The sequence below is a fragment of the Pseudomonas sp. LB3P58 genome (assembly GCF_054897895.1).
Window position 1 is genome coordinate 1,930,862 of sequence record NZ_JBUBVE010000001.1, and the last position, 53,473, is coordinate 1,984,334.

Annotated in this window: 60 protein-coding genes and 1 pseudogene (1 of these 61 only partly in view); 34 read left to right on the top strand and 27 right to left on the bottom strand. The window is 60.2% G+C overall.

Annotated features, from left to right (window positions below; genetic code table 11):
- The first annotated feature begins 456 nt into the window (after nt 1-456).
- Nucleotides 457-672, top strand: a complete 216-nt coding sequence (locus ACYZTZ_RS09005; protein WP_056744918.1) for a hypothetical protein — start codon at nt 457-459, stop codon at nt 670-672.
- Here the strand turns inward: ACYZTZ_RS09005 and ACYZTZ_RS09010 are convergent.
- Nucleotides 669-908: a DUF2789 domain-containing protein gene (locus tag ACYZTZ_RS09010; RefSeq protein ID WP_415760179.1), complete on the bottom strand. Its 240-nt coding sequence runs from the start codon at nt 906-908 to the stop codon at nt 669-671. The genes ACYZTZ_RS09005 and ACYZTZ_RS09010 overlap by 4 nt on opposite strands.
- Before the next feature lie 340 nt (nt 909-1,248).
- On the opposite strand from ACYZTZ_RS09010, the gene ACYZTZ_RS09015 reads away from it, so the two are divergent.
- Nucleotides 1,249-1,881: a hypothetical protein gene (locus ACYZTZ_RS09015; protein ID WP_095133458.1), complete on the top strand. Its 633-nt coding sequence runs from the start codon at nt 1,249-1,251 to the stop codon at nt 1,879-1,881.
- Nucleotides 1,874-2,452, top strand: a complete 579-nt coding sequence (locus ACYZTZ_RS09020) for a hypothetical protein (protein WP_461997902.1) — start codon at nt 1,874-1,876, stop codon at nt 2,450-2,452. Before ACYZTZ_RS09015 ends, ACYZTZ_RS09020 begins: the two co-directional genes overlap by 8 nt.
- A gap of 175 nt (nt 2,453-2,627) precedes the next feature.
- On the opposite strand, the gene ACYZTZ_RS09025 is transcribed toward ACYZTZ_RS09020, so the two are convergent.
- Nucleotides 2,628-2,858: a hypothetical protein gene (locus ACYZTZ_RS09025; RefSeq protein ID WP_461997903.1), complete on the bottom strand. Its 231-nt coding sequence runs from the start codon at nt 2,856-2,858 to the stop codon at nt 2,628-2,630.
- Nucleotides 2,859-3,016: 158 nt separating this feature from the next.
- Complete coding sequence (locus ACYZTZ_RS09030) at nt 3,017-3,265, bottom strand: hypothetical protein (RefSeq protein WP_462000656.1); 249 nt, start codon at nt 3,263-3,265, stop codon at nt 3,017-3,019.
- A 413-nt stretch (nt 3,266-3,678) separates the two neighbouring features.
- Here ACYZTZ_RS09030 and ACYZTZ_RS09035 point away from each other — a divergent pair, with 413 nt between their 5' ends.
- From ACYZTZ_RS09035 to ACYZTZ_RS09045, 3 genes are all read left to right on the top strand, one after another.
- Nucleotides 3,679-4,149 (top strand): hypothetical protein, encoded by a 471-nt coding sequence (locus ACYZTZ_RS09035; protein WP_461997904.1) that lies wholly within the window; start codon nt 3,679-3,681, stop codon nt 4,147-4,149.
- The gene (locus tag ACYZTZ_RS09040; protein WP_461997905.1) at nt 4,149-4,352 is read left to right on the top strand and encodes a hypothetical protein; all 204 of its coding nucleotides are present in this window, start codon (nt 4,149-4,151) and stop codon (nt 4,350-4,352) included. Before ACYZTZ_RS09035 ends, ACYZTZ_RS09040 begins: the two co-directional genes overlap by 1 nt.
- Nucleotides 4,353-4,470: 118 nt before the next feature.
- Nucleotides 4,471-5,487: an ABC transporter substrate-binding protein gene (locus tag ACYZTZ_RS09045; RefSeq protein ID WP_461997906.1), complete on the top strand. Its 1,017-nt coding sequence runs from the start codon at nt 4,471-4,473 to the stop codon at nt 5,485-5,487.
- Nucleotides 5,488-5,588: 101 nt separating this feature from the next.
- Here the strand turns inward: ACYZTZ_RS09045 and ACYZTZ_RS09050 are convergent, their stop codons facing one another.
- Together ACYZTZ_RS09050 and ACYZTZ_RS09055 are read right to left on the bottom strand one after the other, a co-directional pair.
- Nucleotides 5,589-7,721, bottom strand: coding sequence for a TonB-dependent receptor (locus ACYZTZ_RS09050; protein ID WP_461997907.1), 2,133 nt, complete (start codon nt 7,719-7,721; stop codon nt 5,589-5,591).
- An 89-nt stretch (nt 7,722-7,810) separates the two neighbouring features.
- On the bottom strand, nt 7,811-8,197 hold the full coding sequence (locus ACYZTZ_RS09055; protein ID WP_461997908.1) for a DUF2946 domain-containing protein: 387 nt from the start codon (nt 8,195-8,197) through the stop codon (nt 7,811-7,813).
- 95 nt (nt 8,198-8,292) lie between these two features.
- On the opposite strand from ACYZTZ_RS09055, the gene ACYZTZ_RS09060 reads away from it, so the two are divergent.
- Complete coding sequence (locus ACYZTZ_RS09060; RefSeq protein WP_461997909.1) at nt 8,293-8,730, top strand: DUF3995 domain-containing protein; 438 nt, start codon at nt 8,293-8,295, stop codon at nt 8,728-8,730.
- A 143-nt stretch (nt 8,731-8,873) separates the two neighbouring features.
- On the opposite strand, the gene ACYZTZ_RS09065 is transcribed toward ACYZTZ_RS09060, so the two are convergent.
- The 7 genes from ACYZTZ_RS09065 to ACYZTZ_RS09095 form a co-directional block, all read right to left on the bottom strand.
- Nucleotides 8,874-9,236 (bottom strand): Na+/H+ antiporter subunit G, encoded by a 363-nt coding sequence (locus tag ACYZTZ_RS09065; protein ID WP_095133437.1) that lies wholly within the window; start codon nt 9,234-9,236, stop codon nt 8,874-8,876.
- Nucleotides 9,233-9,511: a K+/H+ antiporter subunit F gene (locus ACYZTZ_RS09070; protein ID WP_008151692.1), complete on the bottom strand. Its 279-nt coding sequence runs from the start codon at nt 9,509-9,511 to the stop codon at nt 9,233-9,235. Before ACYZTZ_RS09070 ends, ACYZTZ_RS09065 begins: the two co-directional genes overlap by 4 nt.
- Complete coding sequence (locus tag ACYZTZ_RS09075) at nt 9,508-9,996, bottom strand: Na+/H+ antiporter subunit E (RefSeq protein ID WP_461997910.1); 489 nt, start codon at nt 9,994-9,996, stop codon at nt 9,508-9,510. Before ACYZTZ_RS09075 ends, ACYZTZ_RS09070 begins: the two co-directional genes overlap by 4 nt.
- Nucleotides 9,993-11,675 carry a monovalent cation/H+ antiporter subunit D gene (locus ACYZTZ_RS09080; RefSeq protein WP_461997911.1) on the bottom strand — a complete coding sequence of 561 codons (1,683 nt, stop codon included), beginning with the start codon at nt 11,673-11,675 and terminating at the stop codon, nt 9,993-9,995. The genes ACYZTZ_RS09075 and ACYZTZ_RS09080 overlap by 4 nt, the downstream gene beginning before the upstream one ends.
- Nucleotides 11,672-12,016 carry a Na+/H+ antiporter subunit C gene (locus ACYZTZ_RS09085; RefSeq protein WP_007986256.1) on the bottom strand — a complete coding sequence of 115 codons (345 nt, stop codon included), beginning with the start codon at nt 12,014-12,016 and terminating at the stop codon, nt 11,672-11,674. The genes ACYZTZ_RS09080 and ACYZTZ_RS09085 overlap by 4 nt, the downstream gene beginning before the upstream one ends.
- Complete coding sequence (locus ACYZTZ_RS09090) at nt 12,016-14,934, bottom strand: monovalent cation/H+ antiporter subunit A (RefSeq protein WP_461997912.1); 2,919 nt, start codon at nt 14,932-14,934, stop codon at nt 12,016-12,018. The genes ACYZTZ_RS09085 and ACYZTZ_RS09090 overlap by 1 nt, the downstream gene beginning before the upstream one ends.
- 272 nt (nt 14,935-15,206) lie before the next feature.
- Nucleotides 15,207-16,232, bottom strand: coding sequence for a DMT family transporter (locus tag ACYZTZ_RS09095; RefSeq protein ID WP_461997913.1), 1,026 nt, complete (start codon nt 16,230-16,232; stop codon nt 15,207-15,209).
- Here ACYZTZ_RS09095 and ACYZTZ_RS09100 point away from each other — a divergent pair.
- The 7 genes and pseudogenes from ACYZTZ_RS09100 to ACYZTZ_RS09130 all read left to right on the top strand — a co-directional run bounded on the left by ACYZTZ_RS09100 (nt 16,227) and on the right by ACYZTZ_RS09130 (nt 22,663).
- Nucleotides 16,227-16,790, top strand: coding sequence for a helix-turn-helix domain-containing protein (locus ACYZTZ_RS09100; protein ID WP_461997914.1), 564 nt, complete (start codon nt 16,227-16,229; stop codon nt 16,788-16,790). The genes ACYZTZ_RS09095 and ACYZTZ_RS09100 overlap by 6 nt on opposite strands.
- A gap of 155 nt (nt 16,791-16,945) precedes the next feature.
- Nucleotides 16,946-18,148 (top strand): SfnB family sulfur acquisition oxidoreductase, encoded by a 1,203-nt coding sequence (locus ACYZTZ_RS09105; RefSeq protein WP_461997915.1) that lies wholly within the window; start codon nt 16,946-16,948, stop codon nt 18,146-18,148.
- A 10-nt stretch (nt 18,149-18,158) separates the two neighbouring features.
- Nucleotides 18,159-18,596 carry an acyl-CoA dehydrogenase gene (locus ACYZTZ_RS09110; RefSeq protein WP_461997916.1) on the top strand — a complete coding sequence of 146 codons (438 nt, stop codon included), beginning with the start codon at nt 18,159-18,161 and terminating at the stop codon, nt 18,594-18,596.
- The gene (locus ACYZTZ_RS09115) at nt 18,596-19,999 is read left to right on the top strand and encodes an LLM class flavin-dependent oxidoreductase (RefSeq protein WP_461997917.1); all 1,404 of its coding nucleotides are present in this window, start codon (nt 18,596-18,598) and stop codon (nt 19,997-19,999) included. Before ACYZTZ_RS09110 ends, ACYZTZ_RS09115 begins: the two co-directional genes overlap by 1 nt.
- A gap of 193 nt (nt 20,000-20,192) precedes the next feature.
- On the top strand, nt 20,193-21,098 hold the full coding sequence (locus tag ACYZTZ_RS09120) for an acyl-CoA synthetase family protein (protein ID WP_461997918.1): 906 nt from the start codon (nt 20,193-20,195) through the stop codon (nt 21,096-21,098).
- Between the two features lie 27 nt (nt 21,099-21,125).
- Nucleotides 21,126-21,212, top strand: a pseudogene (locus ACYZTZ_RS09125) (ABC transporter ATP-binding protein); the annotation flags it as partial.
- Between the two features lie 23 nt (nt 21,213-21,235).
- Entirely contained in the window at nt 21,236-22,663 is a 1,428-nt protein-coding gene (locus ACYZTZ_RS09130; protein ID WP_461997919.1) for an FAD/NAD(P)-binding protein, read from the top strand.
- 76 nt (nt 22,664-22,739) lie between these two features.
- Here ACYZTZ_RS09130 and ACYZTZ_RS09135 read toward each other — a convergent pair whose 3' ends face one another.
- The 4 genes from ACYZTZ_RS09135 to ACYZTZ_RS09150 all read right to left on the bottom strand — a co-directional run bounded on the left by ACYZTZ_RS09135 (nt 22,740) and on the right by ACYZTZ_RS09150 (nt 25,316).
- Nucleotides 22,740-22,964, bottom strand: coding sequence for a hypothetical protein (locus ACYZTZ_RS09135; protein ID WP_461997920.1), 225 nt, complete (start codon nt 22,962-22,964; stop codon nt 22,740-22,742).
- Nucleotides 22,965-23,071: 107 nt separating this feature from the next.
- The gene (locus ACYZTZ_RS09140) at nt 23,072-23,803 is read right to left on the bottom strand and encodes a substrate-binding periplasmic protein (RefSeq protein ID WP_461997921.1); all 732 of its coding nucleotides are present in this window, start codon (nt 23,801-23,803) and stop codon (nt 23,072-23,074) included.
- A gap of 272 nt (nt 23,804-24,075) precedes the next feature.
- Complete coding sequence (locus ACYZTZ_RS09145; RefSeq protein WP_461997922.1) at nt 24,076-24,378, bottom strand: phage infection protein; 303 nt, start codon at nt 24,376-24,378, stop codon at nt 24,076-24,078.
- A gap of 197 nt (nt 24,379-24,575) precedes the next feature.
- A complete protein-coding gene (locus ACYZTZ_RS09150; RefSeq protein WP_461997923.1) occupies nt 24,576-25,316 on the bottom strand; it encodes a response regulator in 741 nt (246 codons plus the stop codon).
- Between the two features lie 184 nt (nt 25,317-25,500).
- On the opposite strand from ACYZTZ_RS09150, the gene ACYZTZ_RS09155 reads away from it, so the two are divergent.
- Entirely contained in the window at nt 25,501-25,764 is a 264-nt protein-coding gene (locus ACYZTZ_RS09155; RefSeq protein WP_033057674.1) for a DUF2790 domain-containing protein, read from the top strand.
- 64 nt (nt 25,765-25,828) lie between these two features.
- Nucleotides 25,829-26,890 (top strand): alpha/beta fold hydrolase, encoded by a 1,062-nt coding sequence (locus ACYZTZ_RS09160; protein ID WP_461997924.1) that lies wholly within the window; start codon nt 25,829-25,831, stop codon nt 26,888-26,890.
- A gap of 53 nt (nt 26,891-26,943) precedes the next feature.
- On the opposite strand, the gene ppnN is transcribed toward ACYZTZ_RS09160, so the two are convergent.
- On the bottom strand, nt 26,944-28,317 hold the full coding sequence (gene ppnN, locus ACYZTZ_RS09165; protein ID WP_046048142.1) for a nucleotide 5'-monophosphate nucleosidase PpnN: 1,374 nt from the start codon (nt 28,315-28,317) through the stop codon (nt 26,944-26,946).
- A gap of 211 nt (nt 28,318-28,528) precedes the next feature.
- On the opposite strand from ppnN, the gene ACYZTZ_RS09170 reads away from it, so the two are divergent.
- Nucleotides 28,529-29,056 (top strand): DUF3087 domain-containing protein, encoded by a 528-nt coding sequence (locus ACYZTZ_RS09170; RefSeq protein ID WP_461997925.1) that lies wholly within the window; start codon nt 28,529-28,531, stop codon nt 29,054-29,056.
- Nucleotides 29,057-29,122: 66 nt separating this feature from the next.
- Here the strand turns inward: ACYZTZ_RS09170 and ACYZTZ_RS09175 are convergent, their stop codons facing one another.
- On the bottom strand, nt 29,123-30,112 hold the full coding sequence (locus ACYZTZ_RS09175) for a LysR family transcriptional regulator (RefSeq protein WP_461997926.1): 990 nt from the start codon (nt 30,110-30,112) through the stop codon (nt 29,123-29,125).
- An 85-nt stretch (nt 30,113-30,197) separates the two neighbouring features.
- Between ACYZTZ_RS09175 and ACYZTZ_RS09180 the strand changes: the two genes are divergently transcribed.
- The 6 genes from ACYZTZ_RS09180 to ACYZTZ_RS09205 all read left to right on the top strand — a co-directional run bounded on the left by ACYZTZ_RS09180 (nt 30,198) and on the right by ACYZTZ_RS09205 (nt 36,992).
- The gene (locus tag ACYZTZ_RS09180) at nt 30,198-31,367 is read left to right on the top strand and encodes a M20 aminoacylase family protein (protein ID WP_461997927.1); all 1,170 of its coding nucleotides are present in this window, start codon (nt 30,198-30,200) and stop codon (nt 31,365-31,367) included.
- A 39-nt stretch (nt 31,368-31,406) separates the two neighbouring features.
- Nucleotides 31,407-32,195 carry an ABC transporter substrate-binding protein gene (locus tag ACYZTZ_RS09185; RefSeq protein WP_046048146.1) on the top strand — a complete coding sequence of 263 codons (789 nt, stop codon included), beginning with the start codon at nt 31,407-31,409 and terminating at the stop codon, nt 32,193-32,195.
- A gap of 39 nt (nt 32,196-32,234) precedes the next feature.
- Complete coding sequence (locus tag ACYZTZ_RS09190; protein WP_461997928.1) at nt 32,235-32,924, top strand: ABC transporter permease; 690 nt, start codon at nt 32,235-32,237, stop codon at nt 32,922-32,924.
- Nucleotides 32,921-33,634 carry an ABC transporter permease gene (locus tag ACYZTZ_RS09195; RefSeq protein ID WP_461997929.1) on the top strand — a complete coding sequence of 238 codons (714 nt, stop codon included), beginning with the start codon at nt 32,921-32,923 and terminating at the stop codon, nt 33,632-33,634. Before ACYZTZ_RS09190 ends, ACYZTZ_RS09195 begins: the two co-directional genes overlap by 4 nt.
- Nucleotides 33,635-33,656: 22 nt before the next feature.
- Complete coding sequence (locus ACYZTZ_RS09200) at nt 33,657-34,424, top strand: ABC transporter ATP-binding protein (protein ID WP_461997930.1); 768 nt, start codon at nt 33,657-33,659, stop codon at nt 34,422-34,424.
- 990 nt (nt 34,425-35,414) lie between these two features.
- Nucleotides 35,415-36,992 (top strand): sensor domain-containing diguanylate cyclase, encoded by a 1,578-nt coding sequence (locus ACYZTZ_RS09205; protein ID WP_461997931.1) that lies wholly within the window; start codon nt 35,415-35,417, stop codon nt 36,990-36,992.
- A 2-nt stretch (nt 36,993-36,994) separates the two neighbouring features.
- On the opposite strand, the gene ACYZTZ_RS09210 is transcribed toward ACYZTZ_RS09205, so the two are convergent.
- From ACYZTZ_RS09210 to dapA, 3 genes are read right to left on the bottom strand one after another with little or no spacing between them, the layout of a single operon-like run.
- Nucleotides 36,995-37,912, bottom strand: coding sequence for a LysR family transcriptional regulator (locus ACYZTZ_RS09210; RefSeq protein WP_461997932.1), 918 nt, complete (start codon nt 37,910-37,912; stop codon nt 36,995-36,997).
- Between the two features lie 22 nt (nt 37,913-37,934).
- The gene (locus tag ACYZTZ_RS09215; protein ID WP_461997933.1) at nt 37,935-38,309 is read right to left on the bottom strand and encodes a DUF2784 domain-containing protein; all 375 of its coding nucleotides are present in this window, start codon (nt 38,307-38,309) and stop codon (nt 37,935-37,937) included.
- Nucleotides 38,310-38,369: 60 nt separating this feature from the next.
- Nucleotides 38,370-39,245, bottom strand: coding sequence for a 4-hydroxy-tetrahydrodipicolinate synthase (dapA, locus tag ACYZTZ_RS09220; RefSeq protein ID WP_461997934.1), 876 nt, complete (start codon nt 39,243-39,245; stop codon nt 38,370-38,372).
- A 383-nt stretch (nt 39,246-39,628) separates the two neighbouring features.
- On the opposite strand from dapA, the gene ACYZTZ_RS09225 reads away from it, so the two are divergent.
- Genes ACYZTZ_RS09225 through ACYZTZ_RS09235 form a run of 3 tightly spaced genes read left to right on the top strand, consistent with a single transcriptional unit; the run spans nt 39,629 to nt 40,859 of the window.
- Nucleotides 39,629-40,327 (top strand): AzlC family ABC transporter permease, encoded by a 699-nt coding sequence (locus tag ACYZTZ_RS09225; protein WP_008157336.1) that lies wholly within the window; start codon nt 39,629-39,631, stop codon nt 40,325-40,327.
- Complete coding sequence (locus tag ACYZTZ_RS09230) at nt 40,327-40,638, top strand: AzlD domain-containing protein (protein ID WP_165353329.1); 312 nt, start codon at nt 40,327-40,329, stop codon at nt 40,636-40,638. The genes ACYZTZ_RS09225 and ACYZTZ_RS09230 overlap by 1 nt, the downstream gene beginning before the upstream one ends.
- 59 nt (nt 40,639-40,697) lie before the next feature.
- Complete coding sequence (locus ACYZTZ_RS09235) at nt 40,698-40,859, top strand: hypothetical protein (RefSeq protein WP_008157331.1); 162 nt, start codon at nt 40,698-40,700, stop codon at nt 40,857-40,859.
- Between the two features lie 97 nt (nt 40,860-40,956).
- On the opposite strand, the gene ACYZTZ_RS09240 is transcribed toward ACYZTZ_RS09235, so the two are convergent.
- The 4 genes from ACYZTZ_RS09240 to ACYZTZ_RS09255 all read right to left on the bottom strand — a co-directional run bounded on the left by ACYZTZ_RS09240 (nt 40,957) and on the right by ACYZTZ_RS09255 (nt 44,304).
- Nucleotides 40,957-41,637 carry an SOS response-associated peptidase gene (locus ACYZTZ_RS09240; RefSeq protein ID WP_461997935.1) on the bottom strand — a complete coding sequence of 227 codons (681 nt, stop codon included), beginning with the start codon at nt 41,635-41,637 and terminating at the stop codon, nt 40,957-40,959.
- A gap of 65 nt (nt 41,638-41,702) precedes the next feature.
- Complete coding sequence (locus ACYZTZ_RS09245) at nt 41,703-42,416, bottom strand: ABC transporter ATP-binding protein (RefSeq protein ID WP_461997936.1); 714 nt, start codon at nt 42,414-42,416, stop codon at nt 41,703-41,705.
- Between the two features lie 3 nt (nt 42,417-42,419).
- Nucleotides 42,420-43,256 (bottom strand): ABC transporter permease, encoded by an 837-nt coding sequence (locus ACYZTZ_RS09250; protein ID WP_461997937.1) that lies wholly within the window; start codon nt 43,254-43,256, stop codon nt 42,420-42,422.
- A gap of 49 nt (nt 43,257-43,305) precedes the next feature.
- Entirely contained in the window at nt 43,306-44,304 is a 999-nt protein-coding gene (locus ACYZTZ_RS09255) for an aliphatic sulfonate ABC transporter substrate-binding protein (RefSeq protein WP_461997938.1), read from the bottom strand.
- Nucleotides 44,305-44,600: 296 nt separating this feature from the next.
- On the opposite strand from ACYZTZ_RS09255, the gene ACYZTZ_RS09260 reads away from it, so the two are divergent.
- The gene (locus tag ACYZTZ_RS09260; protein WP_461997939.1) at nt 44,601-45,548 is read left to right on the top strand and encodes an ABC transporter substrate-binding protein; all 948 of its coding nucleotides are present in this window, start codon (nt 44,601-44,603) and stop codon (nt 45,546-45,548) included.
- Nucleotides 45,549-45,563: 15 nt separating this feature from the next.
- Here ACYZTZ_RS09260 and ACYZTZ_RS09265 read toward each other — a convergent pair whose 3' ends face one another.
- Nucleotides 45,564-46,481, bottom strand: a complete 918-nt coding sequence (locus ACYZTZ_RS09265; RefSeq protein WP_461997940.1) for a LysR family transcriptional regulator — start codon at nt 46,479-46,481, stop codon at nt 45,564-45,566.
- A gap of 131 nt (nt 46,482-46,612) precedes the next feature.
- Between ACYZTZ_RS09265 and ACYZTZ_RS09270 the strand changes: the two genes are divergently transcribed.
- The 5 genes from ACYZTZ_RS09270 to ACYZTZ_RS09290 all read left to right on the top strand — a co-directional run bounded on the left by ACYZTZ_RS09270 (nt 46,613) and on the right by ACYZTZ_RS09290 (nt 50,944).
- The gene (locus ACYZTZ_RS09270; RefSeq protein WP_461997941.1) at nt 46,613-47,905 is read left to right on the top strand and encodes a CitMHS family transporter; all 1,293 of its coding nucleotides are present in this window, start codon (nt 46,613-46,615) and stop codon (nt 47,903-47,905) included.
- Nucleotides 47,906-49,270 carry an acyclic terpene utilization AtuA family protein gene (locus tag ACYZTZ_RS09275; RefSeq protein WP_461997942.1) on the top strand — a complete coding sequence of 455 codons (1,365 nt, stop codon included), beginning with the start codon at nt 47,906-47,908 and terminating at the stop codon, nt 49,268-49,270.
- Nucleotides 49,267-49,584, top strand: coding sequence for an AtuA-related protein (locus tag ACYZTZ_RS09280; protein ID WP_056744834.1), 318 nt, complete (start codon nt 49,267-49,269; stop codon nt 49,582-49,584). The genes ACYZTZ_RS09275 and ACYZTZ_RS09280 overlap by 4 nt, the downstream gene beginning before the upstream one ends.
- A gap of 98 nt (nt 49,585-49,682) precedes the next feature.
- Nucleotides 49,683-50,582, top strand: a complete 900-nt coding sequence (locus ACYZTZ_RS09285) for a polysaccharide deacetylase family protein (protein ID WP_461997943.1) — start codon at nt 49,683-49,685, stop codon at nt 50,580-50,582.
- 119 nt (nt 50,583-50,701) lie between these two features.
- Nucleotides 50,702-50,944 (top strand): DUF1652 domain-containing protein, encoded by a 243-nt coding sequence (locus tag ACYZTZ_RS09290; RefSeq protein WP_056744830.1) that lies wholly within the window; start codon nt 50,702-50,704, stop codon nt 50,942-50,944.
- Between the two features lie 171 nt (nt 50,945-51,115).
- Here the strand turns inward: ACYZTZ_RS09290 and ACYZTZ_RS09295 are convergent, their stop codons facing one another.
- On the bottom strand, nt 51,116-52,000 hold the full coding sequence (locus tag ACYZTZ_RS09295; protein ID WP_461997944.1) for a LysR family transcriptional regulator: 885 nt from the start codon (nt 51,998-52,000) through the stop codon (nt 51,116-51,118).
- A gap of 127 nt (nt 52,001-52,127) precedes the next feature.
- Here ACYZTZ_RS09295 and ACYZTZ_RS09300 point away from each other — a divergent pair, with 127 nt between their 5' ends.
- Together ACYZTZ_RS09300 and catC are read left to right on the top strand one after the other, a co-directional pair.
- The gene (locus tag ACYZTZ_RS09300; protein WP_461997945.1) at nt 52,128-53,276 is read left to right on the top strand and encodes a muconate cycloisomerase family protein; all 1,149 of its coding nucleotides are present in this window, start codon (nt 52,128-52,130) and stop codon (nt 53,274-53,276) included.
- A gap of 10 nt (nt 53,277-53,286) precedes the next feature.
- Nucleotides 53,287-53,473, top strand: partial view of a muconolactone Delta-isomerase gene (catC, locus tag ACYZTZ_RS09305; RefSeq protein ID WP_046047438.1) — the 5' portion only. Its footprint extends 104 nt past the window's final position; 187 of the gene's 291 nt are visible here — the first part of the coding sequence; it begins with the start codon at nt 53,287-53,289; its stop codon lies beyond the right edge, outside the window.

Genomic DNA, 53,473 nt, shown 5'->3' on the forward strand with positions numbered 1-53,473 from the left:
GGTTCTGCGCAGTGGGCAACCCGGCATGGATGCCGGGTTAGCCGCCCCCGGCCATGGATGGCCGATGGCGGCGGGCCCACGGAGCAGGACCGGAGCGAGGGCATGCCGAGCCTAGGCGAGGCACCGAACGAAAGGGGCAAGAGCCCTTGGTTACTTGGGGCTCTTCCAAGTGACTCGCTGTAAAAGCGAAACCGATAGCCGCCGTGACCGCAGAAACGGATATGCACACATAAAACAAAACACAGCTCGGCCGCCTCGCTCTTGATCCAAAAACCCCCTCGCTACGCATGTGTACACCTGAAAACACCGAACTTAAGTGAAAAGTACTACGTTGATAGACCGACCATTGTTACCGGTCCAACAACAAAGCTGTGCAGTTGCATTGCTGTTTCCTAGAGGATGAACTCACTACCATGCCTACATAGTTAGGTTGCTAATGAAGTTCGAGAGGTCAGCATGCAAAGCAAAGTCGATGTCGCCGTCATGATAGGCAGCGGTGTGCCTGCCAGCTTGCGTTCGCTGGGGAAGAGCGTCTGTTGGGTGGTGCTGCTGAATGGCGAGCGCCGCGGAACGGCATTCTCAAGTCGCGAAGAGGCGCAGGAGTGCAGGGCTGCCTGGTTGGCGCAACTGAACGCCAAAACACCCGACAGCCTGCATGGAATCAGAGGCTAGTGGATCTGATGCATGCGCAGGTTCAGGTCGTCGACCACCCGCGCCCAATCGGCGTCTTCACGCAATTGTTCTTTCAGGAAGCCGGCTTGCTGCGGGCTCCAGAACTCGGCATCGATGAGTTTTTTGTTGTCAGCCAAGGGCGAATGACTGGCAATGAAATCGTCGATGGCCTTCTCGCTGGAGTCCAGGCCGAGTTGGTCGAACAAACCTTTCAAGTCGTGTGTAGGTGAATCCATCTTCATCTCCTTGAGAGTATTCAGTCGCATCGAGTGCGCAATCGGCAGTGCAGTGTCATTGCATCTGAGGGAACCGCGCGCGAAGAGTTCGATAGGGGTTTAGCAGCTTTCTGCGGATTCGCCACCATAGTGGCACTAGGCTATTGCCTCTCGGGGTTTCAACGATTACGATGCCGTCGCGTTTTTGGCGTCACTGAGCCGCCAGTCAAAGAGTTTGAACAAGGATGTAGGCGACACTCGCTCCCCAGGTTTACCGCCTTTCAGTGATGAATTGCCCATCCCTGCACGATTTTCTTTCGAGCCGACGCGTCCCCGATCCCGCATGAAAAGGATGTATGCAGTGAAGCGTCTTGTTTATCTGATGGCCATCGCACTTGGCCTGTCGTTGACTGGTTGTGTGTCTTTCACACCGCTGGGCCCCATCGGCGAACCCTTGAACCCCGCGCCATCCACCCTTGATCGCAGTGCCGAAATCAGTGACGTGGTGATCTCCGCCCCCGAGCTGGACGATAAGGTGCGTGTCGCCGGTAGCCGGCAGTTGACCGAGCAGATCAGCACCTATGTTGATAAAAGCGATTACTTCAAGCGAATCGTGGTGTTCCCGGCCAAGGCTGGTGAGGACGACGTGGTGCTCAAATTCAACCTGACCTCGCTGGCAGGCAAACGCACCATGCACCCGGCTTACATTCCCGGTGCGCTAGTGACCTTGACCCTCTGGATTTGGGTCGACGGTCCGATTTATGTCGACAAATACGACCTCGCGGGCGAACTGATCATCGAAGACCGTCAGGGCAAGCAACTGGCCAGATCGGTCGAGCAGGTCAAGCTCGACAAGAATGTCGGACTGTGGAACGCCGATTATCTCAATCCCCGCCTGGGCGGTAGCCAGTTGCGCGAGTTGATCGCTCAATTGCTGGCCGGTGCCACCCCTCAACTGCGTACACCGTCAAAGGAATTGGCAGCACATGAATAAATACCTTTTGGTTTTACTGGTGTTGGTCAGCAGCACCCTGACCGGCTGCGTTTCCTACTCCCAGCATGATTTGCCACCGGTGGATCAGTGGCCGCCAGCCCAGGCCAGGCAAGACAAGCCCAGTGCCTATCTGCACGTAACCACTCAGCAGCAGTTCAACGGCGAACTGTCGGGTGGCGTGGGCAATGCGGCGCTGGTGGAGAAGAACATGCTGGAAACCTATAAGGAATCCGGACAGTTCAAAAACGTGACAACCGACAAAGTCGACTCGAACCTGTACGTCACGAGTACCTTGACCAACAACGAGCAGGGCAATATCGCCAGTGCCTGGCTGACGGGGTTCACGTTCTTCGTGATCCCGACGACGTTCAGCAATACCTTCACGCTGGAAACGGTGTTCAAGGATCAGGAAGGCAACGTGTTGGGTAAAATCGTCAAGCAGGAGAGTACTCGCACCTGGTTGCAGATCCTGCTGATTGTCGGGTTGCCGTTCAATGAACGAGGGGACGTGCTGCTCAAGCACCTGACCCAAAGCACGCTGGATGAAGCGGTCAAGCGCAAGCTGATCTGATGGGTTATCGATAGGAAGGCGTGCAACCTGAGCAAGGTTGGCACGCCGCAGGCATCTCTCGGGCCGAGGTGCCGACCCTGCCGGCGAGGCAGGTTTTATTTAGCCTGATACAGCGTGCTGGTGGTCATGAAAATCGCGCTGTTCAGTGCCGGTTCCCGGACTCGTCCCCCCCATCTCAGGCTTTCAATGCACCTTCATCGACCGCAACCTTCAGCGCCTTGGCGGCCTCCTGGGCGGCAACGGCGGCAACGTCCGAGGTCTTGAACCAGCGATCCTTCTCGACCTGGTGATACGTCACGGCGGTCAGCGGTGGTTTGGCGCGCATGATAATGACTGCCTGGAATTCGCCTTCGACTTCTCTGGCTTCGCCCCGGATAAAAAATTCACCGATATCAAATTCCGTCACGTAGCCGCCTTCCCTTGAAAATATTCTGTTGTTTTGAACGCCGCCCACCCTGGGGACGGGTTTCATTGGTCGGGCAGTATGGCAGTAGTTGCATGCTGGCGGCTGAGTTAAGTCGCCGGCATGACGAAGCGTCTATGGAAACGAATGTGGCGGGACCGTCAACCGCGTAACTCGAGCGAGCGGGCAAGGGCGCAGGCTTCGTTATGATTGCCGCGGAAACCTCTGACGCGGCCGGTGGAAATTTCCTTGATATGAAAAAAGGCATTGCCGGCCAGAATGACCTGAAAGCGTGGCCGGGCGAGCTCTTCAGGGTAGTATTCATGCGGTTGAAACATCCCCGGGGGCAGTGTCCTCGAGCGGTTCGTATTGGGCGCCAGAGGGTGAGCAAAATGTGTCAGCGTGCACATATGAAGTCCTTTTCGTTGTTTTACCGACGTGCGTACGTGGTTTTGGGTAGTCTCGATGAGCATCGCTGCTCTAGAATCACCGTCAGTGTTTGGCGATCGATGTTCATCTAAAGCAATTTTTTGCTGGCGATATGTCGGAAAAGTGCTTTTTTTAAAGAGTTTTTTCCCTAAAGTTGGTAGTCCCGTTTTTCTGGCCGTCGGAAGGGCTTTTTCCTTCAACCTCTGACGAACGCCGGGCAAGACGACGTGAGTGTTGTTCCAGTAGTCTTCTCAAACCTCGCGATGAATGAGCGCTCTGCTCGTTTCAGGATTTCAACCCGGGTCATTTGGCTACACCTTCGGCATTGCCGCTTTTTTCTGCTGTGCGCTATTTTCCTGCGTGCAGCGTCATTTTCAGATGTGGGGATGTTTCCTTGGCAGTAAGTAATCTCGATATGCATGCTTTGTTCGTGCTGGGTGATTTGCGCGCAAAGCTGGTTAAACAGTTCCAGTCACGTTTTGTTTACATCACCGAACAGAACGCTGAAGGCATTTACATTGCCGAGATCGACACCGAAGAGGCGCTGGTGGTTGATGACAAACCAGGGCTTAAACTCAAGGTCGGCGATCATTTCAGCGCCTCTGTATTGCCCAGTCGCGAAGGCGGCAAGCTGGACATCAAGTTCCGCGAAATCAAATTGACGGTTTACGGTCTGGGTGATTACGCCTTCGTCACCACCGCTGATGGAAACGGGATCGTGTTCAAGGAAGGGCATAGCGTGGTGATGGTGTTCGCCGCTCACCAACAGTTGCAGGAAGGCCTGACTAAAACCCTGAAAGCCGTGACCGCCAAGGCGGCCAAGTGGCGCAAGGGTGAACTGGTTACCTTCAAGGCCAGCGAGTAATGACCCTGACCCGCGCCGACTTCCACGAACAGAACCAGGCCAGTGCGCAAGTCGAGGCCCAGCGGCTGTTCGACCAGAAGGCTGTTTTGCAAGGTGCATGGCTGGGTTGGGTGGCGTCACAGATCTATACGTTGCGTCCGGCGGAGTACGCCAGCATGGTACGAAGAGCGTTGGCGCGCTTGCAGGAACCTCCCGAAAACTGATTGACCTCCCTCGAAAGCAGGAACCTCTACTACAGTCAGATGACTGAGTATTCAGAGGCTTTGCGGTCTTCTGCCAGGCCATCCTGCTATTGCTGTGAACAGCACGAGGTGCAAAAGCATGAACGGATTTCGACGGTTGCTGGCCGCTACCCTGGCCACGTTCGGATTGTTGGCTTCACCCGTTCCGGTGTTCGCTGCCCAGGCGCCGATCCACTTCGCCGACCTGAACTGGGAAAGCGGCAGCCTGATCACCGATATCCTGCGGATCATCGTCGAGAAGGGCTACGGGCTGCCGACCGATACCTTGCCGGGGACGACCATCACCCTGGAGACCGCACTGGCCAACAATGACATTCAGGTCATTGGCGAAGAATGGGCCGGTCGCAGTCCGGTCTGGGTCAAGGCTGAGGCCGAAGGCAAAGTCGCGAGTCTCGGCGATACGGTCAAGGGCGCCACCGAAGGTTGGTGGGTGCCCGAGTATGTGATCAAGGGCGACCCGGCGAAAGGCATCAAGCCGCTGGCGCCGGGCCTGCGCAGTGTCAGCGACCTGCCGAAATACAAGGGCGTGTTCAGCGATCCGGAAACCCCGGGCAAGGGGCGCTTCCTCAACAGCCCGATCGGCTGGACGTCGGAAGTGGTCAACAAACAGAAACTCAAGGCGTATGGGCTGGATGACAGCTATGTGAATTTCCGGAGCGGTTCCGGCGCAGCGCTGGATGCGGAGATCAGTTCTTCGATTCGGCGCGGCAAACCGGTGCTGTTCTATTACTGGTCACCAACTCCGTTGCTCGGCCGCTTCAAACTGGTTCAGCTGGAAGAGCCGCCGTTCGACGCCGATGCCTGGAAAACCCTGACCGACGCCGACAACCCGAATCCGAAACCGACTCGCTCACTGCCCTCGAAGCTGTCCATTGGCGTGTCCGCGCCATTCCAGAAGCAGTATCCGCAGATTGCCGAATTCTTCATCAAGGTCGACTTGCCAATCGATCCATTGAACAGGGCGCTGGCCGAGATGAGCGAAAAACACACCCCGCCACGGCAAGCGGCGCAGGCGTTCATGAAGGCGCACCCGGACGTGTGGCAGGCCTGGGTGTCCAAGGATGTGGCGGATAAAGTCTCTGCCGAGTTGAAGTGATGCAGTGAGTCTGATGCCGCCTTCGCGAGCAAGCCCGCTCCCACAGGAGTACGCGATCAACTGTGGGAGCGAGCTTGCTCGCGATGCTTTTGTTTTTGCTTTTAGAATCGGGTCTGCACCGCCAGCTCGAAGGTACGCGGCGTACCGAGGTAATACGCCGGTGACACATGGGCAAACTCGGCATACACCTCATTGGTCAGGTTGCGCACCCGGCCGGTGACGGTGGTGTGTTGATCGACCTGGTAGCTGAGAAACGTGCCGTAGAGCGTGTACGACGGCACGGTCAGGGTGTTGGCGCTGTCGGCAAACACCGAGGCCACATACCGCGCATCGACACCGCCCTGCCATTGCGGCGCGAAGTCATAGGTCAGCCACAGATTGCCGACCCGGTCCGGCACGTTGGTCGGTGTGTTGCCTTTGCGTGAAACCACGACACCCGCCGCATTCTTCTCGTTGAACTCGTCGTACTGCGCATCGACCCAGGCGAAGTTGCCTTCGGCCAACAGCTTGTCGGTGATCCTGAACGAACTGGCCAGTTCGATGCCTTTGGACGTCTGCTGACCCACGGGAATGCTGCTGGTCGGATCCAGTGGATCGGTCACCGCGAAGTCCTTTCGCTCAATCGTGTAAGCCGCCACTGTCGCCGAGCCGCGGCCGTCCAGATAATCGAATTTACTGCCGACTTCCCATTGCTTGCCGGTGGACACGTCGAAGTCTTGCGTGCCGTTAGGCTGTTCGGCGGCGGTGCTGTATTGCACGTAGACGTTGGCTTCAGGGATGAATTGGTAAGTCAGGCCGACCCGGCCGGTCACCGGCTCCCAGCTGCGCTTGAGGTGCCGGGGATTGCTGGCGGTCACGACCCGGTGGTTGGTCACGTCCAGGTCGATGTCGTCGTAACGCAGGCCGGTCAGCAGCGCGAGTTTGTCGGTGAGGGCCAAGCGGTTCTCGGCGAACAGGGCTTTGGTGGTGACTTCGTTGGTCTTGTCGCTGACAAACCCCGGTTTGGTGCCCGGGATGTCGTAGAAGTGACCCGGTTGGAAGTGATTCGGGTCGACGGTGCTGGCACCTTTGACGTTCAGTGGCGAGTTGGTGGTCTGGTTGACCTTGTACTCGAAGCCGCCGGACCAGGTCGTGTCCAGCCCGAACAACGTGTTGTCGTGGCGCAGTTCGAACTGGTTGCCGTTCTGCTCGCCCTGATGCCGGACCTGATACGCCGTGGAGCGATTCACCGCACTGTTGTCGGCGTTGTACTGGTAGGTTTCCAGGTTGCGGTAATCGCGCTGGCTGTCGAGGTGGTAAAGGGTGTTGTGCAGGGTGGTGCTGTCGTTGATCCGGTAGTCGATGATCGAGCGCACCCAGATCGTGCGCTGCTCGTAGCGGCCGTCCTCGACGTTGTAGTTGTTGAAACGGTTGTGCTTGTCGATCTTCAATTCGCCGGCCTTGGGGTTGAGCACCGGCGTGCCCCAGTAAGGGCTGTCTTCGTGTTCATCCTGATATTCCAGGGCCAGGGTGTGGGACAGGTTGGGCGTCAGGTCGCTGAGCAGCGAGAACGCCACGCTCCACGCATCGCGCTCCTGACGGTCGATGTAGCCGTTGCCGGTGTTGTGGCTGACGTCGAGCCGCGCGTAGTGCTGCACGTCCGCGCTGGCATCGCTCAGGGCGTGGTTGAGGCCGAATGCGGTCTCGGTGGTGTCGTAACTGCCGTAGCTGACCCGGCCTTCGACGGCTTGCTCTTCACGCGTCGCCAGTTTGGTCACGTAGTTCAGCGAACCGCCCACGGAGCCCGCACCATTGATCAGCGATGACGGGCCGCCCACCAGCTCCACGCGATCATAGATCCAGGCGTCTACCGGCCGGGCGAGGCCGCCCGAGACATTGATGCCGTTGAACATCTGGGTGATCTGGCTGCTGGTGAAACCGCGATAGGAGACGAACCCACCGAAACCCGGCGGTGCGCTGGCGTTGACGCCCGGCAAGGTGTTGGCGGCGTCCTGGAAGTTCTGCGCGCCGTGGCGCTCGATGTCGTTGCGGTTGGCCACGGCTACCGAGGCCGGGGTTTCGCGCACGCTCAGGCCTAGTCGCGAGGCCATGCCGCTGGACTGATCCAGACTCAGGCCTGGCTCAGGCGCCGCTTCGCCGTCAATGGTGATGGGCGCGAGGTCGATTGTGGATTGCGCCCAAGCGTTTACAGACAGGCAGCCGAACAGGCTTGCCAGTAAAGGAATGCGTTTCATCGATGAATCCTGAATGCTTGACTAGGAAACAGCGCACAGGCGAACGCTACGCGTTGGCGAGGTGGGCTGATCGGAAAAGGCGAAGAAATTCAGGCGACAGGCGGAGCGCGAGGATTGGTCGAGGGCCAGGTGAAGCGGGCAGGGAGGTCAGCATTGGCGACGACGGCCAAGGGCGGACTGTGTTGCTGCGGGAGGATCGCCAGGGTCAGGCTGGAGTTGAGCGCCGGGCCCATGCCACCGGTGGAGCACAATGGGCAGCCGAAGGCCTTGGACAGGGTCGGCAGTTTGTCGTCGGAGGTGTTCGACGAGGCCGGCAGCTGGCTGGCCGGGTCGACGGTACAGAACTGGCCGCCGATGCCGTTGAGCTGCATCCCGACCATTTGCCCGTGACCGATACTGCAGGCGAACACGTTGAACAGGACGCAGCAATAAAGCATCCAGGCCATCAATGTGCGGTCAGTTCGGGCGAGTTTCATGGAGCGGCACTTTATCATCGCCGATGACGAATACCCTTACAAAATCGTTCAAGTAAGTTCATCCTGCTGCGACATTTCACGCTGGAAGTCCGAACATGAGCCTATTGATCGCGCAATGGATGGCTGCCATCTTCCTGTTGATCAGCCTGATCCACCTGTACTGGGCGGCAGGTGGCACGTTGGGTAGCGAGGCGGCGGTCCCGCGAATATCCGCGGAGGACGGCGGAGAACCCAGGCCGGCCTTCAAGCCTTCAGGCTTTGCCACGTTGCTGGTGGCGGTCGGGTTGCTGCTGATAGCGATGCTGGTGTGCTTGCGGGTCGGCCTGTATCTGCCGACGGTGCATCACTGGTCGCTGCAATGGGTGATCAGCGCGATTGCGATGCTGATGTTCGCCCGGGCGATTGGCGATTCGCATCTGATGGGGTTCTTCAAGCAGGTGAAGGATTCGAAGTTTGCCCGGCTCGACACCTGGGCTTATTCGCCGTTGTGTGTGGTGTTGGGGGCAGGGTTGTTGGCAGTCGCCTGGATCTGAGTCGACCGGACTATCGCCTTCGCGAGCAAGCCCGCTCCCACATTTGATCTCCGTCAGACACAAAATCCGTGTTCACTGGAGAGCAAATGTGGGAGCGGGCTTGCTCGCGAAGAGGCCCTTACAATCAATACAAACCTCTGAACTTAACTCCCGCTCTCTGTGCGCCGACTACTCACCTCAGCCGGCACATCATCCCCCGCCATGCGCTTGCGAAACAGCGCCGCCCGCGCCAGCAGCAGCGTGGTCACCGGCACCGTGATCGACAACAGAATCGGAATCAGCCAGGCATGCAACACCGGCCCGGACTTGAGTGCCGAAAAGTAAATGATCGAAGCCAGCGCCACGCACCAGGCGCCCAAGGTCGACGCCAGCGCCGGCGGGTGCATGCGCTGGAAGTAGTCCTTCATCCGCACCAGGCCAATGGCGCCGATCAGCGCAAACAGACTGCTGAGCACCAGCAGGATCGCCACCGGAATTTCAATCCACAGAGACAGTTCAGCGCTCATTCGATCACCTCGCCACGCAGCAGGAATTTCGCCAGGGCAAACGAGCCAACGAAACCGAACAGCGCAATCAGCAGCGCCGCTTCGAAGTAAGTGTCACTGGCATAACGAATGCCCAGCGCCAGCATCATCAGCATCGCGATGATGTACAGGTAATCCAGTGCCAGAACCCGGTCCTGGGCCGACGGCCCCTTGAACAGCCGGATCAGGGTCAGAATCATCGCCAGGGAAAAGATGAACAGGCTCAGCAGGATCGCGTTCGACAGCAAGGCGCTCATTCGAAGATCTCCATCAAGGGGCGCTCGTAGGTCGCCTTGAAGTGCTGGATGAACAGCGTTTCGTCATCCAGATCGAAGACGTGCAGCAACAGAATGCTGCGGTCCAGCGCCAGTTCCGACCACACGGTGCCGGGAATCACCGTGCAGATCATCGACAACGCGGCCAGGCCGTTGGCGTCACGCAAGTCCAGCGGCACCTTGATGAAGCGCGAGCGAGGCGGGCGGCGACCGGCGTTGAGCACGCCCCAGGCCACGGCGAGGTTGGACACCACCACATCGCGACCGACAAGAAAGAACAAACCCACAATCACGCCCGGACGGCGAATACGGATCGGCAGTGGTCGCAGCTTGCGCATCATCAACGGTGCGCAGAACCCCAGCACTGCGCCCAGCAGCAGATTGCCGGGGCTCATCGACAGGTTCAGCACCAGCCACAGCAGCCACAGCGCCAGCGACAACCAGGGAGCAGGAAACAAACGCTTCATGGTGTGACCTCCGCTACCGCGGCTTTGGCTTCCGGACTTGGAATCGCACGGGTACCGAGCACCGCCATCACGTATTGCTGCGGGTTGTTCAAGGCTTGGGCGGCCGCCTGGGTGTAGCGCAGCAGCGGTTCAGCCTTGAAGGTCAGCGCAATGCTCAAGCCCAGCAGCGCAATGATCGGTACGCATTCGAAGCGTCGCAGCAACGGCGACGGCCGCTCCTCGGGTGTCCAGAAACGCTGGATGCCCAAGCGCGAGAACGCGATCAACGATGCCAACCCGGAGAGGATCAACAGCGCCAGCAAGCCCCACGCCGCGTTAGAAACCGGCTCATCGCTGCCATTGCCCAGACCCAGCGGATTGAGCAGGGCGCTGAGCAAGCCGAGTTTGCCAATGAATCCCGAGAGCGGCGGCATGCCGATGATCAGCAGCGAGCAGGCAATGAAGCTCAACCCGAGGAACGCCTTGGTCCAGGGAATCACCTGGCCGACCACGGCTTTCTGCTCGTCATCGAGGTTGATGCCTTTGGGCGGCTGCAAGGATTCCATCGGTCGCGGCAGATCGCCGTCATCGAATAACGGCATTTCATTGGCCGAACGCGAACGCTCGATCAACTCGGCCAACAGGAACAACGCGCTCAATGCCAGGGTCGAGCTGACCAGATAGAACAGTGCCGCGCCGATCAGGTTGGGCTGGGCGAAACCGATGGCCGACAGCAGAATTCCGGCCGACACCAGAATGCTCAGGCTGGCCAGGCGCTCCAGTCGTTGTGCGGCGAGAATCGCCACGGCGGCGCAGACGATGGTCGCCATGCCGCCGTAAATCAGCCAGTCGCCGCCAAAGTACGCCGACGCGCCGGCCTGACCCGAGAACAGCAAGGTCCACAAGCGCAGCAAGGTGTAGACGCCGACCTTGGTCATGATCGCGAACATCGCCGCCACCGGCGCGCTCGCCGCGGAATAGGCCGGCACCAGCCAGAAGTTCAGCGGCCACATCCCGGCCTTGGCCAGGAACGCCACGGCCAGAATCCCCGCGCCGGCATGCAGCAGGCCGCGATCGGCTTCCGGTACCAGCGGGATTTTCAGCGCCAGGTCGGCCATGTTCAGGGTGCCGGTGACGCCGTAGATCAGCGCCGCGCCGATCAGAAACAGCGACGAGGCCAGCAGGTTGATCGAGATGTAATGCAGCCCCGCCGACACCCGCGACCGACCCGAACCGTGGAGCATCAGGCCATAAGAGGCCGCGAGTAACACTTCAAAAAACACAAACAGGTTGAACAGATCCGCCGTCAGGAACGCGCCGTACAGGCCCATCATCTGAATCTGGAACAGCGCGTGGAAACTCGAACCGGCACCGTCCCAACGGGCCATGGCGAACAGCAGGGCGCTGACGCCGATGATCCCGGTCAGCACCAGCATCAGCGCCGACAGTCGATCGACCACCAGCACGAGACCGAACGGCACCTGCCAGTTGCCCGGCAGGTACACGCCGATGGAGCCGGGGACGCCCGTCTCCTGAGTCCATTGCAGCAACAGCACGGCAATGCCCAACCCCACCAGGCTGGAAAACAGGTTGATCTTGGCCTTCAGCGGACGGTGTTTCTCCCCCAGCATCAGCATCACGGCGGCGGTCAGCAGCGGCAGCAGAATCGGTGCAGCGATCAGGTGCGGCATCAGATTCATTCTTTAGGCTCCCGGCCATCCACATGGTCGGTACCGGTCAGGCCCCGGGAAGCCAGCAGCACCACCAGAAACAGCGCGGTCATGGCGAAGCTGATCACGATGGCGGTCAGCACCAGCGCTTGCGGCAGCGGGTCGGTGTAGTGCAACAGGTCCTGCGGCACGCCGTCCTTGATGATCGGCTCCTTGCCGATAAACAGGCTGCCCATGCTGAAGATGAACAGATTGACGCCGTAGGACAGCAGGCACAGGCCCATCACCACCTGAAACGTCCGTGGCCGCAGGATCAGCCAGACGCCGGACGCGGCCAGCACGCCGATGGCGATTGCGATGACTTCTTCCATCAGACGGTTCCTTGCGTGGCGACGGATCTGGGCAGGGCAGCGGTCTTGTGACCCCGTACCGATTGGTGAGCGAGGGCGGTGAGGATCAACAGGGTCGAACCGACCACCACGGCGTACACGCCAATGTCGAAGAACAGCGCACTGGCGATGTGAATGTCGCCGAACACCGGCAGTTCGAAATGCCAGGTGTGGGTAGTCAAGAACGGATACCCGACGGCCATCGCCCCGAGCCCGGTCACCGTGGCAAACAGCAGGCCGGTGCCCATCCAGCGCAGCGGTCGCAGGCTCATTTGCGCTTCGACCCACTGGGTGCCGGCGACCATGTATTGCAGGATGAACGCTACGGACATCACCAGACCCGCGACAAAACCGCCGCCCGGTTGATTGTGGCCGCGCATGAACAGGTAGACCGACACCACAAAGGCGATCGGCAACAGCAGGCGGACCAGCACCGCCGGCACCATCATGAAACCGAGCGCGGTGTCGCTGGCGTGACGCGGGTTGACCAGATCAGTGACCACGTCCGGTGCCAGCAGACGCTGCTGGGCCGGCAACTGCAGGCTTTCTTTTGGCGGACGGAAGCGTCGTAGCAGGGCGAACACGGTCAACGCCACAGCCACCAGCACGGTGATTTCACCGAGGGTGTCGAAGCCGCGGAAATCCACCAGCATCACGTTGACCACGTTGCTGCCACCGCCTTCGGGCAGGGCACGGCTGAGGTAGAACGAAGAAATGTCGTTCGGCGTCTGGCGCGTCAGCATCGCGTAGGCCAGCAACGCCATGCCGCCACCGACCACGGTCGACAGCAGCAAGTCGCGGATACGGCGGATGCGTGCCTTGCGCAGGCTGCTCGGCAACGGCGACACCTCTTCGATCCGTCGAGGTAGCCAGCGCAGACCGAGGAGGATCAACACCGTGGTCACCACTTCGACCGCCAGTTGCGTCAAGGCCAGGTCCGGCGCCGAGAACCAGACGAAGGTGATGCAGGTCATCAGGCCGCAGACGCTGACCATGGTCAGGGCCGCGAGCCGGTGATACTTGGCCTGCCACGCCGCGCCGAGCGCGCAGGCAATCGCCAGCAGCCAGAGGATCACGAACACGATCGAACCTGGAATCTTCGGCCGGTCGCCCCAGCTCAGGCTGCTATGGAGCATCGGGATCAACCCGGCCAACACGGCCGCGAGCACCACCAGGAACAATTGGGTTTGCAGGCGCTTGGTGCTGATCCGCCGCTCGAGACGACGGGCCAGGCGCATCATGATCACCAGGCTGCGTTCGAACAGGCGCTTGCCGTTGAACCGGCCAATGATCGGCGGGTACTTGAAACGCCCCTGTTTGAGCTGATTGCGCAACAGCAGATAGAGCACGATGCCGCAGGACATGGCGATCACGCTCATGATCATCGGCGCGTTCCAGCCGTGCCAGATCGCCAGGCTGTATTCGGGCAAGGTGCCGCCCACCACCGGCAGGGCAGCCGCGGCCAGCAACGGGCCGACCACCTGCGCCGGGAAAATCCCCACGACCAGGCAGGCGAACACCAGCAATTCCACCGGCGCGCGCATCCAGCGGGGTGGCTCGTGCGGGGTGTGCGGCAGGTCGGTGGCGGTCGGGCCGAAGAACACGTCGACGGTAAAGCGCAGCGAGTAGGCGACGCTGAAGGTCCCGGCGATGGTCGCGACGATGGGCAGCGTCATCTCGATCCAGGCCGTGGCATTGATGAACACGGTTTCGGCGAAGAACATCTCTTTGGAGAGGAAGCCGTTGAGCAGCGGTACACCGGCCATGGAAGCGCTGGCGACCATGGCCAGGGTGGCGGTGAACGGGATCAGCTTGATCAGGCCGCTGAGCTTGCGAATGTCACGGGTGCCGCTTTCGTGGTCGATGATCCCGGCGGCCATGAACAGCGAAGCCTTGAACGTGGCGTGGTTGAGAATGTGAAACACCGCGGCCACGGCGGCCAGCGGACTGTTCAGGCCCAGCAGCAGGGTGATCAGGCCCAGGTGACTGATGGTCGAGTAGGCCAGCAACCCCTTGAGGTCGTTCTGGAACATCGCGCAGTACGCGCCGAGCAACAGGGTGCAAGCGCCGGCGCCGCTGACGATGTAGAACCATTCTTCACTGCCGGACAGCGACGGCCACAGTCGTGCGAGCAGAAACACCCCAGCCTTGACCATGGTCGCCGAGTGCAGATAGGCCGAAACCGGTGTCGGCGCCGCCATCGCGTGGGGCAGCCAGAAGTGGAAGGGGAATTGCGCGCTTTTGCTCAGGGCGCCGATCAGGATCAGGGGCAGCAGAATAGGGTAGAGGGCGTGTGCGCGAATCAGATCGCCGGCGGCCAGGACCTTGTCCAGGTCATAGCTGCCGACCACATGGCCGAGCAGCATGACCCCCGCCAGCAGACACAAACCGCCTGCACCGGTGACCATCAGCGCCATATAAGCACCGCGTCGCGCATCGGCGCGGTGGTGCCAGTAGCCGATCAACAGGAATGAAAAGAGGCTGGTCAGCTCCCAGAAAAACACGATCTGGATCAGGTTGCCGGAGATCACCAGCCCGAGCATGGCGCCCATGAACGCCAGGAAAAATGCGAAGAACCGCGGCACCGGATCGTCCGGCGACATGTAGTAGCGGGCGTACAACGAAACCAGCGTGCCGATGCCCAGCACCAGCATCGAGAACAGCCAGGCGAACCCGTCCATGCGCAGGACGAAGTTCAGGCCAAGGCTGGGCAACCAGAAAAATTCTTCGCGGATCACGCCGCCATCGGCGATTTGCGGGTACAGCAGGGCGACCTGAACGGTGCCTATCAAGGCAACCAGACCCGCCAACAAAGATTCGGTGTTACGCGCGTTGTGCGGCAGCAAGGCTGCCAGACAGCTGCCGATAAAAGGCAGAAGCAGTAGAACTATCAGGGACATAGGCTTCTAATCTGCGGAAGTTTGTGAAGCATCATACGTGCCAGCTCCCGGATCGCCAAACGCCAAGCTGTCGCAGAATCCTACAAGGTAGACGGAAAAAACCTGATTCACATTGTTTCCAAAACCTGTATTCAGCAGGCCTGGCCCCATCGCGAGCAAGCTCGCTCCCACAGTGAATCGTGGTGTACATAGGTTATGTGTACACCAAAGACCTAATGTGGGAGCGAGCTTGCTCGCGATAGCTATTTATCAAGCGCCGAAAATTTCACGGCTTAACCTTGAATTTCCCTCTCCAACTCTTCCGCAGACGCAGCAGACCTACCCTTGGTCTTCAACTCACTGACAATCACCGCCGCCACAATCAATCCCGCACCCACCAGCGCAATCGCCGGCAACCGCTCCCCGGCAATCCTTCCGACAATCCCGGCCCAAACCGGCTCGCCCGCATAAATCAACGTCGCCCGGGTCGGCGAAACACTCTTCTGCGCCCAGTTCATCGCCACTTGAATCGCTGCACTGGCCGCGCCCAACCCCAGCGCGCTGCATAACAGCAGCCAGGAGAAGTCTGGAATCCTTTCCTGGGTCGGCACCACCATCAAAAACGCCAGCACCGAGGTGACCGCCAATTGCACCACCGTCACCCGTCGCACATCGACCTGGCCGGCATACGTACTGATCAGAATGATCTCCGCCGCAATCGCCACGGCGCTGATCAACGTGGCGATTTCACCCGGGCTGAAATTGAAAGAAGCGCCGGCCGGTCCCGACAGCAACATCAACCCGGTAAACGCCAACATGATCCCGATGCTCGGCATCAGCCCCGGACGCCGCCCCAGCACCAGCCATTGCAGCAACGGTACGAAGGGCACGTACAACGCGGTAATAAACGCCGACTGACTGCTGGGAATGCTCTGCAACCCAACGGTCTGCAAACCATAACCGAGCATGATCGCCACGCCGATAAAGGCCCCGGCCTTCAATTCGAACAGGGTCAGTTCCCGCAGGTGACGCCAGGAAAACAGCGCAACAATGATCGCCGCCGCTGCAAAACGCAGACCGACGAAGAACATCGGCCCGCTGACGGTCATCGCATGCTGCACCAGCAAGAAGGTGCCGCCCCAGACCATGGTGATCAGCACCAGCACGCACTCGGCCTTGCTGAACCGCGAGAAACGGGAAGAAGTGTGAGGGGTATTCACCGACGTCATGACCTTGCGCGCTACCTGAGGGCGACGCACAATGCGCCGAATGTTGCGCAGTATACTGCCCAACCCCACCAAGTGAGCAATATAGTGCACAAAGATTCCACGCAACGGACTTCGGTCCTTCAGCACGTTAGCCAGAATGTTCGACGCTTGCGCCACGCCGCCGACATGAGCCAGGCGACGCTGGCGGAAAAATCCGGGGTCAGTCGCCGGATGCTGGTGGCCATCGAGGCCGGCGAGAAGAACGTCAGCCTGACCACCCTCGACCGTGTGGCCGAAGCGCTGAACGTCGCATTCAGCGACCTGATCCAGGCCCCGGATGCACGCGATCCGAGTCGCATCAACGAAGTGGCCTGGGCCGGGACGATTCCTGGCAGCAAAGCCGTTTTACTCTCCAAAGCCACGGCTACCCGCGAGGTGGAACAGTGGGAATGGTGTCTGCAACCAGGGGAGATTTATCCGTCGCAACAGGATGCCGAGGGTTGGAGTGAGCAGATCTACGTGTTCGAAGGCTGCCTGACGCTGATGCTGGGTGATACACCCCATGAGATCGCTGCCGGCGAGTTCTACATGTTCGCCAGCAACCAGCCCCACGCCTATTGCAACGATGGGCCGGTGGCGGCGCGGTTTGTGCGAAATGTGGTGATCTAACTGTTTGCGGATCAACACTGGATAGACACTTTGCTGTTTTAAAGCTGCGAGCCTTTCTCGGATAATTCTTTAACCTATTGAAAATAAAGTAATTTAGTTTCAGGCACGACTCCTGCAAAAGCTTTGGTGCATTCACCAGATCCCGGAGTCGGCCCATGACAGCCTCAACCCAACCCCCTCGCACCGCCCACGTCATCCGCTCGGACGCCGAGGCGATCGCCGTCGCTCACAAGCTCGCGGCACACTTTGCCATCGAGGCCAGCGTGCGGGATCGCGAGCGACGCTTGCCAGTCGCCGAGCTCGACGAGTTTTCCGCCAGCGGCCTCTGGGGCATTACCGTTCCCAAGGCATACGGCGGCGCCGGCGTTTCCTACGTGACCGTCGCTGAGGTGATCAAGATCATTTCCGCAGCCGACTCATCCCTCGGCCAGATCCCGCAAAACCACCTCGGCGTACTCGACATCCTGCTGCAAACCGCCACCGAAGAGCAGAAGCGTTACTACTTCGGCAAAGTCCTGCAGGGCTACCGATTCGGCAACGCTTTCTCCGAATCCAAAAGCAAAAATGCCGGTGCCTTCGAAACCCGAATCCGTTTCGATAAAGACACCGCGCAGATCGACGGCGAAAAGTTCTACTGCACCGGCGCCTTGTTCGCGCACATCGTGCCAGCGGTGGCGGTTAATGAAGAGAACAAAGCCTTCATCGCCTTCATCGAACGCGACACTCCCGGCTTGACCGTTATCGACAGCTGGGACGGTTTCGGCCAGCGCACCACGGCCAGCGGCGGCGTGACACTCAACGCCGTGAAAGTGCCTTTGACCGCGGTAATCCCGGCCCACAAGGCATTCGATGAACCCACGGCCGACGGCCCGATTTCACAAATCATCCAGGCCGCTGTGGACACCGGGATCGCCGTGGGTGCGCTGGAGGAAACCAAGCGTTACGCCCGCGAATCCCGCCCGTGGATCGACAGCGGTAACGATCACGGCTGGCAGGACCCGTTCAGCATCGCCGCCATCGGCGACCTCGAATGGCGGGTCCACGGCACCGAAGCGATCCTCAAAAAGGCCGGTCGCGCCATTGACCATGCCTTGCTCAATCCCAACGAAGACACGGTGGCCCGCGCTTCGGTGGTGGTTGCCCAGGCCAAAGTGCTGTCGGCCGAGATCGCTTTGCTTGCCAGCAGCAAACTCTTCGAGCTGGCCGGCACTCGCTCGGTGCTCGGCAAATACAACCTCGACCGCCACTGGCGCAACGCCCGGACGCACACCCTGCACGACCCGGCACGCTGGAAATACCACCTGATCGGCAACTACCTGCTCAACGGCGTGAAGCCTGCGCGCCACGCCTGGAACTGAGGAGCCCACCATGAACGCTTTGACCCAACCGATTGTTGCCGGGCAGCCCCTGGCCAAAAGTCAGCATGATTTGCACAACGCTCGCAGCTTGCTCGATGCGACGTTGCGTTTCGTCCGGCAGCAGGCCCAAGCCACGGATGATCCTTACGTCATCAGCCGCTTCGGCGATTTGCACATCCGCATTGAAGTCGCCGCCGCGCTGCTCGAACGCGCCGAAGACTTTCTGAACAGCGTTGATGACGACACGGAAATCAGCGTCGCCACCGCCGAGTCGCACCTGGCCAGCGCCGACGCACTAAATGCCGTCAGCAACGCTGAATTCGAACTCACCGGCCAACGCACGGTGTTGCCCGGATCACTGCATGACCCGCTGCGCCGGAAACTCCACCTCATCGGCAACTTCCGCCTCAACGGCATCCATCCCCCAAGTTTTAGGAGTGCTGTTTGATGGGGCGCGAAATTCGTCTCAACGCCTTTGACATGAACTGCGTTGGTCACCAGTCGCCGGGGTTGTGGGCACATCCGCGAGATCGCTCCTGGCAATACAAGGATCTGGAGTACTGGACCGATCTGGCGAAAATCCTCGAACGCGGCAAGTTCGACGGTTTGTTCATTGCCGACGTGCTGGGCATCTACGACGTTTACAACGGCAATGGTGACGCGGCGATCCGTCAGGCGGCGCAGGTGCCGGTCAACGATCCGCTGCAATTGATTCCGCCGATGGCGCTGGTCACCGAGCATTTGGGGTTCGGCCTGACCGCCTCGCTGTCGTTCGAACACCCGTATCCATTCGCTCGACGCCTGTCGACGCTCGACCATCTGACCAAAGGCCGTGCCGGCTGGAACATCGTCACCTCTTATCTGGAAAGCGGTGCGAAGAACCTCGGCCAGAAAAACCAGACCGAACACGATGCCCGTTACGACTTCGCCGAAGAGTATTTGGAGGTTTGCTACAAACTTTGGGAAGGCAGTTGGGAAGAGGGCGCGATTCTGCGGGATCGCGAGCGGCGGATTTTCAGCGACCCAAGCAAAATTCACGAAATCCGGCACGTCGGTAAACACTTCCAGGTGCCGGGCATTCACCTCTGCGAACCTTCGCCGCAACGCACACCGGTTCTCTATCAGGCTGGCGCATCGAGTCGCGGCAAGCAATTCGCGGCCGAGCATGCCGAGTGCGTGTTCGTCGCTGCGCCGTCGAAAGTGCTGCTGAAGAAAACCGTTGCCGACATCCGTCGTCGGGCTGCCGAAGCCGGACGCGATCCGTCGAAGATTCTGATCTTCAACCTGCAAACGGTGATCCTCGGCGAGACCGACGCCAAGGCCAAAGCCAAGTTCGAGGAATACAAAACCTGGGTCAGTTATGAAGGCGCGATGGCGTTGATCTCTGGCTGGACCGGGATCGATTTCAGCCAGTTCAAACCCGATGAGCCGCTCAAGCATGTGCACACCAATGCCATTCAATCGGCGGTGGAAGCGTTCTCCACTGCGGACCCGAACAAGGTCTGGACCCCTAATGAACTGGCTGACTGGGTGGGCATCGGCGGTTTTGGTCCGTTGTTTGTCGGCAGCCCGGAGACCGTCGCCGATTTGCTGCAGGAGTGGGTCGAGGAGACCGATGTGGACGGCTTTAACCTGGCCTATGCATTGACTCACGAAACCTTCATCGACGCCGTGGAATTGCTGGTGCCGGAGTTGCAGAAACGCGGGGTCTACAAAACCGAATACGCGCCGGGGACCTTGCGCGAGAAGTTGTTTGGGGAAGGGCCGCGATTGCCGAAGATTCATCCGGGTGCGGGTTATCAAGACCTGGCGGCGTTGCGGCAGCAGGAGAAGAACGTCGCGTCCGCCTAGACGACTTGAACACCACACACATCCCCTGTGGGAGCGGGCTTGCTCGCGAAGGAGCCAGTACATCCAACATCGATGTCGCCTATTAGACCGCTTTCGCGAGCAAGCCCGCTCCCACACTGGATCGAAGTCGTTCCATAGATCTCAGCCCAGCGGACCACCGCACGCTTTTGCCCATGAACAGGAGGTCAATCCCATGAGCGTGCACGAACTCAAACGTCCGCGAATCGCGGACACCACCGAGTGGCGGGTTGATCTGCCCCAGGCCCTGGAGCACTTGCGCCACTGGGCGCAGGTCAGCCCCTTGCAACCGGCCTTGCGGCACAAACGCCATGGCCATTGGTTCGTCTGGCGCTGGATCGATGCCTTGCGCGATGTCGAGCGTTTGGCCGACGGCTTGAGTCAGCAAGGATTCACAAAAGAATCGCGTCTGGCGTTGAGCGGTGCGTTCGAGCCGAATCTATTGCTGCTGGCCCTGGTGGCGCTACACATCGGCGGTGAACTGCTGACCTTGCCGGACAACCTCGACCCCGAATCACTGTACGAAAACCTGTGGCGCAGCCGTCCCACTCACGCGTTCGTCCAGGACCGACAGACCCGACAACTCTGGCTCAACGAAGGCCAGTCGCTGCTGAACTTCGATGATCTGCTTGGCCCGGTTGAGCCCCCGCAACGCCTGAGCCGCTGGGCACAAGGCAAGCCATTGTGGAGCGAAGAGGGCACCCAATGGCAGGCCGGCCTCAGCGTTTTGCTCGAACACTGGCTGACCAGCGGCCACGCCCTGGCCTTCCCGGAAAGCCCTGGCAGCGCCAGCCGCGACCGTCGTGAAGTGGCACCCTCGGGATTGCTGTTATCCGGTGAGCGCCTGCATCTACTGGCCGCAGAAATCGAAAGTCGTCTCGCGCCGCTTGGCACCTGGCGCCGACGCCTCTGCGACTGGGCCATCGCCCACCCGGAAAAAGGCCTGCAACGGCTGATCAAAAACCGCGTTCGCCGACTGCTGGGCTTTCAAAACCTGCATTTCATCTGGCAAGCCACGCACGCCCCCGACGCGCAACCTGCGCCTGCCTGGCTATCCGAATTCAAACGGGACATCGCATGAGCTCGAGCGATTCCATCCTGCAAGTCAGCGGTATTTCCCTGTCCTACTTTGGTACTGCTTGATGAACCTTCCGTGGGTTTGGCGCCTATTATCGTTCAGGAGATTTTCGAGATGAAACATTGATCAGTGAGAACGCCATGACTGAAACCCAAAGCGGACAGACCACCGACGTCATCCGCCACGCGGACATCCTGATCGTCGGCGGCGGCCTCAGCGGCGCAATGCTGGCGGCGCAGTTGCTGCGCCTGCCGGGCAAACGCCAGGTGCTGGTGATCGAACCCCGCGCGGAACTGGGACGGGGCGAGGCGTACAGCGCGGTCGAGTTGGGCCACACGCTCAACGGCAATGCGGCGCGGATGAGCGTCGACCCGGACAACGCCGACGACCTGACCCAATGGCTGACCAATTACATCGCCGAGGGCGGCTGGCCAGAATCGGACGAGCAACATGTGCCGGTCAGCGAATTGTTCCCGCCCCGGGGGATTTTCGGCCTGTACGTGCAGCAGCGCCTGGCCGAAGCGCAAGCGGTGGGGGCGTTGAACGGGTCAACAGTCGAGCATGTGCGGGCCGAGGTGGTTGACCTGCAAACCCTAGACGATTCTGTGTTGCTGACGTTGAGTGACGGGCAACACTTGCAGGGCGCTTATGCGGTGTTGGCCACGGGGATGTTTCCCGCCGCGCGCACGCCACAGACCGAGTCCAGCGGCTTGAATGCCGCTGCGCTTGATCCATGGGATGTCGCTGGCATGCAGCAACTTGATCCGCAGTCGACGGTGCTGATCATCGGTTCGGGTCTGACCATGGTCGATGCCGTGGTGTCGCTGGAGCAGGCCGGGCATCGCGGACCGATCGAAGTGTTTTCACGGCATGGCTTGCTGCCTCATGTACGTCGTCAGCCACCGGCCTGGGCGGATTTTCTCGCCGAGGATCAGAGCATTCGTACGCCGCGACAGCTGGTGCGCGAGCTGCGTCGGCATTGTCGGGACGCCATCGCCCAAGGCATCGACTGGCAGGCGCCGCTCGACACCGTGCGGGCGCACATTGGCCGCTTGTGGAATCAGGCGACGGACGTGCAGCGTCGACAGTTTGTGCGACATGTGCGGCCGTGGTGGGAAAGCCATCACCACCGCTCGCCGCCGTTGAGTGCCGAACTGGTGGAACGCTTGCACAAGGAAGGGCGGTTGCGGATTCAGGCGGCGTCGTTCAAAGGGTTGGAGCCTTCCTCGGGCGGTGAAGTCAGTATCCGCATCCGGCGTCGGGGTGAGGCAGAAACCACCGTTGTCAGCGGCGCGGCGTTGATCAACTCCAGCGGCATCGAATACGACTGGCGGCGAGTGGCCCGACCGCTGCCACAGCAACTGCTGGCGCGCGGACTTGTCCGGCCGGGGCCGTTGGCGCTGGGGATTGCGGCAGCCGTTGATGGCGCGGTGCTGGATGCCAATGCACACGCCGCCAGCCGTCTGTTCGCCATGGGCCCACCGTTGCGCGGCATGTGGTGGGAAAGCACCGCAGTGACCGACGTGGCGAGCCAGGCGAAGGCGTTGGCGGCGCGGTTGGCGGGCTAAAACTTCAGAAACAACAAACCCCGGGTAGATCGGATCTACCCGGGGTTTGTTGTTTCAAGCGGCGCAACGCCGTTGATCAATAACGCTGATACTTCGAACCGAACTCAGGGCGGTTTTCAGCGACATAGAGTTTGCTCGCCTGGCTGTCCTTGTGATCAACACCGACAGTGTTCACGTTCAGTGTGGCCGGTTGGCTGACTTTGGCCGCTGCAACGACTGGCGAGGTGGCGTGTGGGGCGGCGATGGCGGAGGTAGCGCCAAGAACCGAAAGGGCAAATCCAATACCGATAATGCTTTTCATGAGGTTGCTCCAGAGAGTGGGGAGAAGATGCGGCCACTGTAGAGCTGGAGCTTCGCGATGAAAAAACACCCTGACGCATAGTTGTTATCGAGAGCGTTGATCCATCGTCAGCGGGGTGTGTTATCGCTGAGCCAGCGCTGCTTGAGTTGTTCCAGGCGCCCATCGCGGTTCATCTCGTCGAGCGCCTGTTGCCAGCGCGCGACCTGGCGCGCATCGGTTTGCGGGGAAAACGCGATGTAGGTGCCTTGCTTCATCAGCGGCATCTGATAGTGCAACTGGCTGGGCGCTAAGCCTTCTTCCCGGGCGAGGGTGGCGATGGAGAGGGTGTCGGCCACCACAAATTCGATGCGCCCCAGGCGTGCCAGACGCATCATTTGTTCGGGCGTTTCCACACCGTACAGATTGTTCAGACCCTGCTTGCGCAAGTAGTCGTAAGCCAGCCATTTTCGCGGGACGGCGATACGGCCCTGGGTGCTGGCGTCCTGCAAACTGCGCACCGGTTGCTGGGTGTTAGCGGAATAAAGCGCCGTCTCCACGTCCATCAGCGGACCGACCCACTGGTACTGGCTCTCGCGCTCGGCGGTGCGCAACACGGTAAACACCCCGGTGGCAGGCTCGGTCGCGGCGACGCGCAGGGCGCGCAGCAAAGGGACTTGTTGCAAGTGCACCTGGTCGCCGGTGCGTTCGGCCAGTGCCTGCACCACGTCCACGCCAAACCCCACCAGTTGATTTCCTTGTTGAAAATGCAGAGGCGGATGGTTGTCGGTGAGCAGGTTCAGATCCGCCGCGACCGCCGTAAAGGTCAGGAAAGACAACAGGCAACCGGCAATGCGCTTCATGAATCGTCCTTGATGAAGTGAAGCGCAAAGCTTAGACGGGCGAGGTGCAACTGTCCCGAGGAATTGTCCGGGCTTTTACGTCAGATCTCAGGACTTATAGACGTCGTGCGTGGGTGGATGCAGATGGGTTTTGTCTGACGGAACACAGTCAAATGTGGGAGCGAGCTTGCTCGCGATGAGGCACTGTCAGTCGGCATCATTGTTGAATGACACACCGCCATCGCGAGCAAGCTCGCTCCCACATTTGATCTCTAACGCTATGTAGATCTCGATCAATACCGCTGATATTTCGAGCCGAATTCGGCACGGTTTTCCGCGACAACCACACCACCGCGCAGGGCGTTGCTCGGGCTGACCGATGCCACACGTTCGCGCAGTTCTTGCAGACGGTCGGCACCGCCTTCGGCCACGCGATTCTCGATCAGACGATCGGAGCCGCCTTCCACCAGCAGTTGTTGAACCTGGCCAGGGGACGCAGCATGGCTGGTGTGGGCCGACGCCAGGCTCGACAGGCCGAGACCACCAACCAGTGCCAGACCGAGTGCCAGGGACGAGACTTTCGAGAAGTTGATCATGGGTGATTCTCCGTGCGTTTAGTTTGAGTGGGTCGGTAGCGGCTGCTATCCGGTGATCACAGTTAAACGCTCGGGTGTATCGGTGATGTGTGCTCGAACACGCCGAAATCGGTGTCTGCGTATCTGTCGCGGGTTCTTATACAGACGGATACAAAACCCTATGAAAAACGCTCCTCAGGTTCTGCTGGGGGAAAGCTTCATGATTCTGCGCCGAGCAATTCCACCGGGTAGGAGAACACGTAGCCTTCGCTGCGCACGGTTTTGATATAAGTCGATTCCCGTGAGTCATCCATCAATCGCTGGCGCAGACGGCTCACCAGCAAATCAATCGAACGGTCAAACAGGTCGGCGTCGCGGCCCTGAGTCAGGTTGAGCAGCTGGTCACGGCTGAGCACCCGTTGCGGGTGATCGAGGAACACCCGCAGCAGACGGTATTCGGCGCCACTGAGGGCCACCATCGTGCCGTCTTCGTCGAGCAAGTGCCGGGCGGTGGTGTCCAGGCGCCAGCGACCGAAACCCAGCAATCGGCCAGTTTCGGTAATCAACAGGTTCGGCGGCAGCATCCGGGTGCGGCGTAACACGGCGTTGATCCGCGCCAGCAGTTCGCGGGCGGCGAAGGGTTTGGTCAGGTAGTCGTCGGCACCCATTTCCAGGCCGAGGATGCGATCGGTTTCGTCATCGCGTGCGGTGAGCATCAGGATCGGCGTGGCTTTGTGTTTGCCCGAGCGCAATTCGCGGCACAGCAGCAGGCCGTCATCGCCGGGCATCATGATGTCCAGAACGATCAGGTCCACCTGATTGGCTTCCAGAAAACTGCGCATCTGCCGGCCATCGGCGACGACGGTGGTGCGCAGCCCGTTCTTCTTCAGGTAATTGCCGACCAACTCGCGAATCTCCCGGTCGTCGTCGACGATCAGGATGTGGTTCACATGTTCCATCGCTCAAGCCTCTTGTTGTTCGCTTTGTATCGCACTGTATCGGGTGCCCCCGCAGACACCTTACGCCTTATTAATTCCGGTTTTACGACACATGGCAGATACCTCGGGCCGATTAAATGGGTTCCATCGAGACGAGACGACTTGCCTCACAACCACTGCCCATTGCAACCCTGAGGAAATCACCATGAACTGGAACAAACTGATTGCCGCCAGCTTCTTCGCGGTCCTGAACGTTGCAGCGTTTTCGGCCCATGCCGATGTTCAAGCGCCGTCGCAGACAACTTCTCACGGCACCCACCTGGATATCAAGAAAGTGGTTTCCGTCGTCGACAACGGCGGCGGCAATTGCGGCATTGTCGATGCCCGCCTGACCTATCTCGATTCCAGCGGCACGCAGAAAGTCCTCGACTACAGCAAATTCGCAGAGTGCGGCAATCAGGGCGGCTGATCCTTCCACTACGCTCATCGCTGTCGTCCAAAACACCCGGTCAATGACTTCCAGGTAAATCACCATGAAGATGAATGTGTTGAGCAAAAAAAACGACTCACGTCGTCGTTTCTTTGGCCCATCGGTCCTCGCTTTCGCGCTGATGCAGTTAGGTGCCCTTGGTGCTGCCAATGCGCAAGCCGCGACACCAGAGCCAGTGGTGGCCAGCGCCGGCACCCTCAAGGCGGACTCGTTCGGCCCGCTGAAGCATGTCAATGCAGGCTTGCTGAATGTGGCTTACGCCGAAGTCGGCCCCGCCGATGGTCCGGTGGTGATTCTTCTGCACGGTTGGCCCTACGACATTCACAGCTATAGCGAAGTGGCGCCCTTGTTGGCGGCCAAGGGGTACCGGGTGCTGATCCCGTATGCACGGGGCTACGGCGACACGCATTTCCTGTCCGACAAGACTGTTCGCAACGGCCAGCCCGCCGCGTTGGCCAGTGACGTCATCGACTTTATGGATGCGCTCAAGATCAAGAAGGCGGTGCTCGGTGGCTACGACTGGGGTGCGCGCTCGGCGGACATCGTCTCGGCGCTCTGGCCGGAGCGGGTGGAGGCGCTGGTCTCGGTGAGCGGCTACCTCATCGGCAATCAGGCCGCCGGCAAGAACCCGTTGCCGCCCAAGGCCGAGCTGCAATGGTGGTACCAGTTCTACTTCGCTACCGAACGCGGCCAGGCCGGTTACGAAAAAAATCGCCACGACTTTGCCAAGTTGATCTGGGAGCTGGCCTCCCCGAAATGGACCTTCGACGACGCGACTTTCGACCGCAGCGCGGTGGCCCTGGACAACCCCGATCATGTGGCTATTACGATCTTCAACTATCGCTGGCGGTTGGGCATGATTCAGGGCGAACCGCAATATGAAGCGCTGGAGCAGCGGCTGGCCAAGGCCCCGGTCATTACGGTGCCGACCATCACCATGGAAGGGGATGCCAATGGGGCGCCACATCCGGCTGCCGAGGATTATGCCAAGCGCTTCACCGGCAAATATGAGTACCGACTCATCAGCGGCGGCATCGGCCACAACTTGCCGCAGGAAGATCCGCAAGCCTTTGCCAAGGCGATCATTGATGCGGATCACCTATAAACCACTGTGGGAGCGAGCCTGCTCGCTCCCACAGGGTTGTTTGATGGTGCCTGTTACGCAACCACTTGATAACACGGCACATACGCCGCGCCGCCGGGCAGTTTCATCCGGTGCTGGGCGACGAAGGCCTTTAGCAGTTGATCCAGCGGTTGCATCACCGCCGCATCACCACGGATCTGGTACGGCCCGTGCTCTTCGATCAGGCGGATGCCCTTGTCCTTGACGTTGCCGGCGACGATGCCGGAGAACGCGCGGCGCAGGTTGGCGGCCAGTTCGTGGGCGGGCAGGCTGCGGCTCAGTTTCAGGTTGGCCATGTTTTCGTGGGTTGGATCGAATGGGCGCTGGAAGCCTTCGTCGATCTTCAGCAGCCAGTTGAAATGGAACGCGTCATTGCGCTCGCGGCGGAACTGTTTGACCGCCTTGAGGCCTTGAGTCATTTGACGCGCGACTTCGGCCGGGTCATCGATGATGATCTCGTAGTGTTGCTTCGCAGCTTCACCCAGTGTGGCGCCGACAAACGCGTCCAGTTGCTCCAGATACGGCGCGGCATGTTTCGGTCCGGTGAGGACCACGGGGAAGGGCAGGCCGGCGTTGTCCGGGTGCATCAGGATGCCGAGCAGGTACAGGAACTCTTCGGCGGTGCCGGCGCCGCCCGGGAAGATGATGATGCCGTGGCCGACGCGGACGAAGGCTTCCAGACGTTTTTCGATGTCCGGCAGGATCACCAGTTCGTTGACGATCGGGTTGGGCGCTTCGGCGGCGATGATGCCCGGCTCGGTCAAACCGAGGTAGCGGCCGCCGTGGATACGCTGTTTGGCGTGGGCGATGGTCGCGCCTTTCATCGGACCTTTCATCACGCCAGGACCGCAACCGGTGCAGATGTCGAGGCTGCGCAGGCCCAGTTCATGGCCGACTTTCTTGGTGTATTTGTATTCTTCGGTGTTGATCGAGTGGCCACCCCAGCACACCACGATCTTCGGCTCCACGCCGGGACGCAGGGTGCGGGCGTTGCGCAGCAGGTGGAACACGTAGTCGCTGATGCCCTGGGAGGTGCTCAGGTCGATGCGCTGGGCGTCGAGTTCGTTTTCGGTGTAGACGATGTCGCGCAGGGCGCTGAAGAGCATTTCCCGGGTGCTGGCGATCATTTCGCCATCGACGAAGGCGTCGGCCGGGGCGTTCAGCAGTTCCAGGCGTACGCCGCGGTCCTGCTGGTGAATGCGGATTTCGAAGTCCTTGTAGGCTTCGAGGATGGTTTTTGCGTTATCGACATGGGCGCCGGTATTGAGGATGGCCAGGGCGCACTGGCGGAATAAGGTGTAGGTGCTGCCGGATCCGGCTTCGCTCAGTTGCTGTACTTCACGTTGAGAAAGGGTTTCCAGGCTGCCTTTTGGGCTGACCGAGGCGTTGATTACTTGTCGTTGGGTCATTCAATGATCCTTAAAACGATGCCACTCATACAGGCAAATGGCATCCGAATAGTATGTATCCATGAAAGAAGATGGCACGAACTGCGCTGTATCGCCATTTCCCCGTTTGACGATGAAAAGATGAAAAGGAGCCCCAGCATAGCTAAATCCCCTGCAGAGGCGATAATGCCCCGCAGCCTTTTTACCCATGCCCTCAAGGAACCCCGTCGCGATGTTCGAAATCCAGCCGCAGAACCCCGAACGCTATCGAAGCCAGACGCGACGCAGCACGATAATCATAGCCTTGATTTTCCTGGCCCTGGCGATGGTGTTGTCCACCACGGCGGTGGCGTTGTTCGGTGAACCCGGTGGCGACAATCTGCGATTTAACGTAGGTGGCGTGTTCGTGGCGGTGCTGCTGATGGCAGCGCTGATGCGTGGCATGTTCTGGACCCAGCCATGGATGGCCCCGGCGGTTTACGGCTGGCAGCTCAAGCGCAGCCTGATGAGCATCACCAACGTCATGCATCAGGTGACGGCGGCGGTGGAGAAGGAGGATCCGACGGCCATGAAGCTGCTGCGTTTCTACCATCTGGGATTGAGTCAGATGCACGAGCTGGACGGCAACTCCAGTGATCACAGCCAATTGACCCGCGAGATGGATCAGCACAAGGCGCGGATGGAAGCGCTGGGCATCGAGACTGATCAGACGCAATTGAATCCCGTCTGGATCGAGGCCGTGAAGCAGACCTCGAAGTAAAAAACAGTGGTGCGGGTGAAATCCGCACCCACGTTTTGGGCGTGGAAGACGGCGAGTCGCCCCTTCTTAAACCCGCAGACGCAGGGTTTCAAAGAGTTCCCTGTCTTCCTTTTTGGCCGAGCGGGCGTGGCGCCGAATGACCTGCAACAGGCAGTCGGTAAAGCACAGCGCTGCATTGCTCAGCGAGCCATTGCGGCGGGTCACGATGCTCAGCTGCCGGGGTTCGAACTGCTCGGCCAGCTCCAGGGCAACCACCCGGCCGAGGAAGGGCGGGGCAACGCTCACGATGGACGGTCCCCAGGTACACATGTCGGCCCGCTCGACCATCATTTGCAGGATGGCCAGCGAATGGGCCCGAACGATTCGGTTCTCATCGATCAGCGCACCGTGTTTCCAGAACAACGCCTGCATCAGTCCGTCGTGTCCGTCCGGCGCATAGTTCAGCGTCCAGTTCTGCTCCAGTAGCTCATGGATTGACCGAGCGTCCTGCCGAGCATGGCCCTGACGGACCAGCACCGACGTCTGGTAATCGAGCAAGGTTTCGCAGGCAAACTCCTGGGTCGATTGCGCCGGGTGCAACTGGCCAATCGCAAAATCCATGCTGCCATCACGCAACAACGGCTGGGCCACGGCCATCAGGCTTTCGTACAGCTCCAGGCGGATTTCCGGCATGCGTTCGCGAAACGCCAGAACCACCTCGGGCAAGAAGGTCAGAGCGATCCAGGGCGTGACCCCGACACACAGACGCCCTTGGGCCTTGCCGCGCATGTGATCGAGTTCGGTTTGTGCATGCTCCAGTTGCTTGATCACGAGCCGGGCGTGAGTCAGCAATACTTTGCCGTATTCCGTGAAGTTCAGGCCGCTGGGGGTTCGGGTGAACAGCGGTAACTGCTGACTGGTTTCCAGTTCGCGCAATGCTTTGGTCACGGCGGCCTGGGAGATGTCCAGCGAACGCGCGGCGGCGCGGATGCTGCCGGTTTCGGCGCTGGCAATCAGTGCTTGTAATTGATGGAGTTTCATCTGCTCACCCTGATGACAACCTGTGGTTGTCATCATAACCAAACTGTGCCTCCCCAGCCCAGGGCCCGTTCCCTAAGATCCGACTCAGCAACCGCTCAGGTCTTATCGAAGGAATACAACAATGATCGCCGACCCAGTCTTGCCGGGTATTGCAGCCATTCAAGAGGAAATGATCGCGTTGCGCCATAGCCTCCACGCGCACCCCGAATTGGGCTTTGAAGAATTCGTCACCAGCGAGCGGGTTGCAGAATGTTTGACGCAGTGGGGATTTGAGGTCAGCACGGGTGTAGGCAAGACCGGCGTCGTCGCCACCCTGAAAAATGGCGAGGGCCGGTCGATTGGTTTGCGCGCCGACATGGATGCACTGCCGATTCAGGAAACCACCGGTTTGCCCTATGCCAGCCGGATCGACGGCGTCATGCATGCCTGCGGCCACGACGGCCATACGGCAACGCTGCTCGCAGCCGCTAAACACCTGGCGCAGACCCGGGCGTTCAACGGCACTGTAAATCTGATTTTTCAACCGGCCGAAGAAGGCCTGGGCGGGGCCCGGAAAATGCTCGAGGACGGCCTGCTCGAACGGTTCCCGTGTGATGCGATCTTCGCCATGCACAACGTGCCGGGTTATCCCGTCGGGCATCTGGGGTTCTACAGCGGCCCGTTCATGGCGTCTGCCGATACGGTGAACATCAAAATCATCGGCAACGGTGGTCATGGCGCGGTGCCGCATAAGGCGGTCGACCCGGTGCTGGTCTGCTCCTCGATCGTGATCGCCCTGCAAAGCATCGTCTCGCGCAACGTCAATCCGCAGGAAATGGCGATCATCACGGTCGGTTCCCTTCATGCCGGCAGCGCCTCGAACGTGATTCCGTCCAGTGCCGAGATGAGCCTGAGTGTGCGCGCCCTTACGCCCGAGATTCGCCACTTGCTCGAAGTCAGAATTACCGAATTGGTCAACGGTCAGGCGGCCAGTTTCGGCGCGCGGGCCCAAATCGATTATCAGCATTGTCATCCGGTGTTGATTAACCATCCCGAGCAAACCGCGTTTGCCCGAGAAGTTGCGCGCGAATGGTTGGGAGAAGGGCAACTGATCGACGATTTGCGGCCCTTCACCGCGAGTGAGGATTTTGCCTTTGTCCTGGAAAAATGCCCCGGCAGTTACCTGGTGATCGGCAACGGCGAGGGCGATAGCGGGTGTCTGCTGCACAACCCCGGCTACGACTTCAATGATGCTTGCCTGCCGATCGGTGCGAGTTACTGGGTCAAGTTGGTCGAGCGTTTTCTGGGTTGAGTCGCCGTATTTTCGTTGGGCCTGAGAGGAACAAAAATAATGAACAAGATGATTGCGGCTGTTTCACTGGTGTTGTTGACGGCCTCTGGTCTGGCCGGTGCGGCCGACTGGTCTGGCAAAGTCCTGAAACTGGGGGTGGACCCCACGTATCCACCGCTGGAGTACAAGAACCAGGACGGCACGCTGACCGGCTTCGGGGTCGACATCGCCGAGGCGCTGTGTGCCGAGTTGAAGGCCCGATGCATTTGGGTTGAAAGCAGCTGGGACGGCATGATCCCGGCGCTGCTGGCGCGCAAGTTCGATGCGGTGGCGTCGTCGATGACCGTGACGCCCAAGCGCCTGGAGCAGATTGCGTTCACCGACAAGGTCTCCAACGCGCCGGCCCGGTTGGTCGTCAAGCGTGGATCGGGCCTGCTGCCCACCCTCGAATCGCTCAAGGGCAAACGCATTGGTGTGGAGCAGGGTTCGACGCAGGAGGCGTATGCCAAAGCCGTCTGGGGTTCGAAGGGCATCGACGTGCTTTCCTACCAAAATCAGGACCAGGTGTATGCGGATCTGGTGGTGGGCCGACTCGATGCCTCGGTGCAAGGGGCCATTCAAGCCAGCTACGGCTTCCTCAACACCACGCAGGGCAAGGACTATGAATTTGCCGGCGCCACTCTGGATGATCCGGCCTTTTTCGGCGTCGGTGACGGCATCGGTTTGCGCAAGAGCGATGTCGAGTTACGCGAAGACTTGAACAAAGCCCTGGCGACGATTCTGGCCAATGGCACTTACGCGCGGATCAATAAAAAGTACTTCGATTTCGACGTCTACGGCGCGAAGTAACGCCCTTCACCTCGACCTAATAAGAACAAGGAGAGTGAAATGCTTCTGGAAGGCTTTGGCCCGCAGATCCTGCTGGGCACCCTGGCCACCATCAAACTGGCGTTATGGTCATTGTTGATCGCGGTCCTGGCCGGGCTGCTCGGCGCCAGTTCCAAGTTGTCCTCCAACCGTTTGTTGCGAACGCTGGCCACCGGTTATACGACGGTGATTCGCAGCATGCCGGACCTGGTGATCATGCTGTTGCTGTTCTTCAGCCTGCAGATGCTGCTCAACCGGATGACCGATTGGCTGGGCATCGCTCAAATCGACATCGACCCGTTTCTGGCCGGCGTCATCACCCTCGCTTTCATTTACGGGGCTTACTTTACCGAGACGTTTCGCGGCGCCTTCCAGGCGGTCCCGGCTGGCCAGATCGAAGCGGCAAGGGCCTACGGCATGACCCGTGGCAAAACCTTTCGCAAAATCCTGTTCCCGCAAATGCTCCGTCACGCACTGCCGGGTATTGGCAATAACTGGCAGGTGTTGATCAAGTCGACCGCGCTGGTATCGATCATCGGCCTGACCGATGCCATCAAAGCCACGCAAGATGCGGGCAAAGGCTCGATGCAGTTCTTCTATTTCACGCTGGTCGGCGGCCTGATCTACCTCGCCATCACCACGGTGTCCAACGTTGTCTTGATGTGGCTTGAGCACCGCTATTCGGTGGGTGTCAGGAAGGCTGCGCTATGACCGGCATTCTCGAAAACTACTGGCAGGCGTATCTGTGGAGTGACGGGCCACACTTTTCCGGGTTGGCGGTGACCTTGTGGCTGCTCATTCTTTCGGTGGTGACCGGCTTCCTGCTCGCGGTGCCGTTGTCGATTGCCCGCGTCAGCCGCAACCCACTGATCTGTCTGCCGGTCTGGTGCTACACCTGCGTGTTTCGCGGCACCCCGTTGTACATCCAGCTGCTGTTTTTCTACACCGGGGTGTACAGCTTGCACGTGGTCCGATCCCAGGATTTTCTCAACGCGTTTTTCCGTGACGGGTTCAACTGCACGGTGCTGGCGTTCGCGCTCAATACCTGCGCCTACATGACCGAAATTTTCGCCGGTTCCATCCGGGCCACTCCCCATGGCGAAATCGAGGCCGCCAGCGCCTACGGCATGAGCCGGTTCAGCCTCTATCGCCGGATCATTCTGCCGTCGGCGTTGCGCCGGGCCCTGCCGTTTTTCAGCAATGAAGTGATTCTGATGCTGCATTCCACCTCGGTGGCATTTACCGCCACAGTCCCTGATTTGCTGAAGATTGCCCGCGACGTCAATTCGGCGACTTATGCATCCTTTGCCGCATTCGGCATTGCCGGGGTGCTGTATGCCGGCAGCGCGTTTTTCCTGATCTGGCTGTTTCGTCGCGGCGAACTGCATTGGCTCGGCTACCTCAAACCGCGGACGCACTGACCCCTCACTGGACATGCTCGAAATGTATAAATTGATCGTTGAAGATGTGCATAAAAACTACGGCAACCATGAGGTATTGAAGGGCGTCTCACTCAAGGCCCGGGCGGGTGACGTGATCAGCATCATCGGCTCTTCGGGGTCGGGGAAAAGTACCTTCTTGCGCTGTATCAACCATCTCGAACAACCGTCCGCCGGGCGCATCATCGTCAATGCCGAAGAGCTGCTGACCCGCAAGAATTCACGGGGCGATTTGTGTGCGGTCGACCCCGCGCAGTTGCAGAGCATGCGCAGCAAGCTGTCGATGGTGTTCCAGCACTTCAATCTGTGGAGCCACATGACGGTGCTGGAAAACATCATCGAGTGCCCGATGAGCGTGCTGGGTGTCCGTCGGGCGGAGGCTCTGGAGCGGGCGCGGCGTTACCTCGCCAAGGTAGGTTTGCCGGCAAAGGTCGAGACTCAGTATCCGGTCCAGCTGTCCGGCGGCCAGCAACAGCGTGTCGCCATTGCTCGTGCGCTGGCCATGGAGCCGCAAGTGATGCTGTTCGACGAACCGACCTCCGCCCTGGACCCCGAGCTGGTGGGCGAGGTGCTCAAGGTCATGCAGCAGCTGGCCGAAGAGGGCCGGACGATGGTGGTGGTCACTCATGAAATGGCGTTTGCCCGGCAGGTGTCGAACCACGTCATGTTTTTGCATCAGGGTCGGGTGGAAGAACAGGGCGCACCGAATACCGTACTGGAGCAGCCTCGGAGCGAGCGGTTGCAGCAGTTTTTGGCGGGAAGTCTCAAATAGCGTAAAACCCTCGCCCGGTTGTCGTAATGCTGTTCACTTGGGCTCGGTGTTTCCAGGCATACATATGCGTAGAGAGGGGGCGGTGGATCAAGGGCCGACTGTGTTTTGTTGGTCGTGTGCATATCCGTTTCTGAGGTTATGGCGGCTATCGGTTTCGCTTTTACAGCGAGTCACTTTGAAAAGCGCAAAGTAACCAAACGCTCTTGCCCCTTTCGTTCGGTGCCTCGCTGTGGCTCGGCATGCCCTCGCTCCGGTCCTGCTCCGTGGGCCCGCCGCCATCGGCCATTCATGGCCGGGGGCGGCTAACCCGGCATCCATGCCGGGTTGCCCACTGCGCAGAACCTCCACTCGGCCTCTCGAGGGGGCGGTGCATCAAGATCAAAAGCTGCAGGCGAGCTAACGCTCGGCCTGTTGAGTGGTGAGAAGCAAAAGCCGTACGCCGATCTGCTTTATGTGGGAGCGGGCTTGCTCGCGAAGCTGTTGATCTTGCCGTTGCCGTTGCCGTTGCTGTTGCTGTTGCTGTTGCTGTTGCTTTGGCTTCAGATCTGTTGCCCCTTTCCCAGAGGCCGAACGCAGGCGTTGCGCAGGGGGCACCGCGGCAAGGATGCCGCGGTAGCCGCCCCCGGCCATGGATGGCCGATGGCGGCGGGCCCCCGGAGCAATGCCGGAGTGAGGGCATGCCGAGCCTAGGCGAGGCACCGAATGGCGGGGCAGAAGCGCTTTGGTTACTTTCGCGCTTTTCGAAAGTGACTCGCTGTAAAAGCGAAACCGCCAGCAGCCATCACCGCAGAAACGGATATGTACCCCAACCTTAAGTGAACAGCATTACGCCGTTTGTCGAGACATCCGTGCGAATACTTCTCGCGTATATCAACCTATCGGGTGTTTGATGAGGCATAGTCGCCTGGCACCAGGCGGCTTATACCCGTCATGGGTCATAAAAAGGGCGAACGGGAAGATTCGCCCTGTGATCAGTATTCAGGGAGCGTCATGGGTCATCCGTCCGTTAACAATCGAATTGAACAATCCCGCCATGGCATGCCTTGGGTCGCCGAGCAAGCCGGGGTAACTCTCAAGGTTCGCTCTGCGGTGATTCTGCTGGTCGCGGTGTGCCTGTCCATGACGGCTATCGTGATTTGGGAAGCCTGGAACTCGCGCCAGTACCATCTGCACGACAAAGAAGTGGCGATGTCCAACCTTGCCCAGACCCTGGCCTCGCAAGCGCAGGCGTCGATCAAGCAAGCCGATACGTTGCTGTTGACCCTGGTGGATCGCCTCGAAAACGACGGCTTCGACCAGTCCCGGGTACCCCGGCTGGAGCGCTTGCTCAAGACCCAGCGCAGTGAGTTGAGCCAGCTCCATGGCTTGTTTATCTATGATGAAGAAGGGCGCTGGGTTGCCAATTCCAATGGCGCCGTCGTGCCCGATGCCAACAACGCCGATCGTGAATATTTCATCTTCCATCGCGATCATCCCGACCGCGGCCCCCACATCGGCCCGTCGATCAAGAGTCGTTCGAGCGGTGAATGGATCATGACGGTGTCCCGCCGCGTCAATCATCCGGATGGCCGTTTTGCCGGCGTGGCGTTGGCAACGATTTATCTCAGCCATTTCCTCGGGCTCTACGACAGCATCGACATGGGCGGTAACGGCGTGATCAACCTGATCGCCGACGACGCCACCATCGTTGTTCGTCGGCCATTCAAAGAAACTGAAATCGGCAGCAGCGTCGCCAAGGGGCCGCTGTTTACGCAACTGTTGCCCAAGGGTAATTCGGGCACGGCAATCGTCCCTTCCTATGTGGATGGGGTCGAGCGTGTGGTCGGATTCCGAAGGGTCGAGGGTTATCCGCTGATCATCTTTGCTGCGCTGAATAAAGATGAAGTTCTGGCAGGTTGGCGTGAGGAGGTACTGCTGAGTGCCGGGATCGTCTCGTTATTCCTGGGGTTCCTGGGCGTCCTCGGTTATCGCCTCATTCGCCTCATGAAGCAGCAGAATCATGTGCAGGGCGTATTGCTGGATGCGCAGGAAAAACTCATCGAGGTCAACCGCAGTCTTGAGTTGCTGGCGCTGGAGGACGCGCTGACCGGGATGTCCAACCGGCGTCAGTTCGATCTGTTCATCCTCGCCGAAATGGGCCGCGCCAGGCGCAACCAGGCCCACCTCGCGCTGCTGATGATCGATGTCGATCACTTCAAGAGCTTCAATGATCTTTACGGCCATGTGGCCGGCGATGAGTGTTTGCGCAACATCAGCACGATCATCAGGGACAACATCAAGCGCCCCGGCGACCTGGCTGCCCGCTATGGCGGCGAAGAGTTTGCGGTGGTACTGCCCGGGACCGACTACGTGGGGGCGTTTCTGGTGGCGGAAAAAATCCGTCGCGCGGTTCAGCTGGCCGGCATCCGGCACAGTGAAGGGGCTGAAGGCACGGTGACGGTCAGCCTGGGGGTCGCCGCGTACGATCCGGCGTCACAAGCCCAGCCTAGCGACCTGGTGGGGGCCGCCGACAAGGCGCTGTACGTGGCCAAGGCCAGCGGCCGGAACATGAGCGTCATTGCCAACTGAATTCAAACAAACCGGTCACTGCCCTGAACCAGCTTGGTGGACAGGTACGATTGCTTGAGTTTTTCCAGCCACCAGCCCAAGGCGCGGCCGTCATGATCGCCACGCCAGCCGACATACAAGATATTCGGCTCACGGGGATCGGCCATTTGTTTTTCAATCAGCGTGCCGTTTTTCAGTAACGAGCCGACCCGATGCTTGGGCAACCAGCCCACGCCCAACCCGTCGCACTGGGCGAGGATCTTGGCGCGCATGGTCGGTACGGCGAGCACCGGTTGGCCGCCGGAGACGCCGTAAGTGCTGCCCTCGGTAACCCTGGACGAATCGGCCACGACAATCGCCCGGTGCTGCGCAACCATGGCGCGTGAAATCGGCTCCTGGGCCTTGGCCAGCGGATGCTTGGGCGACACCGCGAACACCCATTCCATTTCCCCCAGTTGCATCCAGCGCAAGGAAGGGATCGCCGGTGGCTCGTTGGTGGCGCCGATGATCAAGTCCGCGCGGCCTTCACGCAGGGCTTCCCAAACACCTTTCAGTACTTCCTGAGTGATGCGCAACGGCACGCCGGACTCCAGCGCATCGAACTCGTGAATCACCGGGATCAACGCTTCGAATTCGAGCAACTCATCGGTGACGATCCATAGCCGGCTCTCCCAGCCATTGGCCACTTGCTGCACCCGCTGGGTCAGCCGCGAGACGTCTTGCATCAGTCGCGCCGCCTCGTTCACCAGCAACTCACCTGCCGGGGTCAGTTGCAAGCGGTAGCGACGGCGGTCGAACAGCAAGGCGTCAAAGCGTTCCTCCAGTTGCCGCGCCGCGTAGGACACCGTCGAGGGTGCCTTGCCCAAGTGGGCCGCGGCCCGGGACAGGCTGCCGGTTTCCCGGATGGCTTCCAGCAAGGTGAGATCTTCAATCGACAACATGGGCAGAATCCTCGAATCGGCTTCAGGTTGCCCGACGTAACTTCCACAGCCTGATCAACCTAAAGTAAACCAGCACGTTGATCGCCAGCACCACGCTGCCCAGTCCCAGCTGAATCGCCGGTGTCAGGCCCGCCGGGTAAATGACCGGCCACACGTAATGTTCGATGAAACCGCCGCTATAACCGGTTTGTCCGGCCGCGTCGCGCATGAGGTTTTCCCACTCGGTCAGCGGGCAGATCAGGTGGAAGACTTCCACCGACACGCCCCACGCAGCCGCGGGCAGGTGCCACCAGATCAGGGGGCGCCATTTGAGCACCAGCAGCCCGCCGAACAGCACGAACAGAATGAACAACAGATGAAACAGGACCAGCCCGTCGGCGGCGATTCGGTAAAACATGTCGACTCCCTGACGCGTTATGCGAATGGCTCCATGGTACTCGGGCTGGTTGCTGGCGCTCTATCGATTGTTGCTGTTCAACGCCGCCAGCACTTCCTTCAGACGCACCACCATGGTTTCGCTGCTGCGTTGCATCGGCGCGCGCAGTTCGTCGTCGATCAAGCCTTCAAGGGCCAGGGCGGTTTTCACCGGGGCGGGATTGGGCTCGATGAACAGGCTGTGAATCAGCGGCAGCAGTTGGAAGAATGTCGCTCGACCCGCCGCTAACCGGTTGTCGCGGATCTGTTGATACAGCGCCACGAACAGCTCCGGATGAACATGCGCCGAAGCGGCAATGGCGCCTTTGGCGCCCAGACACAAGGCGCTGAAGATCTGGTTATCTTCGCCGCACAGCACGTCGACCTTGCCACTGCCTAGCAGCGCCAGGGTGTTGGCTTGATTGCCGCCGCAATCCTTGACCGCAACGATTCGCTCATGGGCGACGATGTTGAGCAGGGTTGCCTGCTCGAACGCCACGCCGGTGCGGTAAGGGATGTCGTAAAGAATGAGCGGAACGCTGGAGGCATCGGCGACGGTTTGGTAAAACGCTTCGAGGCCCGCCTGGGACGGACGGATGTAATACGGCGGCGGTACCAGCAAACCGGCCAGTGGACGTTTCAGGATTTCGCTCTGAAATTGCAGCAGCTCGGTCATATTGTTGCCGGCCAGGCCCATGACCACCCGTTCCGCCGGCACCTGCTCCAGCACCGCATCGAGCACCGCCAGTTGCTCGTGTTTGCTCAGTGCCGCCGCTTCCGCCGTGGTGCCGCAGACCACAACGCCATCGACGCCTTTTTCCAGCAGATGACTGACCAGCCGGCGCAAGCCGACGAAGTCGATCGCACCGTTGCGAAACGGTGTAACGAGAGGGACCCAGATACCTTGAAACGATGACATGCACGTACTCCTGAAGGTTGACCGATTTCGTCACCGTCAGAAGCGTAGAAGGCAGAAAGCAAGGGGAGGGTGTCCGTCGCGCTCAATGTCCTGTCAGCTCATCTGACGGGACAGCGCGCCCCGGTCACATGAGCGACTGTTTCTTCGATTTGAGGGCGTGCGCAACGCAACCTTGCGCCTTGGCATTCAAGCCAATGACGACAGTGTTGAGGTTGACGGTTGCGGACATACTTGCTTACACCCTGAATGAGGTGCTCAGTTTTAAAAGCCGACGCGATTTTTGTCAAGTTGTGCTTGGCCGCGGACCAAGTGCGCAAGATTGTTCAAGCCAGCGGCCGCGACTGCTGGCACAGTCTGAGGTCTTTCCCTGGTTGTAGAGCGTTATGTCCAATTCACTCATGCCGCGCAGTGCCTTTCTTCGCGGCGCTGCGGCGATCATGCCGTTGTCCCTGGCCACCGCGCCCTGGGGGCTGCTGGCCGGCTCCATGGCCATCGAGGCCAATCTCACGCCCCTGCAAGGCCAGGGTTTGTCGAGCATTGTGTTTGCCGGGGCCGCGCAACTGGTGGCGATCGGCATGCTCAAGGGCGGTGCCGGGATCTTTTCGATTCTGCTGACCACGCTGCTGCTGACCTCCCAGCATTTGCTGTACGGCATGAGCATGCGTTCGGTGATTTCGCCGTTGCCGGGTCGCTGGCGTGTGGGGCTCGGTTTTTTGCTCACCGACGAGCTGTTCGCCCTGACCAGTGCGCATGACAAGCAACAGTTCAACCGCTGGTACGCGTTGGGTGTCGGCCTGACGTTTTACATCGCCTGGAACCTCTTCACCCTGGCCGGCATCGTGTTGGGCAGCAGCATTCCGGGGCTGGAACATCTGGGGTTGGATTTCTCCATCGCGGCGACCTTTATCGCCCTGATTACCCCGGTGGTGCGGAACGTGCCGACCGTGGTGTGCGTGGCAGTGTCGTTGTTCTGCTCGGTGCTGTTCAGCTACTGGCAATGGGGCTCGGCGCTGGTGCTGTCGGGGTTGGCGGGCATGACCGCAGGCTTTATCTGCAACAAATTCTACGGTGGACGCACATGATGGTCTGGGCGGTGATTTTCGGTATGGGGCTATTGGTGTTCCTCAACCGCTATGTGTTTCTGGAGCCGCGGCTGCCCGTGCGCTTGAGCAGTAATGCGCGGCAGTTCCTGGGTTTTGCGGTGCCGGGCATGCTGACGGCGATCTGCGGGCCGATCGTGTTCATGCCGGACAAGCAGCTGAATCTGCAGTGGGATAACCCGTACCTGATCAGTTCGCTGGTGGCGGTGGGGCTGGTGCTTTACACCCGCAATACCTTGCTCAGCATGTTGTTGAGCATGGGGTTTTTCTTTTTGCTGCGTTGGTGGCTCTAAGTCGTTCCCGTCAAATTGTTCTACGCTTAAAGGGGACCCCTACAGGAAGAGAGGTGAGCATGGCTAATGATCCAAAGCGTCCGTACCCGGATGAAGATGTGGATGACGAACCCACCGAAGAAGAGATTGAGCGGCAGAGGCGTTCGACGCCGGACTGGAAGCACCCCGACGACGGTAAAGAACTGTCAGACCGCGACCAGGAGCGTCCGCTGAAGCCTTGACCTCGCTGCATATACAAAAAAGCCCCGCTATCAAAGCGGGGCTTTTCATTGGGCGATTATTCAATCGGATCGCTTCATTCCAGCGGTATTGATACGTTTATGAACTTTCATCAATCAATGCTGCGCCTTGATTTCTTGAATTGCCCACCGCTTTGTTCACCTTGTACCACTCGAAAACCTCGCTGACTTCGCCCTGCAACAACGCCATCTGCTCCGCGCGTTCTTTGGGGGTGGCCGGGTCAAGCCATTCCCGCGCCAGTTGCGCAGACAACACAACGGGGCGCCGGTCATGAATGTCGAGCATGCCGCCCGCACTGTCGGCGGTGATGATCACAAAACCGTCGTCGACCCGCGGTTCACCACTCGCGCCGGGAAACTGTCCGATCGCCGCGCATAAAATCGGCGCCCGGTCCCGTCGGCGGACGAGCCACGGTTGCCTCGTCGAGTCCCCGGCATCGACCCATTCGAACCAGTTGTCGATCGGCACGATCGCGCGGTGCGGCCAGATGGCCCGGAAGAACGGGCCGTGGGCGACTTTTTCGACCCGTGCATTGATTGGTGCCGCCCGATCCTTCGCCCAGTGCGGCCGCCATCCCCAGCGTTGAAAATCGGCGTGCAGGCCGTTGCTCTCCATATGCAGGAGCGCGAGTTGCGTGGTGGGCGCAGCGTTGTAGCGGGCCAGCGGTTCATCACCGACATGGTTGATCAACGCGTCGGGGATGCTCAGCACGGCAACAAAATCGTGAATGCCACGGTACTGCGACAGACGTCCGCACATGGGCTGATTCTCTAATTGACGCGCGCTGACTGAAGTGCTCAGGCTGGAGATTTCAGCTTAGTTGCTCAGATCACATGGGCGCGCTGCAACTCGGTCAACGACAAAGCCTTGAGGCGCGCCAGTAAAGGGTCGCGCCGGTCACGGGGATGGGCCAGTTGCACCGCAAGCTCCTGACGAATGCTGCTGGGGCGATTGTCCATCACCAGCACCCGATCACTGAGGTACAGCGCTTCATCCACGTCGTGGGTCACCAGCAGCAGGGCGATGGCATGACGTTCGGCCAGTTGCAGCAGCAGGTCCTGCAATTTCATGCGGGTGAAGGCGTCCACCGCGCTGAAGGGTTCATCCAGCAACAGCACGTGCGGTCGCGAGTAGAGGCCGCGAGCGATCGCCACCCGCTGCGCCATGCCGCCCGACAGCGCTTTGGGCAGGGCTTGAGCAAAACCACCGAGGCCGACTTCGTCGATCAGTTGCGTGACCCAGGCTTTGTCGTAATGGTCGTCGGCGCTGAAACCGATGTTCTGTTCGACCGTCAGCCATGGCATCAGTCGCGGCTCCTGGAACACAAAAGCGACGTCCCCGGCGCTGCTGAGCACTTCGCCCTCAAAGTCCTTTTCCAGGCCGGCGATGATCCGCAGCAATGTGCTTTTTCCGCAGCCGCTGGGGCCCAACAGGCTGACGGCTTCCCGGGGTTGCAATTGCAAGTGGATGTTCTTGAGCACGGTGGTGGCGGCGAAGGTTTTGCGCTCGACGCGAATGTCCAGCAGGTGGTCGGTCATGGCTCAATCCTCTGCGCTTTGGCCGTTGAAGGTGTCGCGCCAGGCGAGGAAACGCTTCTCCAGGCCGGCGAGGATGCCGTCGCTGAGTTTGCCCAGCAGCGCCAGCACGATGATTGCCGCCAGCACGATGTCCGGGCGTGAAGTCTCGCGACCGTCGCTGAGCAGATACCCCAGGCCTTTGGTCGCGGCGATCAGTTCGGCGGCCACCAAAAACATCCAGGCCAGGCTCATGCCGCTGCGTAACCCGGTGAACAGGCCGGGCAGGGCGGCGGGCAGCAGAATGCGGCGCACCAGTCGCGGCCGGCTGAAACCGTACATCTGCCCGACTTCCACCAGTTTGCGGTCGATGTCGCGGATCGCCGCGACGCCATTGAGGTACACCGGGAAGAAGGCGCCGATGGCGATCAAGACGATTTTCGAGGTCTCGTCGATGCCCAGCCACAGCAGCAACAGCGGCACCCAGGCCAGGCTCGGAATCGAGCGCAGGCCGGCGAATGTCGGCTCCAGCCAGGCTTCGGCTTCGCGGCTCAAACCGACCCACGCGGCGAACACCAGGGCCAGACCGGCACCGATGGCGAAACCCAGCAGTACCCGCAACAAGCTGGCGCTGATGTGCTTCCACAGCGCGCCTTCGGCGAGGTCGCTCAAGGTCAGCGCGATCTCGCTGGGGGCCGGCATTTGGTAGGACGGCAGCCAGCCGATGCGTACGACGAATTCCAGCACTAAGAGGATCAGCGCCGGCAAGGCCAGGCCTTTGAGGCGCAGGCGCCAGGCGGTGTTGAGGCGTCGGAGTGCGGGCAATGCCAGCGGGGCGGACAGCTGTTTGCTTTTGCTGGTCATTGGGTTCTCCGGTCACGACGAATCAAGATCAAGAGATCGCAGCCTCGTTTCACTCGACAGCTCCTACACGAGCCACGGTTTCTTTGAAGCGGGTGTCGATCAGTTGGTCGATCACTTGATCGACATTCACCCCACGACGAACCAGTTCTTCGGAAACCAGAATCGGTGCGGCAGCCTTGGAGGCGATCACGTCCTTGGCGGTCAGTTGCGGGCTGCTCAGGTCGGTGCGCGACAATTGCAGCTTGGCCACTTCCAGCGGCAGGCCGGATTCGGTAGCGAGTAGCTTCGCCAGTTCCTGCGGATTTTTTACCGCCCACTCACGAGCTTGCTCGTAGGCATTCAGTACGGTTTCGATGGTCTGTGGGTGTTCTTTGGCATAGCTGTCGGTGACGCTGACCACGCCGTAGCTGTTGAAGTCAGTGTTGCGATAGAGCAACCGCGAACCGGCCTGAACCTGGCTCGCCGCCATGTGCGGATCGAGTCCGGCCCAGGCGTCGACGTCACCTTTTTCCAGCGCGGTGCGACCGTCCGGGTGCTGCAAATGCACCAGTTCCACATCGTCTTTGCTCAGGCCTGCCTGTTGCAGGCTGCGCAGGGTAAACAGGTACGGATCGGTGCCCTTGGTGGCGGCGATTTTTTTGCCTTTCAGATCGGCCACGGTCTTGTAGGGCGAATCCTTGCGCACCACCAGCGCCGTCCATTCGGCGCGGCTGTAGACGTAAACCGATTTGATCGGGCTGCCATTGGCGCGGCTCAGCACGGCGGCGAGGCTGGCGGAGGAGGCGAAGTCGACGCCGCCGCTGTTGAGGTATTCCAGCGAGCGGTTGCTGCCCTGGCTCAGCACCCAGCTGACCTTGGTTTGTGGCAGGGCTTTTTCCAGAAAGCCGAAGTGTTTGAGCACCAGGCTTACGGGCGAGTAATAGGCGTAATCCAGATGCACTTCGGCCGGTGGCGCTTCAGCGGCCTGGGCAAGCGGTTGCAGGCTCAGTGCCAGGGCGCAGGCGCTGAGCAGAGACCTGACGTAGGGAAAACGGAAGGTGGGTTTCATGGGACAGCTCCGGGCAAGGCGGCGAGGTTCTTATTTCCAAAAAATCATTTTTTATAAATGCTTCCTGCATAAAAGGAATATTGCAGGCTCTGTGCCATGTTTTACGCGACGAGTGTTTTCAAGGCCTTGGCGCTGAAGCAGGGGCAGAGAAATGTTCAAGGGAAAACAGTCTGTTTGGTCGCTGTTGCTGGGCAAACACTGTTTGCTGCTGGTCATTAGCTTATGCACAAATCGAATTTCAAATGGCTTCTGTAAGAGCGTTATGGTCTATCACAATAACCCTCAAGGAGCCCCCGATGAACCTGTCCCGATTCGTGCGCAGTCTGCTGACCAGCGCACTGTTCGCCGCACCACTGGCTTACGCCGCCGAGCCCGTCGTCCTGCACGTCGGTGATCAGAACTACTACAACGTTCGCGCTTCGGTGGAGGCGTCGGGCGTACTGAAAGATGCGCCGTATACCGTCGACTGGAAGCACTTCCAGGCCGCCGCGCCGCTGGCCGAAGCGCTGAACACCGGCGCGCTGGATCTTGGGTTTCTCGGCGATTCGGGTTTTCTGTTCCTCGCCGCCAAGCAGGCGCCGGTGAAACTGATCGGCGTGTCGCGGCAGAACCCCGACACCATCGCCTTGCTGGTGCCCAAGGATTCGCCGGTCAAAACCATCGCCGATCTGAAGGGTAAGAAAGTCGCTTATTGGCCCGGTGCCTGGAGCCAGCAACTGACCCTGCGCGCCCTGGAAAAAGCCGACCTGCCGGAAGACTATGTCGACTTCATCAAACTGATGCCGATCGATGCTGCCGCCGCGTTGCCTCAGGGCAGCATCGACGCGTTCCCGGTCTGGGAACCTTACATCTCCCAGCAGATTCTGTTCTCCGGCGCCCGACCGATCCTCACCGCCAAGAACCTGATGCCCGGCCTGAGCGCCATCGCCGCGTCGACGCCGTCGATCGACAGCAAACGCGAAGCCATTGCCGACTTTCTGGTGCGCCTGAAAAAGGCCCGGGTCTGGGTCGACAACCACACCGACGAGTACGCCGATCTCTGGGCGAAGAAAGCCAACCTTGACCAGAACGTCTCACGCCACTGGTTGCGTCAGGCCCACATGACCGTCGGCCCGGTGGATGCGCAGGCAGCAAAGGATCTGCAAAGCACGGCGGACTTCCTGTTCAAGGTAAAAGCGCTGCCGGCTGCGTTGGCGACTGCGCCGATTATCGACAGCTCGTTTCAGCAGGCTTTGGCTGAGTAAGCGTGCAGCGTTGCGTCATTGCCGGGTCGCTTCTTGCCCGAATTTCTGCACGCCGGTCGAGGTGCTTTGCAGCATCTCGATGAACCGTAGCGCGGCGGGCGCCATGGCTTGCCCTGTGCGGGTGATCAGGCCGATGGCGCGCGTGATGCCCGGATGATCCACCGGCACTTTGACCAGATCATCGCGCCCGTCGTCCGCCGACTCGGGCAGCAGGCTCATGCCCAGCCCCTGACGCACCAGCGCCAGCACTGTCGACATGTAATTGGCTTCCAGTCCCGGCGACAACGGCAGTTGTGCGTCGGCGAACAGTTGCTCGACCAATTCGCGCACGCTGCTGTCGCGCCCGGTCAGAATAATCGGTTGAGCCGTCAGCTCGCCCAAGGTGACTGAGCGTCGCTTGGCCAGTGGGTGATCGACGGGGATGAACAGACATAGCCGATCTTCCATGACCACCTGAAATTCCAGCCCATGGCTCATTCGTGCCCGGACGCCGAGGCCAAAATCCACCTCGCCATCGCGAACCAGCGTGTCGATGCGTTGGGCGACGACGTCCCGCAGACGAACTTCCACGCCCGGAAACTGCTCGCGAAACTGCTTCAGAAGCGGCGGCAAGGTTGAGGCGCACAGCGAGGGCAGGGCGGCGATGGTCACGACGCCGCGACGCAACGACGCCAAGTCCCGCGAGGCGGTGACGATGTTTTCAAGGTCCAGCAACAACTTCTCCATCGGCAGCAATGCGCTTTGCCCGGCGCTGGTGAGGCTGACGTGGCGTGGGCTGCGTTCGAGCAGGGCGACGCCGAGCCAATCCTCCAGTTGTTGAATTTGCACGGTCAACGCCGAAGGCGAGAGGTTCAGCGCCACCGCCGCCCTGGAAAAACTACCGGTTTGTGCAACGGCCAGAAAAGCGCGGATGTGTTGGATCGAGTTCTTCATTTTGTTTTTCCGAATGATGACCGACGAACATTTCAATTTACAAAGATTACCTGCAATTCCAATACTCGGTGAAAACAACAACAGCGCGTCTCATCGCCCAGGCGATCAGAGAGGCCGAACAGGATCTGCCCATGCTTGCCACACTCGGTGTCATTACCATTCTCTGTTTGCTTGCTGCTGTCATGAGCAAACGCCTTTCACCCCTGGTTGCATTGATCGCCTTGCCCATCATCGCCGCACTGATCGGCGGATTCGGTCTGCAGACCAGTGCCTTCATCATTACCGGTATCAAGAACGTCGCCCCGGTGGTCGGGATGTTTGTGTTCGCGATTCTGTTCTTCGGCGTGATGACGGACGCCGGCATGCTGGACCCGATCATCGACCGGATCCTGCACCGGGTGGGGACCCGTCCGACGCGCATTGTCATGGGCACCGCGCTGTTGGCGTTGCTGGTGCATCTGGACGGTTCAGGGGCCGTCACCTTCCTGGTGACCATCCCGGCCATGTTGCCGTTGTACACGCGGCTGGGCATGGATAAGCGCATTCTGGCCTGCGTCACGGCCATGGCCGCCGGGGTCAATTTCCTGCCATGGACCGGCCCGGTCCTGCGGTCCTCGGCGGCATTGCATGTGCCGGTAGCCGACCTGTTTCAACCACTGATCCCCGTGCAGATCGTGGGTCTGGGGTTCGTCTTTACCTGCGCCTGGTTCCTCGGTCGTCGCGAAGAGCGGCGCTTGGGCCTTGGTGCCGGGGCGTCGGTGGACGTGATGCCGAAACGGGTGCTGAGCGACGTCGAGGTCGCACTGCGCAAACCGCATCTGTTTTGGGTCAATCTGGTGCTGACCGTGGTGGTGATGGGCGTGATGATTGCCGGGATCGTGGACCCGGTGGTGATGTTCATGCTCGGTACGGTGCTCGCTTTGTGCCTCAATTACCCCAACGTCGATGCCCAACGCGCACGCATCGACGCCCATGCGAAAACGGCGCTGACCATGGCCAGCATTCTTCTGGCGGCCGGTGTGTTCACCGGGATCATGCAGGGCAGCGGGATGCTCAAGGCCATGGCTGAGGTCGCGGTGGCGCAGATTCCCGCCGGGCACGGCAAGTTGATTCCAATGGTGGTGGGCTTCATTTCCATGCCCTTGAGCCTGCTGTTCGATCCTGATTCCTTCTATTTCGGCATCATGCCGGTGGTGGCTGAAGTCGGCCGGGCCTTGGGCGTCGACCCTGTGCAAGTGGCCCAAGCGTCATTGCTGGGGGTGCACACCACCGGGTTCCCGGTCAGCCCGCTGACCCCCGCGACTTTTCTGTTGGTGGGGTTGTGCAAGATCGAACTGGCGGATCACCAGCGCTTCACCATCCCTTTTCTGTTCGCGGCATCGGTGCTCATGACCCTGACAGCGCTGCTTCTTGGAGTCTTCTGAATGAAAACCTTACGCATCGGTTCCGGTGCCGGTTACTCCGGCGACCGCATCGAACCGGCCATCGAATTGGCCGAGCACGGCGAGCTGGATTATCTGGTGTTCGAATGCCTGGCCGAGCGCACCATTGCCCTGGCACAGCAAGCGCGGCTGGTTGACCCCGATGCGGGTTTCGACCCGTTGCTGGGGGAGCGCATGCGTCGCGTGCTGCCCTTTGTCGGTCGTGGCGCCGATGGCCAGCGCCGACGTTTGCGGGTGATCACCAACATGGGCGCGGCCAATCCGCTGGCCGCGGCACGGGAAGTCCGACGGATCGCCGCACAATTGGGTTTGTCGGGGCTGAAAGTGGCGGCGCTGACCGGTGATGATGTGCTGGCGACACTGTTGCGCGATCTGTCGCAGACCCTGGATAACGGCAGCACGTTGGCGTCCCTGGGTGATCGTGTCATTTCGGCTAATGCTTATCTGGGTGTGGAGGGCATCATCGACGCGTTGCACGCCGATGCCGACGTGATCATCACCGGTCGTGTGGCGGACCCTTCGCTGTTCCTCGCACCACAGATGTTCGAATTCGGCTGGGCGGCGGATGATTGGTCGCTGTTGGGACGCGGCACACTAGTGGGGCATTTGCTCGAGTGTGCAGGCCAGATCAGCGGTGGCTATTTTGCCGACCCGGGGTTCAAGGATGTGCCGGATCTGGCGCGCCTGGGGTTTCCACTGGCCGAGGTGGATGCCACGGGACGCGCAGTGATCAGCAAGGTCGCCGGCTCTGGCGGACGCATCGATACGGCGACCTGCACCGAACAGATGATCTATGAAGTACATGACCCGGCTGCTTACCTGACACCGGATGTCAGTGCCGATTTTACGGGTGTGTCCTTCACGGCCCAAGGTCCGGACCGGGTATCGGCCCAAGGCGCTGACGGCCGGGCGCGACCGCCGTCACTGAAAGTCTCGGTGGGTTATCTCGACGGCTGGATCGGCGAGGGCCAGATGTCCTATGGCGGGCCGGGTGCGTTGGCGCGAGGGCGATTGGCACGAGAGGTGGTACTGGAGCGCTTGAAACTGACGGGCGTGGTGTTTGAGGAGATCCGCACCGAGTTGATCGGCGTCGATGCCTTGCACGGTACTGAATTGGGTTCACGGACGGACAGTGAACCCTGGGAAGTGCGCCTGCGAGTGGCGGCACGTTGCGCCGATCGCGCCGAAGCGCTGCGGATTGGCAATGAAGTGGAAACCCTCTACACCAATGGCCCTTACGGTGGCGGCGGGGCCAGCAAGTCGGTTCGGCAGGTGGTGGCGGTGGCTTCGCTGTTGCTGCCGCGCGATGCCGTCACTCTGCAAGTTCATTTGGAGGACATCGCATGAGTCGCATCAAACTGCGTGAGTTGGCCCATTCGCGAACGGGCGACAAGGGCGACACCTCCAACATTTCGGTGATCACCTTTCGTGCCGAAGACTATCCGCGACTGTGTCAGTGGCTGACGGTGGAGCGGGTGACCGAGCATTTCGCCGAATTGCTCGGCCCACACAGTCCACCGGTACGGCGCTACGAGTTGCCGAACGTCCATGCGCTCAATTTCGTCTTGCCGGGCATTCTGCGCGGCGGCGTGACCCGCTCCCTGGCGCTCGACGCCCACGGCAAGGCGTTGGGTGCGGCGCTGCTCGACCTGGAGCTATGAGCACCCGATGAGGCGACGCTGGAACCAAACACTGTGTACCCTTATCCAACCTCGGCCCGCAGCGACCTGCGGGCCGACGAAGGATAAATGGGCAAAACATGAAACAGCTGTTCAAGGTTCTCTCTGCACTCATCATCGCCACCGGTCTGGTTGGGTGCATCGCTTCTCCCATTGAAATGACGCCGCAGACCGAACAGCGTCTGAGCGCGCAACCGCCGGTCCGTTTTCTGCTGACCTTCGACGACGGTCCCAGCGCCTCGAGTTTCTGGAATCCAACGATGACGGTGCTCGACAGTCTGGCGACGAACCCGGTGCAACCGAACCTCAAAGCCGTGTTCTTCGTGCAGACGGGTGCGCCACGTGCTGGCGACAGCGATATCGGTCGCGAGGTCATGCGCCGCGAACACGCAGAAGGGCAGATATTGGGTTTCCACACGGCGACCCACGGGCACACCAATCATCGGTCTCTGAGTCCGGAGGAGCTGGAGCAGTCGCTGACTAAGGGCAGCGCCGACATCGCCGCGATCACCGGCGCGCCGCCGACCCTGGTACGTCCGCCATTCTGGAACTATGACAAACGGGTCTTCGCCGCCTATCAGCAGCACGGCATGCACGTATTGCTCACCGACCTGAGCGCCAATGACGGCAAAATCTGGGGCTTCAACGCCAGTCCCCGGCGGCGGGCCCACTTCTTGCGCACAATGTCCGAAGTGCGCGAGCGCATCGCCCTTGGCGAGTTGCCGGTGGTGGACGGGGTGATTCCGGTGGTGGTGACCTTCCACGATCTCAATCGCTACACCGCCCGGCATGCTCGCGAGTACCTGCAAATCCTCCTTGACAGTGCACAGGCTACCGGCGTGAAAACCGCAGAAAAGCCGTTTTACGACGACACGGCAGCGCTGCAACGGGCGGCCATGGCGCGTACCGTTCGCGACGGTTCAGAGGCGGTTAAATTGCCGGGGATCTGGAATTGGATCTGGGATGGGGATTCTCACTGAAAGGTTGCCAAAGTGAGAAACAGCTAACACTTTTTCTGACCATTGGCGGGCGCAGGATTGGAAAAGCGCATCTATGCTGAGCAAGTTGGATCCGATTACCTGCCACGGAGGCGCCAGTCATGGTTTCAGTTCCTGAGCTTTGCCGCATTGTTGAGTCCGGTTTTCAACCGCTTTCCTGTGCCTGCACAGTGAATCCGGACGAAACGTTGCGGATCAAAGTCTACGAACCCGCCACCGGGCGCATTGATCTGTTGATTACCGGTGTATCACCCGAACGGCTGACCAGCGTTCGCGATATCTCCAATCTGATTGGCGAGTTGCGCATTGAAATGCGTGCCGGGCGCCGGGCGTTTGCCGGTTGAAGTGGACTATGTAGCAGCTGGCGAAGCCTGCGTTCGGCTGCGAAGCAGTCGTAAAACCGGCATCTGCAGTTCACCTGAAACACCGCAGTGCCTGATTTCACGACTGCTTCGCAGCCGAACGCAGCCGAACGCAGGCTTCGCCAGCTGCTACGGATCGCGTTACAGCTGCAATTACTCCCGCGGTTGCAGTTCATCAATCATCTGCAAGCAATGATTCAACCCCGGCGATACGTCGCCCACGCGCCTGCTGAGAATGATCGGCGAGGTCGCGTTGTCTTCCAGCAGCGGCGTGAAACCAATGTCGTCGCGGTGCAGCAATTGCACCGAGGCCGGCACCAGGGTGACGCCGATTCCCGCTCCCACCAGACCGATGGCTGTTTGCAGCTCGTTGGTCCATTGCGCCACATGAATGCTCACGCCATAGGATTCGAATAACGCGATCACATGGTCGGCGTAGCTCGGGCGCGGGTTGCCGGGGTACAGCACAAAGGGCTCTTTCGCCAGTTCGCGAAGGCTGATCGGCCCGGCCAGTAATGGATGGCCGGCGGGCAGGGCCGCGACCAGCCGATCTTCGGTCAACACAGTCTGGATGATCGCCGGGTCGTCGATGCGGATTCGGCCGAAACCAATGTCGATGCGCCCGGCCTTGAGCGCCTGTACTTGCTGCAACGTGGTCATTTCCGAAAGCCCCAGTTCAAGCTCCAGGGGTTCGCCGCTGCGCAAACGGCGAATCAGTTCCGGCAGCACGCCGTAGAGCGTCGACGGGGCGAAACCGATGCCCAGCCAGGTCTTTTCGCCCAGACCGATGCGTCGCGTGTTGTCGCACACCTTGCCCAGTTGCTCGAGCAGGGCGGTGGAGTGCTCATGGAAAAACCGCCCGGCATCGGTCAGCTTCAGCGGCCGCCCGCGTTCCAGCAACAACACCCCGAGTTCATCCTCCAATTGCTGCATCTGCCGGCTCAGCGGTGGTTGGGCAATGTGCAGAAGCTCGGCGGCACGGGTGAAATTGAGGGTTTGAGCCAACACCTGAAAATACCGCAGGTGACGCAGTTCCATGGAGCCTCCAGACACAAGTCGGTTGCATACCTTAAAGGTATCAAGTCAGACCAATTCTATATTGGCTTCCCGAAAAAAGCCGTACCAGAATCGGTTCCAGAACTTTAAGAACCTGACGGGTATCGACATGCTTTTAACAGCCATTGAATCGATCGAGACGATCATCGTCGATCTGCCGACCATCCGCCCGCACAAGCTGGCGATGCACACCATGCAGAACCAGACCCTGGTGATCATTCGCGTGCGCTGCGCCGACGGCATTGAAGGCATTGGCGAATCCACCACCATCGGTGGCCTGGCCTACGGCAACGAAAGCCCTGACAGCATCAAGACCAACATCGACAAACACTTCGCGCCGCTGCTGCTGGGCCAGGACAGCGCCAACGTGAACGCTGCGATGTTGCGCCTGGAGCGCAGCATCCGTGGCAACACCTTCGCTAAATCAGGTATCGAAACCGCCTTGCTCGACGTTCAGGGCAAACGCCTTGGACTGCCGGTCAGCGAGTTGCTGGGCGGCCGCGTTCGCGATGCCCTGCCAGTGGCGTGGACCCTGGCCAGTGGCGACACCAGCCAGGACATCGCCGAAGCGGAAAAAATGCTCGACCTGCGCCGCCATCGGATCTTCAAACTGAAAATCGGGGCGGGTGAGGTCAACCGCGACCTGGCCCACGTCATTGCGATCAAAAAAGCCCTGGGCGATCGCGCCAGTGTGCGGGTCGATGTCAATCAGGCCTGGGATGAAGCGGTCGCGTTGCGCGCCTGCCGGATCCTGGGAACCAACGGCATCGACCTGATCGAACAGCCGATTTCGCGCAATAACCGCGCCGGCATGGCGCGCCTGAACGCCATGAGCCCGGCGCCGATCATGGCCGATGAATCCATCGAATGCGTGGAGGATGCGTTCAACCTGGCCCGTGAAGGCGCTGCCTCGGTGTTTGCCTTGAAGATCGCCAAGAACGGCGGCCCGCGCGCCGTGCTGCGAACCGCTGCGATTGCCGAAGCGGCCGGCATCGGCCTGTATGGCGGCACCATGCTCGAAGGTGGCATCGGCACCCTGGCCTCGGCCCATGCCTTTATCACGCTGAACAAGCTGGCGTGGGACACCGAGCTGTTCGGCCCGCTGCTGCTGACTGAAGACATTCTCAGCGAGCCGCTGGTCTATCGCGATTTTGAGTTGCACGTACCGAAAACACCGGGGCTGGGCCTGAGCCTCGATGAAGAACGTCTGGCGTTCTTCCGCCGTGACAAAACGTCTACTGCCATTCATCAAGCCTGAGGAGAGCATTATGCTGTTCCACGTAAAAATGACCGTGAACCTGCCGGTCGACATGAATCCCGAAGCAGCCGCGAAGCTGAAGGCTGACGAAAAAGCCCTGGCCCAGCGCCTGCAAGAGCAAGGCAAGTGGCGTCACCTGTGGCGCATCGCCGGGCACTATGCCAATTACAGCGTTTTCGACGTCGACAGCGTGCAGG

Excerpts from the sequence above, each read along its gene's own strand:
- ACYZTZ_RS09140 (WP_461997921.1), bottom strand. The coding sequence starts at position 23,803 with ATGAAGCGCATTGCCGGTTGCCTGTTGTCTTTCCTGACCTTTACGGCG.
- ACYZTZ_RS09170 (WP_461997925.1), top strand. The coding sequence starts at position 28,529 with ATGTTCGAAATCCAGCCGCAGAACCCCGAACGCTATCGAAGCCAGACG.
- ACYZTZ_RS09020 (WP_461997902.1), top strand. The coding sequence starts at position 1,874 with ATGAATAAATACCTTTTGGTTTTACTGGTGTTGGTCAGCAGCACCCTG.
- ACYZTZ_RS09295 (WP_461997944.1), bottom strand. The coding sequence starts at position 52,000 with ATGGAACTGCGTCACCTGCGGTATTTTCAGGTGTTGGCTCAAACCCTC.
- ACYZTZ_RS09205 (WP_461997931.1), top strand. The coding sequence starts at position 35,415 with ATGGGTCATCCGTCCGTTAACAATCGAATTGAACAATCCCGCCATGGC.
- ACYZTZ_RS09175 (WP_461997926.1), bottom strand. The coding sequence starts at position 30,112 with ATGATGACAACCACAGGTTGTCATCAGGGTGAGCAGATGAAACTCCAT.
- ACYZTZ_RS09050 (WP_461997907.1), bottom strand. The coding sequence starts at position 7,721 with ATGAAACGCATTCCTTTACTGGCAAGCCTGTTCGGCTGCCTGTCTGTA.
- ACYZTZ_RS09040 (WP_461997905.1), top strand. The coding sequence starts at position 4,149 with ATGACCCTGACCCGCGCCGACTTCCACGAACAGAACCAGGCCAGTGCG.
- ACYZTZ_RS09260 (WP_461997939.1), top strand. The coding sequence starts at position 44,601 with ATGAACCTGTCCCGATTCGTGCGCAGTCTGCTGACCAGCGCACTGTTC.
- ACYZTZ_RS09120 (WP_461997918.1), top strand. The coding sequence starts at position 20,193 with ATGAGCGTGCACGAACTCAAACGTCCGCGAATCGCGGACACCACCGAG.
- ACYZTZ_RS09080 (WP_461997911.1), bottom strand. The coding sequence starts at position 11,675 with ATGAATCTGATGCCGCACCTGATCGCTGCACCGATTCTGCTGCCGCTG.
- ACYZTZ_RS09195 (WP_461997929.1), top strand. The coding sequence starts at position 32,921 with ATGACCGGCATTCTCGAAAACTACTGGCAGGCGTATCTGTGGAGTGAC.
- ACYZTZ_RS09070 (WP_008151692.1), bottom strand. The coding sequence starts at position 9,511 with ATGAGCGCCTTGCTGTCGAACGCGATCCTGCTGAGCCTGTTCATCTTT.
- ACYZTZ_RS09190 (WP_461997928.1), top strand. The coding sequence starts at position 32,235 with ATGCTTCTGGAAGGCTTTGGCCCGCAGATCCTGCTGGGCACCCTGGCC.
- ACYZTZ_RS09280 (WP_056744834.1), top strand. The coding sequence starts at position 49,267 with ATGAGTCGCATCAAACTGCGTGAGTTGGCCCATTCGCGAACGGGCGAC.
- ACYZTZ_RS09085 (WP_007986256.1), bottom strand. The coding sequence starts at position 12,016 with ATGGAAGAAGTCATCGCAATCGCCATCGGCGTGCTGGCCGCGTCCGGC.
- ACYZTZ_RS09230 (WP_165353329.1), top strand. The coding sequence starts at position 40,327 with ATGGTCTGGGCGGTGATTTTCGGTATGGGGCTATTGGTGTTCCTCAAC.
- ACYZTZ_RS09010 (WP_415760179.1), bottom strand. The coding sequence starts at position 908 with ATGGATTCACCTACACACGACTTGAAAGGTTTGTTCGACCAACTCGGC.
- ACYZTZ_RS09115 (WP_461997917.1), top strand. The coding sequence starts at position 18,596 with ATGGGGCGCGAAATTCGTCTCAACGCCTTTGACATGAACTGCGTTGGT.
- ACYZTZ_RS09240 (WP_461997935.1), bottom strand. The coding sequence starts at position 41,637 with ATGTGCGGACGTCTGTCGCAGTACCGTGGCATTCACGATTTTGTTGCC.
- ACYZTZ_RS09275 (WP_461997942.1), top strand. The coding sequence starts at position 47,906 with ATGAAAACCTTACGCATCGGTTCCGGTGCCGGTTACTCCGGCGACCGC.
- ACYZTZ_RS09105 (WP_461997915.1), top strand. The coding sequence starts at position 16,946 with ATGACAGCCTCAACCCAACCCCCTCGCACCGCCCACGTCATCCGCTCG.
- ACYZTZ_RS09075 (WP_461997910.1), bottom strand. The coding sequence starts at position 9,996 with ATGAAGCGTTTGTTTCCTGCTCCCTGGTTGTCGCTGGCGCTGTGGCTG.
- ACYZTZ_RS09065 (WP_095133437.1), bottom strand. The coding sequence starts at position 9,236 with ATGAGCGCTGAACTGTCTCTGTGGATTGAAATTCCGGTGGCGATCCTG.
- ACYZTZ_RS09270 (WP_461997941.1), top strand. The coding sequence starts at position 46,613 with ATGCTTGCCACACTCGGTGTCATTACCATTCTCTGTTTGCTTGCTGCT.
- ACYZTZ_RS09155 (WP_033057674.1), top strand. The coding sequence starts at position 25,501 with ATGAACTGGAACAAACTGATTGCCGCCAGCTTCTTCGCGGTCCTGAAC.
- ppnN (WP_046048142.1), bottom strand. The coding sequence starts at position 28,317 with ATGACCCAACGACAAGTAATCAACGCCTCGGTCAGCCCAAAAGGCAGC.
- ACYZTZ_RS09300 (WP_461997945.1), top strand. The coding sequence starts at position 52,128 with ATGCTTTTAACAGCCATTGAATCGATCGAGACGATCATCGTCGATCTG.
- ACYZTZ_RS09150 (WP_461997923.1), bottom strand. The coding sequence starts at position 25,316 with ATGGAACATGTGAACCACATCCTGATCGTCGACGACGACCGGGAGATT.
- ACYZTZ_RS09135 (WP_461997920.1), bottom strand. The coding sequence starts at position 22,964 with ATGAAAAGCATTATCGGTATTGGATTTGCCCTTTCGGTTCTTGGCGCT.
- ACYZTZ_RS09215 (WP_461997933.1), bottom strand. The coding sequence starts at position 38,309 with ATGTTTTACCGAATCGCCGCCGACGGGCTGGTCCTGTTTCATCTGTTG.
- ACYZTZ_RS09255 (WP_461997938.1), bottom strand. The coding sequence starts at position 44,304 with ATGAAACCCACCTTCCGTTTTCCCTACGTCAGGTCTCTGCTCAGCGCC.
- ACYZTZ_RS09005 (WP_056744918.1), top strand. The coding sequence starts at position 457 with ATGCAAAGCAAAGTCGATGTCGCCGTCATGATAGGCAGCGGTGTGCCT.
- ACYZTZ_RS09285 (WP_461997943.1), top strand. The coding sequence starts at position 49,683 with ATGAAACAGCTGTTCAAGGTTCTCTCTGCACTCATCATCGCCACCGGT.
- ACYZTZ_RS09250 (WP_461997937.1), bottom strand. The coding sequence starts at position 43,256 with ATGACCAGCAAAAGCAAACAGCTGTCCGCCCCGCTGGCATTGCCCGCA.
- ACYZTZ_RS09265 (WP_461997940.1), bottom strand. The coding sequence starts at position 46,481 with ATGAAGAACTCGATCCAACACATCCGCGCTTTTCTGGCCGTTGCACAA.
- ACYZTZ_RS09110 (WP_461997916.1), top strand. The coding sequence starts at position 18,159 with ATGAACGCTTTGACCCAACCGATTGTTGCCGGGCAGCCCCTGGCCAAA.
- ACYZTZ_RS09090 (WP_461997912.1), bottom strand. The coding sequence starts at position 14,934 with ATGTCCCTGATAGTTCTACTGCTTCTGCCTTTTATCGGCAGCTGTCTG.
- ACYZTZ_RS09045 (WP_461997906.1), top strand. The coding sequence starts at position 4,471 with ATGAACGGATTTCGACGGTTGCTGGCCGCTACCCTGGCCACGTTCGGA.
- ACYZTZ_RS09145 (WP_461997922.1), bottom strand. The coding sequence starts at position 24,378 with ATGATCAACTTCTCGAAAGTCTCGTCCCTGGCACTCGGTCTGGCACTG.
- ACYZTZ_RS09130 (WP_461997919.1), top strand. The coding sequence starts at position 21,236 with ATGACTGAAACCCAAAGCGGACAGACCACCGACGTCATCCGCCACGCG.
- ACYZTZ_RS09225 (WP_008157336.1), top strand. The coding sequence starts at position 39,629 with ATGTCCAATTCACTCATGCCGCGCAGTGCCTTTCTTCGCGGCGCTGCG.
- ACYZTZ_RS09180 (WP_461997927.1), top strand. The coding sequence starts at position 30,198 with ATGATCGCCGACCCAGTCTTGCCGGGTATTGCAGCCATTCAAGAGGAA.
- ACYZTZ_RS09030 (WP_462000656.1), bottom strand. The coding sequence starts at position 3,265 with ATGTGCACGCTGACACATTTTGCTCACCCTCTGGCGCCCAATACGAAC.
- ACYZTZ_RS09060 (WP_461997909.1), top strand. The coding sequence starts at position 8,293 with ATGAGCCTATTGATCGCGCAATGGATGGCTGCCATCTTCCTGTTGATC.
- ACYZTZ_RS09245 (WP_461997936.1), bottom strand. The coding sequence starts at position 42,416 with ATGACCGACCACCTGCTGGACATTCGCGTCGAGCGCAAAACCTTCGCC.
- ACYZTZ_RS09185 (WP_046048146.1), top strand. The coding sequence starts at position 31,407 with ATGAACAAGATGATTGCGGCTGTTTCACTGGTGTTGTTGACGGCCTCT.
- dapA (WP_461997934.1), bottom strand. The coding sequence starts at position 39,245 with ATGTCATCGTTTCAAGGTATCTGGGTCCCTCTCGTTACACCGTTTCGC.
- ACYZTZ_RS09210 (WP_461997932.1), bottom strand. The coding sequence starts at position 37,912 with ATGTTGTCGATTGAAGATCTCACCTTGCTGGAAGCCATCCGGGAAACC.
- ACYZTZ_RS09235 (WP_008157331.1), top strand. The coding sequence starts at position 40,698 with ATGGCTAATGATCCAAAGCGTCCGTACCCGGATGAAGATGTGGATGAC.
- ACYZTZ_RS09160 (WP_461997924.1), top strand. The coding sequence starts at position 25,829 with ATGAAGATGAATGTGTTGAGCAAAAAAAACGACTCACGTCGTCGTTTC.
- ACYZTZ_RS09200 (WP_461997930.1), top strand. The coding sequence starts at position 33,657 with ATGTATAAATTGATCGTTGAAGATGTGCATAAAAACTACGGCAACCAT.
- ACYZTZ_RS09055 (WP_461997908.1), bottom strand. The coding sequence starts at position 8,197 with ATGAAACTCGCCCGAACTGACCGCACATTGATGGCCTGGATGCTTTAT.
- ACYZTZ_RS09290 (WP_056744830.1), top strand. The coding sequence starts at position 50,702 with ATGGTTTCAGTTCCTGAGCTTTGCCGCATTGTTGAGTCCGGTTTTCAA.